Consider the following 41,667-nt stretch of genomic DNA (forward strand, 5'->3'; position numbering starts at 1 on the left):
TCCCTCTGCACTCTCTTTCCCTTCACCCCTCACCCCCTTTCCGCACTTTTGCTGGTCACGGTAACTTGATTTTCTTCGTGCTTGCTTTGACTTGGACATCCAGAATACAGCCGTTTCGTTGCCAAAAGCAAAGCTTTAGTGCGGACTACGTACCACATGGCACTGATTTACGAGCGTTAAACTCTTCGAATAATCCCAAAAAGAACAGGAGGAATTCCCATGGACATCCCATCCATTCTGAAACAGCTGGACGATCTGCTCCATGCGTGTCGGCTGGACGAAGCGGAAACATTTTTGTGTGAAGCCATCCGGACAGCAGAAGCTTCCGGCGATACCGATGCGGAAAAGACACTGCGCAATGAGCAAATGGGCTTTTACCGGGACTGCGGACGGTTCCCGGAAATGCTGGATACTGCCGCAAGGGCACGTGCCCTTTTTGAACAACAGGGGGAGACGGATTCCATCGCCTATGGAACGACTCTCCTGAACTGCGCCAATGCCTACCGTGCCGCCGGTGCCTTTGATCAGGCATTTTCCACCTATGAAACCGTGCAGGAACTCTATGACAAGCTCCTGCCTCAGTCCGATGGACGTATTGCAAGCCTGTGGAATAACCTGGCGCTTCTCTATCAGGAAACCGGACAGTGGGAACAGGCGTGCCGCTGTCTGGAACAGGCATTGACCCTGGTGCGGCAATACGCCGGAGACGAGACACGGACGGCGATTTCCTGTACCAACCTTGCCGTCTCGCTGCTGCGGCTCCATCGTGTGGAGGATGCCCTGGCATATCTCACAGAAGCAGACGGTATTCTCGCCGGACGCACACCGTCGGATTTCCACTACAGCGCCACTCTCGCCGGCTTTGGTGACGCCTATTATCAGCTGGAAAACTACGAGACAGCGGCGGCATATTATGAAAAGGCACTGCCGGAGATCGAACTGCATATGGGACAGAATAATTTCTATGCCATTGTCTCCGAGAATCTGGCGCAGACTTATGAAAAGCTGGGCATGACACGTCCCCGGCTTTCGGGATTGGAACTCTGCCGCCGTTTTTATGAGGCGTTCGGTGCGCCTGTGCTGGAGCGTTCCTTCGGGGATATCCTGCCGAAGCTGGCGATCGGTCTTGCCGGGGAAGGCTCGGAATGCCTGGGGTATGACGACGAACTTTCCCGGGATCATGACTTCGGGCCGGGCTTCTGTATCTGGGTGCCGGATGATCTGCCGGAGCAGCAGGTGGAGGCGCTGAAAAATGCCTATGCCGCTTTGCCAAAATCATATATGGGTTACCGTCGGTTGGAAATGCCCGAAGCAGATGGACGTGTAGGCGTTTGTACTGTCAGCGGCTATTTCCGGCGGTTGTTGGGTCTGCCGGGGATACCACGGAATGAAGCGGAGTGGCTTTCTGTAGACGAATCCATGCTGGCGGCGGCGTGCAGCGGCGAAATCTTCCGGGATGACAGCGGTATTATGACCACACCCCGGAGAAAGCTGGGGCTGGGCTATCCGAAATCCGTCCGGCTCCGCCGTCTTGCACAGGCACTGGGTCGGATGGCACAGTGCGGACAGTATAACTTCGTCCGGATGCGCCGCCGTGGCGATACAGCAGCGGCACAGCTCTATCTCGGGGCATTCTGTCGGAATGCCATGACTGCGGCACATTTGCTTCGGGGTGTCTATGCACCATATGAAAAGTGGCTGCTGCGCAGTACGGCAGAGCTGGAAGGCTTCGGGGATATGGCAGGGCAGATACGTGAACTGCTGCTTCTGCCGCCCCGGAGGGAAAGGGATTTTGACGAGGAAATAGACCCGGCATGTGGGTACATCCGGGAGATCTGCGGAATGATCGGAAAGGAGATCGCTATGACAAATGCAATGGAACAGCCGGAAAATGCCTATCTGGCAGACACGGCAAAGGCACTGGGCGCAAAGGCAGAGGAGATGGAATCCCACCTGGCGGATGTGGAAAAAATCGTCCGGTTGGAGTGGGAGACTTTCGACAAGGTACAGAATATGGGCGGCAGGGCAGCCTGTCAGGACGACTGGGAGACCTTTTCCATTATGCGCCGCAGTCAGTATCTGCCCTGGGACAGCGCACTGCTGAAACAGTGGATCGCTGCCTTTGAACAGGCGCTTTCGGAGGGCAGAAACCTCATTACGGAAAAATATGCCCGGATGATGGAGAGCACCCACCCGGAGGAATATGCGAAGATCAAAGACCAGCTGCCGCCTGTCTCGCCGGAATTTGTGCAGCTGCGGGAGGCGATCATCGCCATCCAGATTCCCTGGATGGAGGAATTTGCAGCCCAGTATCCCAATCTGGCATCCCGTGCAAGGATCATTCACACAGAGGACGATTCTCCCTGGGAGACATCCTATGAGACCTATCTCCGGGGTGAGCTGACGGCGTATCCCTTTGAGGTGCTGTACGGCTATGGCAGATGGATCGTATCCCTGCACCAGCAGGGGAAGAACCTGTCCCGGATGATTCTGGAGGAAACGGTGCACGAATACGGCTATGCCACCCTGGAAGAAGCGGAGCAGAACGGGTGCTGCCCGTAATAAAAAAATTGCATATGGAAACAGCCGTTCCGGTAGAAGGGGACGGCTGTTTTTGGAGGGGTAATCATTTTATGTAGTACATTGTCACGCCTAAAGCTTTACTTTTGATTTGAAAACCAGAAGCGTAGGGCGGGGGCTTGCTCCCGCCGTTCCTAAAGAACCTAAGGAGAACCCTTTGTAGGGGCGGATATCATCCGCCCGCCGTATTCCCCACAATTACACAAATTCGGTGCAACTGTAGAGGCGACCATTGGTCGCCCCTACAATAATCCATATTTCACAAAAATTGAGTTGCGTGACTGCGTGCATCCTATCATTGACAAATATGAAAAAATATAGTATACTATTATGAGTAGTTTTTGTCGATTGTCCATATCAAAGAATTTTCTATGATCTGCGGCGGAACAAGGCTAAGGCAACACCACACAAAGAGCGCCTGACGGCTTTGCACGACATATGCTCGCATCTGACGCACAATCTTTGTGCGGTATTGCCCTAATTTTAAAATTTTTAAGAAGGAGAACCAATCTATGAAAAAAATCGTGATCATCGGCGGCGGACCCGCTGGTCTGACAGCTGCCTATGAGCTGCTGAAGGACACCAAAGACGAATTTGAAGTGACCATTCTGGAGGAGAGCGAAGTGCTGGGCGGTATTTCCCAGACCGTGCGCTATCACGGAAACCGTATGGATATCGGTGGTCACCGCTTTTTCTCTAAGGATGATACAGTGATGAAATGGTGGTCCGATCTCATGCCCATCCAGGGAAAACCGGCATATGACGACCAGAAGCTGGGACGGGAAAAGCCCCTGGTTTCCGGCGGTCCTGATCCGGAAAAGGAAGATGTGGTCATGCTGGTGCGTGACCGTGTGTCCCGGATCTATTACAACCACTGCTTCTTCGATTATCCCGTTTCTCTGAAAAAGGAAACCATCAAAAACATGGGCTTTGCCACCACCATGCGTGCCGGGTTCAGCTATCTGGGCTCCTGTATTTCCAAGAAGCCGGAGACCAATCTGGAGAACTTCTACATCAACCGCTTCGGCAAGGTGCTCTACAGCATGTTCTTCGAAGGCTATACCGAAAAGCTCTGGGGCAGACATCCCAGCGAAATTTCCGCAGACTGGGGCGCACAGCGTGTCAAGGGACTGTCCATTCGTGCTGTTATCAAAGATATGTTCTCCAAGGCGTTCGGCAAGAAGAACAACGAAAACGCCGAGACCTCTCTCATTGAACAGTTCTGGTATCCCAAATACGGTCCCGGTCAGCTCTGGGAGCTGGTGGGCGAAAAGGTACAGGAAAAGGGCGGTCAGATCCTCTATCACCATACTGTCAAGACCATCCGCACCGAGAATGGAAAGATTCAGTCTGTTGTCTGCGAGACACCAGAGGGCACAAAGGAGATCACGGGAGATATTTTCATTTCCTCTATGCCCATCAAGAATCTGGTTGCCGGGCTGGAGGGCTGTGCAGACAGCGAAATTCAGCGCATTGCCGCAGGTCTCCCTTACCGGGATTTTGTCACTGTGGGACTGCTGGTGAACAAGCTGGAGCTGGTCAACGAGACAGACAAAAAGACCCTGGGCAATATCGTCCCCGACTGCTGGATCTATGTCCAGGATAAGGGCGTGAAGCTGGGACGGATTCAGATCTTCAACAACTGGTCTCCCTATATGGTGGAAAAGCCGGAGGACACCGTCTGGATCGGTCTGGAATACTTCTGCGCTGAGGGTGACGAATTCTGGAATATGTCCGATGAGGAATGCATTGACTTCGCCACAAAGGAACTGGTGAAAATGGGCGTCATCCAGGAGGGTACCGTGCTGGATTCTCACCGGGAAAAGGTCAAGAAAGCATATCCGGCATATTTCGATACCTATGCCCAGTTCGACCAGGTGGTCGCTTACCTGGATACTTATGAGAATCTCTTCTGCGTGGGCAGAAACGGTCAGCACCGCTACAACAACATGGATCACTCCATGCTGACGGCAATTCACGCCGCTGATGCCATCAAGCACAATTCCACCGACAAGAGCGCCGTGTGGAACGTCAACCAGGAGAAGGAATACCATGAACAGAAACAATCCTGACAGGGCTTCTCTGTGCTCTCCGGAATCCTGTACCCAAAAGTTTCTGCAAGCGCTGGGGGCACATCCATATCTCAGTGCCTTGCTGATCTGTCTGCTCATCAATCCCTTTTACCTTGGTTCGGCGGAAAATGTTCCCGGGAACGCCCTCATGCTGGAGGTGCTGTCCGTACTCACGGTAGGCGGCGCCATTCTCCTGTGGCTGTACCGGCTGGGAAAACTGCGAAAAAAGACGGCGATCGCCGCAGGTGCAGTCTTTCTGCTGCTGACCGGTCTGGGTACGAAGCTGTATAGCCAGTCGGAGCGAAAAGGGCTGTGGATGCTCCTGGGCGGCTGCATAATTCTGCTGGTACTGTTCTTCTTGACTCGGAACCAGAAGCAGAACCAGACCCAACGCACGGCACTATTACTCATGGGAATCAGCTTTTTCCTGAAATTCTACTATGTGTTCTATACCTCTGTCTATGAGCGACAGCATGATGTCAGCAAATTCGGCGGCAATAAGGGACACACTGGTTACATAGAATATCTGCTGTTCCACCACAGTCTGCCGGATTTTGACCCCCGGGAACGCTGGCAGTTCTATCATCCGCCCCTGCATCATGCCATCAGTGCGCTGTGGATCGATCTGTCGGAAAACCTCCTGGGCGTGGGGCACGACCCGGCACGGGAATCTCTACAGACCCTGACGTTATTCTACGCCATGGTGATTCTCATTACCGCCTATCGGATCCTCCGGCATTTCAAGCTCCAGGGCATGGGGCTATATGCGCCCTTGCTGCTCATTGCTTTCCACCCGTCATTCACCCTGTTTTCCGGCAGCATCAACAACGATATCCTTTCAGTGGCATTTATTTTTGGGGCAGTGCTGTGCACGTTGCAATGGTACGACAACCCCACCATGAAAGGCATTCTGAAGATCGCCCTCTGTGTGGGGCTGGGCATGATGACGAAGATGTCCGCTGCCCTGGTGGCAGTTCCCATTGCCGTGGTATTCCTGGTGGTACTGGTGCAGAAGCTCCGCCGCCGGGAATGGAACATTCTAGGACAGTACGGTGCATTTGCGGCAGTCTGTGTTCCCTTGGGGCTATGGTATCCCATCCGGAATCTGGTGCGCTTTGATGTGCCCCTGACCTATGTACAGGAGTTGAGTACCGGATTGCGGCAGTATATCGGCGACCAGAGATTTTCCTCCCGGATCACGGATTTTTCCCCGAAACAGTTTCACAGCGTCTTTGAACAGTGGTTACAGCAGGATGGTTCGGGCTACAACGAGTATAACCCCATGATAGCGCTGCTGAAAAATGCGCTGTTCGGGGAATATATCAATGAGAGCACCCTGGCATATGGACAGGCAGCGATTTTGCTGGCGGAAATCTTTTTCTGGCTGAATGTGCTGATTGCCGCCGGTGCACTGGTGTGCATGATCGTGCTGTGCTTCCGGAAATGTGCCATGAACAGGATGCAGAAGATTTTCTTTGTGTCTTTCTATCTGGTCATGATGGTGAATTTCTACTATCTGGCAGCATCCTCACCCTTTACCTGTTCCATGAATTTCCGGTATATCATGCCCACAATTCTCATCGGTGCGCTATTTTTCGGCATGGCAGTGCAGGAACTGCACCAGAGAAAGACAAAAGCGGCTGGGGCGCTGGCTGTGGGAATGCAGGTGTTCTGCGGCTGTTTTGCTGTCTGCTCTTTCGTGTTGTATGCGTGGGTCTGTCTGCCGAACAAATGAGCATGTTGCATGTAGGGGCGGTCATGTTCACCCCGCCTCGAAAAAGCTGTCGCTTTTTCTCACCACCCTGGACCTGCACCAGCTGTGCTCAGCTGGATCAGCTTGCCAGGCAGCCTTTTTGGGAATTGGCGGGAAATTATCTTGGGCAACACCGCACAAAGAGCGCTTGACGGCTTTGTACGTCATATGCTTGCATCTTTTCCGTCATATTTCACAAAAATGCTCGTGAATACACAAAGTATTCACGAGCATTTTTGTTTCATCTGACGCACAATCTTTGTGCGGTATTGCCCTTGATGTAAGCTGACTCTCTCTTACTTTGATGAGGGCATGACACGTGCCAATGCGTTTGCCAGTCCGGACAGGGGCAGGGTCTGGAGCCAGATTCTGCCGGGGCCTGTTACCTTTGTATTAAAGAAGCCTTCGCCCCCCAGCAGCATATTTCCCACGCCCTTGACAGTCTCTACATCCAGGGTACAGGTTGCCTCCATTGCGGCAAGGTTGCCCGTATCCACCATCATGGACTGTCCCGGTGCAAGGTCGTATGCAACAACGCTGCCGTCGATCTCCAGGAACAGCATGCCATTTCCGCTGAACTTCTGCATAATGAAGCCCTCACCGCCGAAAAAGCCCCCGGCAATCTTCTTCTGGAAATACATCTCAAAGGAAACGCTCTGCTCCGATGCCAGGAACGAGGATTTCTGCGCCACAATGGGCTTGTCGGGTGTCACCTGGATGGGCATTACTTCGCCCGGCACTGCCGAAGCAAAGGCGATCATGCCCACACCACCCCTTGCGGTATATTCGTTCTGGAACATTGCCTCTCCCGACAGGGCACGGCTGAACATTTTTCCAAGTCCGCCGCCCTTTGTCTGCATTTCCATGTTGGGGGTCATCCACGCCATTGCGCCTTTTTGACAAAGCACGGTTTCTCCCGGCTGAACGGTCAGAACAACCACCGGATAGGGCTGACCTTGAATCTGATACTGCATAATTGTGTCCTCCTGCAATAGATTATTTTTGGCGAAACATATTCGCCTCTGCAAAAACGGCATTTTACCGCTCTTTTCGTGTTATTCGCCGCTCGATTTAGGGGGCGGGTGACTTGCACCTGCTGTCGTATGGTTGATCTCATTACAAACTTCTTGTCAGGACGTTTGTAACGAGATCAAATGTTCAGTTTCTGTTCCACGCTGTCCTCTTCCGTGATTTTTCGGATCACCCGGCAGGGATTCCCTGCTGCGAGGGAATAGGGCGGAATACTCTTTGTAACAACGCTTCCTGCGCCGATCACGCAGCCTTTCCCAATGGTCACACCGCCGCAGACTGTGACATTGGACGCCAGCCAGCAGTTGCTTTCAATGGTAATGGGCTTGCCATATTCCAGATCATATAAGGAGCCGTCCTCCCGGGTGCGCAGATTGCGTTCTTCCGGCAAAAACGGGTGCATAGGTGTGGCAAGGGTACAGTTTGGCCCGAAGAAAACATTGTCACCAATCGTCACCGGGCATGTATCCAGTACAACCAGATTGAAATTGGCATAGCACTTTTCCCCGAAAATGGTGTTTACGCCGTAGTCGAATTGCAAAGGTCCCTGAAAAAACGTCCCCTTACCGCAGTTCGGCACCAGCTGTTTCAGTATTTCCGTTCGTTTTAACGTCTCTGTTTCATAGGTATCGTTATAGTTCTTGGAAAGCCGGTGCGCCTTCTGGCGCTGCTGTTCCAGCACCGGGTCAGAGGGATCGTAAAGCTTTCCGGCAAGCATTTTTTCCTGTTCTTGTTCCATATGATATCTCCTTTTGTAGTATGGGAATTGTCGTGTTCAATTAGCTTTAGGCAACACCGCACAAAGAGCGCCTGTCGGCTTTGCACGTCATATGCTTGCATCTGACGCACAATCTTTGTGCGGTATTGCCTTTATTATATCAGATTTTGCCCTGCCATGTCAATATTTTTAGACAAAATACCAGTTTGTATAGAATGCAAGCCCCCACTCTGAGCGTTATAACAATCCAACAACGCCGCAGAGACGGGTGAGCGGGTTTTTAGAGGTGACCTTGATGTTACCGATGCTCCAAAACAGCAAAAAGCAGGATCTCGGGGAAGATCCTGCTTTTGCAAAAAGGAAATAGTTATGCAATTGTTATATTTCGCTTAGCCCATCACAACTTCAACAGCGTGGTTCTTGCCATCGCTGAATACCGGCAGTACGTTGCCTTCAATCGCATTGCCGTCAACAGTAACCGATACAACGCCCTTGCAAACGTGATCCGGGTTCTTGACGGTAACATCATAGGTCGCACCACGATACTGTCTGGAAATGGTGAAGCCGTCCCACTCGTGGGGGATAGACGGGTCGATCTTCAGACCGTCCCAATCCGGGATCACGCCCAGAATGTACTGAGAAACAGCCACAAAGTTCCATGCAGCAGTACCAGTCAGCCAGCTGTTCTTTGCCTCGCCGTGACGCTTCGCATCCTTGCCGGCAATCATCTGTGCATAGACATACGGCTCGGTGCGGTGGAGGTCAGAGTACTTCTCTTCCCGATATGCCGGTGCAATCTTGCTGTAATACTCAAACGCCTTGTCTCCGTGACCCACAAACGCCTCTGCACAGATGATCCATGCATTGTTGTGGCAGAAGATACCAGCATTTTCCTTGTATCCGCCCGGATATGTGGAAATTTCGCCGTACTCGATATAATACTTGGTGAATGCCGGCTGGTTCAGACTCAGACCATGCTCGGAATTCAGCCACTTGTCAACACTCTCCAGTGCCTTCAGGTCAGCGCCGGTTTCCTTACCGCAGCCGCCCATAACTGCAAAGCCCTGGGGTTCGATGAAGATCTTGCCCTCTTCGCATTCGTGAGAGCCCATCTTATTGCCAAAGTCATCATAGGCACGCAGGAACCATTCGCCGTCCCAGCCGTATTCCATGATGTTCTTCTTCATTTCTTCAATGGCAGCCTGTGCCTTTGCAGCGCCAGCCTCATCGCCGCGCTTCTTGCACATTGCCACATATTCCGGACCTGCATATGTAAACAGAGCAGCTACCATGACAGACTCTGCCACCTTGGAATACTTGTCTTCGCCGTACTTCGGAGAAGTAGAGGTCTGGAAGGATTCGCCCGGCTCGTCAGAGAAGCAGGACAGGTTGATGCAGTCGTTCCAGTCTGCACGCATTGCCAGAGGCAGTCCGTGAGGGCCAACATTTTCAGCCACATGGAAGAAGCTCTTTTCCAGGTGATCCATCATGGTCTTTGCCTTGGATTCGTCGTTGTCATAGGGCACCATTTCGTCCAGGATGGTGTAGTCACCGGATTCCTTAATATATGCAGCAACAGAAAGGATCATCCACAGCGGATCGTCGGAGAAGTCGCCGCCGATTTCGTTGTTGCCCTTCTTGGTCAGAGGCTGATACTGATGATAGCATCCGCCGTCCTCCAGCTGGGTGGAAGCCAGATCGATAAGACGCTCTCTTGCTCTGTCCGGGATCTGGTGCACGAAGCCCAGCAGATCCTGGTTGGAGTCACGGAAGCCCATGCCTCTGCCGATACCGCTCTCGAAGTAAGAAGCGGAACGGGACATATTAAAGGTAACCATGCACTGATACTGGTTCCAGATGTTTACCATGCGGTTCATCTTGTCGTCCGGTGTATTGACATTGTACTTGGACAGCAGATTGTCCCACATTTCCTTCAGCTCAGCCAGACCAGCAGCCACCTTTTCCGGTGTGTTGTACTGCTCGATCATCTCATAAGCACGGGACTTGTTCATGCTGCCGTCTGCATTCCACTTCTGATCCTTGGGGTTTTCGACATAGCCCAGGATGAAGATGAGCTGCTTGGACTCGCCCGGTGCCAGGGTGATTTCCTTATAGTGAGAAGCGATGGGTGACCAGCCGTCAGCGACGGAGTTGGATGCCTTGCCGGCAGCCACTACCTGAGGATTCTCAAAGCCGTTGTACAGACCCAGGAAGCTCTCACGGTCGGAGTCATAGCCGTCGATGCTGTCATTTACGGTATAGAATGCGAAGTGATTGCGGCGCTCCTTATACTCGGTCTTGTGGAAGATGGTAGAACCTTCGATCTCCACTTCGCCGGTGTTGAAGTTACGCTGGAAGTTAGTGGAGTCATCCTGTGCATTCCACAGACACCACTCAATGAAGGAGAACAGCTTGATGGTCTTTGCTTCGCTGCCCTCGTTCTTCAGAACCAGGCTCTGGATCTCGCCGTTGTAGTTCTGGGGTACGAAGAAGGTCACTTCAGCGGAAATGTCGTTCTTCTTACCGGAAATAATGGTATAGCCCATGCCGTGACGGCAGCTGTATGCATCCAGATCGGTCTTTACCGGGGACCAGCCCGGAGACCAGATGGTGCCGTTGTCGTTGATGTAAAAATAACGACCGCCCATATCTACCGGTACATTGTTGTAGCGGTAACGGGTGATCCGGCGCAGACGGGCATCCTTATAGAAGTGATAGCCGCCGGCGGTGTTGGAGATCAGAGAGAAGAACTCCTGGGTACCGAGGTAGTTGATCCACGGATATGGTGTCTTCGGATTCTGAATGACGTATTCCTTATTTGCGTCGTCAAAATAGCCAAATTTCATGGGTGGAACTCCTTTTCAAAAATTTTGTGAATAGTAAGATTGCCAATAATGAGACAGCAATGCCTTTTGGGAATATGCTTTCTCTACGCTGGCTAGTATCCTCATTATAACATACAAGCCAGTAAAATACAAGTCTTTTTTGAGAAAATCTTTCAAAAAATCCCCTGGCGACGGCTGGTTTGATGCAAAACAGAAAAAACAGGAGATTTCGGGGAAAAACATCGCCGGAAATATGGGTGCTGCTATATAAAAGGTATAGAAAGAACCACCCATCTTGTCGTTTACAAAAAATTTACATAAAAAATCGAAAAAAATCGGCGCAGATACTTGCATTTCTTCGGAAAGTATGATAGAATATACAAGCGTGATTGCAATAGATATGCGTTGAAGTGAAAGGTTGCCGGCGGTATGCCGGGTAATTTTCATGGAGTATGTCCGATTTGAAAACCGGGCGAATCAGGATAATGACACAGTATGTGTACAACACCCCAGCATGGCATAAGCTGTGCCGGCTGGTTTGTACTGCTGTCTGCACTGGCTCGGAAACATTTTTCAGTTTTCGAGTTTTTTTGTACATGTGTGCCGGGAACACCCGGCGGCGTGGAAAGAAGTCCTGATGGAGGAGACTCCAGCCCCCAGGAAGATGAAGGAGGCGAAAAGAATGGCAGTCAACGAAAAAATCAGAATCAAGATCAAGGGCTATGAGCATGCGACAGTAGACGCAGCAGCGGCCAAGATCGTGGAAGCTGCAAAGAGAAGCGGTTCTCAGGTTTCGGGTCCGATCCCGCTCCCGACCGATAAGGAGATCATCACCATCCTGCGTGCAACTCATAAGTACAAGGATAGCCGTGAGCAGTTCGAGCGTCGTACACACAAGCGTCTCATCGACGTGATCCGTCCGACACAGAAGACCACAGAGGCTCTGCAGAAGCTGGAGATTCCGGCAGGCGTAGATATCGTCATGGAGCTCAAGTAAGAATCGATCTGATTCAAACCCCTGCGGCAAAAGCCGCGGACGGCAGGGAAATGCCGTCGGTCATGTTGACAGAGGTCAACCAATAACCAACAGGAGGAACTTAAAATGCAGAAGGCAATTATCGGCAAGAAGATCGGTATGACACAGATCTTCGACGAATCCGGAAAAGTCATTCCGGTAACTGTCGTAGAAGCCGGTCCGTGCGTTGTCATTCAGAAGAAGACAACCGAAAACGACGGCTATGAGGCAGTACAGCTGGGCTTCGGCGATGTAACCACAAAGCATGTGACAAAGCCCATGCAGGGTCATTTCGCAAAGGCAGACGTTGCAGCCAAGAAGACGCTGAAGGAATTCCGTCTGGCAGACTGCACTGCTCTGAACGTAGGCGATGTGATCAAGGCAGATACATTCGCAGTAGGCGACAGCGTGGATGTCAGCGGCACCAGCAAGGGTAAGGGTTATCAGGGCGCAGTAAAGCGTCACAATCAGCGCACGCTGAGAGAAACCCACGGTACTGGTCCGGTAGGCCGCCAGGCTGGTTCTATGGGCGCATGCTCCTCTCCGTCCCGTATCTATAAGGGCAAGGGCATGGCAGGCCATATGGGCGCAGAAAAGGTTACCGTTCAGAATCTGGAGATCGTAAAGGTCGATAGTGAAAATAATCTCATCGCAGTCAAGGGTGCGATCCCGGGTGCGAAGGGCGGAATTGTTGTCATCACTGACAGCGTGAAGGCGTAAGGAAGGAGGAAACATCAATGGCAAAGATTGCAGTATTTAATATGGCAGGCCAGCAGGTGTCTGAGACAGAGCTTTCGGATGCGGTTTTCGCAGTTACGCCCAATGAGGCAGTGATGCACGCAATGGTAGTAAACTATCTGGCAAACCAGCGCCAGGGTACACAGTCTACACTGACTCGTACCGAGGTTGCAGGCGGCGGCAGAAAGCCGTGGAGACAGAAGGGTACTGGTCACGCAAGACAGGGCTCCATCCGTGCTCCTCAGTGGACACACGGCGGCGTAGCACTGGGTCCGAAGCCCCGTGACTATCGTTACGCACTGAATAAGAAGGCAAGAAGACTTGCAATGAAGTCTGCGCTTTCCACAAAGGTTCTGGATCAGAACATGATCGTTCTGGACAGCCTGAAGCTGGAAGAATACAAGACAAAGACCGTAGCCGCAATGCTGAAGGCACTGGGCGTAGAGGGCAAGGCCCTGCTGGTAACTGCTGAGGCAGACCAGAAGGTCGTAAAGAGCGCAGCAAATATCCCGGGTGTCAAGACCGCAGCTGTCAACACCCTGAATGTATATGACATCCTGAACTATGACAAGTTCATCGTTTCTCAGGATGCTGTCGCAAAAATCGAGGAGGTGTATGCAAAGTGAAAGCACCGCAGGATATCATCCTGACGCCGGTTATCACCGAGCGCAGCGTAGACGATATGGCAGAAAGCAAGTACACTTTCAAGGTTGCAAAGGATGCCAATAAGGTTGAGATTGCAAAGGCAGCAGAAGAACTGTTTCAGGTACAGGTTCTCAAGGTAAACACCGTGAACTGCACCGGTCACACCAAGCGCATGGGACGCACCATGGGTAAGCGTCCGGACTTCAAGAAGGCTGTTATCACCATCAATCCGGAGCCGACTCCGGGCAAGGATGGCAAGAAGCGCAAGGGTACCATCGAATTCTTCGACGGTATGTTCTAAGAGAAGTCGCAGGCGGGTTTTCCCACAAAGCAGACTTCGGGTATGGGAGTAATGCTCCCGATAACACAGCATTTTATAAGGAGTGAAAAGAATGGCCATTAAGACCTATAAACCGACGACCCCGTCCCGCAGAAATATGACCTGCACCGACTATTCGGGTCTGTCGAAGGTAAAGCCGGAGAAGAGCTTGCTCGAGCCGATGAAGAAGAACTCGGGCCGCAACAGCTACGGCAGAATCACCGTTCGCCACAGAGGCGGCGGAAACCGCAGAAAATATCGTGTCATCGACTTCAAGCGTAACAAGGACGGCATGAATGCTACCGTTCTGACCCTGGAGTACGATCCGAACAGAAGCGCATTTATCGCTCTGGTTCAGTATGAGGACGGCGAAAAGCGCTACATCCTGGCAGCAGAAGGCCTCAAAGTTGGCGACACCGTTCGCTCTGGTTCTGATGCAGACATCAAGCCGGGCAACGCAATGAAGCTCATCGACATCCCCGTTGGTACATTCATTCATGCGATTGAACTGTATCCGGGCAAGGGCGCTCAGCTGGTTCGCAGCGCAGGCAACATGGCTCAGCTCATGGGCAAGGAAGGTGCATTCGCACTGGTTCGTCTGCCTTCCGGCGAAATGAGAAAAGTGCCGATTGAGTGTCGCGCATCCATCGGTCAGGTTTCTAACATTGACCACGAAAACGTACACTACGGTAAAGCAGGCCGCATGAGAAACAAGGGCTGGAGACCGACTGTCAGAGGTTCTGTTATGAACCCGAACGATCACCCGCACGGTGGTGGTGAAGGTAAATCTCCGATCGGTCGTCCGGGACCTGTTACTCCGTGGGGTAAGCCGGCTCTGGGTTATAAGACCCGTGCAAAGCACAAGGCATCCGATAAGTATATTGTAAAACGCCGCAACGGTAGATAAGGGAAAGGAGGAACACACTCATGAGCAGAAGTATCAAAAAGGGACCTTACGTCCAGGAAGTCCTCCTCAAGCGTGTACAGGCAATGAACGAAGCCGGCGAGAAGAAAGTGCTCAAGACATGGAGCCGTTCTTCTACCATTTTCCCGGATTTCGTAGGCCACACCATCGCTGTGCATGACGGCCGCAAGCACGTGCCGGTATATGTCACAGAAGACATGGTAGGACACAAACTGGGTGAATTCGCACCGACCAGAACCTTCAAGGGTCACGCTGGTTCTAAGACATCCAACAATGGTAAGAAGTAAGCGGAAGGAGGAGATCACATGGAAGCAAGAGCATATCTGAGAAATGCCCGCATTTCACCTCGCAAGGTACAGATCGTTCTGGATCTGATTCGTAACAAGCCTGTGGATATCGCACTGGCAACTCTGGACCTCACTCCGAAGGCTGCCAGCCCGCTGCTGGAAAAGCTTTTGAAGTCCGCAATTGCAAATGCAGAAAATAATCACAGCATGAATAAGGATAATCTTTATGTTGCAGAGTGCTTCGTTACCGCAGGTCCGATCATGAAGCGGATCATGCCGAGAGATCATGGCAGAGCCTATCGCATTTTGAAGAGAACTTCACATATTACGATTGTTCTGAAAGAAGAAGAGTAAAATCCAGTAGGAGGTTGAGTTATGGGCCAGAAGGTTAATCCGCACGGTCTCCGTGTCGGCGTCATTAAAGATTGGGATTCCCGCTGGTTTGCGAATAAGTCTGACTTCGGCGATACGCTGGTAGAAGATTACAGCGTTCGTAAGTTCATCAAGAAGAACCTGTATGCAGCAGGTGTTCCGAAGATCGAGATCGAGCGTTTCGCAGATAAGGTTAGAATCCACATTCACTGTGCAAAGCCGGGCGTTGTTATCGGCCGCGGCGGTGCAGAGATCGAAAAGCTGCGTGCACAGCTGGAAAAAATGCTGAACAAGCAGGTTTATGTCAACATCGTAGAAGTAAAGCAGCCGGATATGGATGCACAGCTGGTAGCTGAAAAGATCGCACTGGATCTGGAGAATCGTATCTCCTTCCGCCGTGCTATGAAGCAGTCTATCGGCAGAACCATGCGTCTGGGTGCAAAGGGTATCAAGACAAAGGTTTCCGGCAGACTGGGCGGTGCAGAAATCGCTCGTTCCGAAAGCTATCACGAAGGTACCATTCCGCTGCAGACCATTCGTGCTGACATCGACTATGGTTTCGCAGAAGCCCACACCACTTACGGCCGTATCGGCGTAAAGGTTTGGATCTATAAGGGCGAAGTTCTCAAGGGTGACGTTGCTAAGGCTGCCGCTCAGAGAGAAAAGGTAGAGAGAAAGTCCCGGGACAACAACCGCGGAGGCAGAGATGACCGCCGCCGTCGTGACAACCGGAACGGTGACCGCAGAAATGGCGGCAATTTCCGCCGCGATGCTAGAAGAGAAGGAGGTAACCAGTAATGCTGCTTCCTAAGAGAGTAAAATACCGTCGTGTCCACAGAGGACGTATGACGGGTAAAGCAACCAGAGGTAATTTTGTAAGCAACGGTGAGTATGGTATCCAGGCACTGGAACCGGCATGGATCACTTCCAACCAGATCGAGGCAGCTCGTATCGCAATGACTCGTTACATCAAGCGTGGCGGTCAGGTTTGGATCAAGATCTTCCCGGATAAGCCGGTGACCAAGAAGCCGGCCGGCACTCGAATGGGTTCCGGTAAGGGCGCTCCGGAATACTGGGTAGCTGTTGTTAAGCCGGGCAGAGTGATGTTCGAGATTGCTGGCGTGCCGGAAGAGACCGCACGTGAGGCTATGCGTCTCGCAATGCACAAGCTGCCGATCAAGTGTAAGTTTGTAAAGGCTGAAAAAGGAGGCGAGCAGTAATGAAAGCAACCGAAGTTAATAACATGCCGGTAGATGAGCTGAACGCAAAGCTGGACAGCCTGAAGGAAGAGCTCTTTGCACTTCGTTTTCAGCTCGCAGCAAATCAGCTGGAAAACACTGCCCGCATCAAGGCAGTTAAAAAAGATATCGCACGTGTGAAGACTGCGCTCCGTTCTGCGGAACTGTCTGCACAGCAGTGAGTAGGAGGGTTTTACTGTGGCTGAGAGAAATTTGAGAAAAACCAGAGTCGGCAGAGTTGTCAGCGATAAGATGGATAAGACCGTCGTTGTTGCAATCGTCGATAATGTAAAACACCCGCTGTATAAGAAGATCGTAAAGAGAACCGTCCGCCTGAAGGCACACGATGAAAACAACGCTTGCAAGGTTGGCGATCGTGTTGAAGTGATGGAGACCCGCCCGCTGTCCAAGGACAAGAGATGGCGCGTTGTTGAAATCATCGAAAAGGCAAAGTAAACATCATCAATAGAGAAAACAGAATCGGTCTTTGGATGAACCAGAGACGTTCTGAAAGGAGGAACTCGCTGTGATTCAGATGCAGTCTTATTTGAAAGTTGCAGATAACACCGGTGCGAAAGAACTGATGTGCATCAGAGTTCTGGGCGGCACACGCAGAAGATATGCAAATATCGGCGATGTCGTTGTAGCATCTGTTAAGAAAGCAACACCCGGCGGCGTTGTAAAGAAGGGCGACGTAGTCAAGGCAGTGATCGTTCGTTCGGTAAAGGGTCTGCGCAGAGAAGACGGGACCTACATCCGCTTCGATGAAAACGCTGCTGTTATTATCCGTGAAGATAAAAACCCGAAGGGCACTCGTATCTTCGGGCCGGTAGCAAGAGAGCTTCGTGATAAGGATTATATGAAGATCCTGAGCCTCGCTCCGGAAGTACTGTAAGTTGGAGGTGTCAAGATGAGTAAGGTTCATGTAAAAACAGGCGACACCGTTATCCTGCTGACTGGCAAGGATGAATATCAGTACAATGATCCGCAGAACAAGTCCAAGGGCAGAAAGACCGGTAAGGTCGTAGAAGTCAGCCCCAAGGAAGGCAAGGTCATCGTTGAAGGCTTCAACATCGTGACCAAGCACGTAAAGCCCACTCGTATGGGTCAGGTCGGCGGCATTGTAGAAACCGAAGCTCCGCTGTATGCAGATAAGGTACAGCTGGTTTGCCCCAAGTGCGGTCAGCCCACCAGAGTCGGTCACACCGTAGAGGACGGCAAGAAGCTCCGTGTCTGCAAGAAGTGCGGCAAATCTTTTGAGTAAAGGAGAAACGATATGTCTACGTTAAAAGATTACTACAATAGCACCGTTGCTCCTGCAATGATGAAGAAGTTCGGCTATGAGAATGTTATGCAGATCCCGAAGCTCGACAAGGTTGTTGTGAACGTGGCAGCCGGCGAGGCAAAGGATAACGCAAAGGTTATTGATGCGATCATGACAGATCTCGCAGCAATCACTGGCCAGAAGCCGGTGGTTTGCAGAGCAAAGAAGTCGGTAGCTAACTTTAAGCTCCGTGAGGGTATGCCCATCGGCGTAAAAGTAACTCTCCGCGGCGAAAAGATGTACGAATTTGTATACAAGCTGTTTAATGTAAGCTTCCCTCGTGTACGTGACTTCCGCGGTATCAATGGCAACTCCTTCGACGGTAAGGGCAACTACTCTACCGGTATCAAGGAACAGCTCATTTTCCCGGAGATCGAGTACGACAAGATCGACAAGGTAAGAGGTATGGATATCAACTTCATCACCACGGCACAGACCGACGAAGAGGCAAAGGAACTGCTGACTCTGCTCGGCGCACCGTTTGCGAAGTAATCAGGGAGGATACAAATCATGGCAAAAAAGGCAATGAAATTAAAGCAGCAAAAGACTCCCAAGTTTTCCACACGTGCTTACACCCGTTGTAAGATCTGCGGAAGACCCCATGCTTATCTGAGAAAGTACGGCATCTGCCGTGTATGCTTCCGTGAATTGGCGCATGAGGGCAAGATTCCGGGCGTGAAGAAAGCAAGCTGGTAAAGAGGAGTTACGAAAAGGAGGTCATTGGCATGCAGATTACAGATACAATAGCAGACATTCTGACAAGAATTCGTAATGCGAGTTCCGCACGGCACGCCACAGTTGACGTTCCTGCTTCCAACGTAAAGAAGGCTATTACACAGATTCTGTTGGACGAAGGCTATATCAAGGGCTTTCAGGTCATCGAGGATGGCAAGCAGGGCGTGATCCGCATCACACTGAAGTATACAGAAAACCGTTCGCCGGTTATCACCGGTCTGCGCCGGGTTTCTAAGCCGGGTCTGCGGATCTATTCCAGCTGTGAGGATATGCCGAAGGTACGCAAGGGACTGGGTATTGCAATTGTTTCTACCTCAAAGGGCATTATGACAGACAAGAAGGCTCGTGAGCTGAATGTCGGCGGCGAAGTTTTAGCATTTGTTTGGTAAGGAGGACACGGGATTATGTCAAGAATAGGAAAAAAACCGATTAGTGTTCCTGCCGGCGTAGAAGTAAAGTGCGAGGACAATTTCGTCACCGTAAAGGGCGCAAAGGGCACTCTGACCAGACAGTTCTCCAAGGAACTGGGCATCGAGATCGCAGACGGCGTGATCAATGTAACTCGTCCGTCTGACGACAAGGAGCACAGATCCCTGCACGGTCTGACCAGAACACTGATCGCAAATATGATCGAGGGCGTAACCAACGGTTACTCCAAGACCCTCATCATCGAGGGCGTCGGCTATCGTGCCGCAAAGAAGGGCAAGGACGTTGTCATGAACCTGGGTTATTCTCACCAGGTGACCGTGACTGAGAACGACGACATCAAGCTGGATGTACCCCAGCCGAACACCATCGTTGTCAGCGGTATCGACAAGCAGAAGGTCGGCCAGTTTGCAGCAGAAGTACGCGAAAAGCGTCCGCCGGAGCCGTATAAGGGCAAGGGCATCCACTATGTCGACGAGCGTATCATCCGCAAGGAAGGTAAGGCCGGCAAGGGCAAGAAGTAATTCGGAAAGGAGTAGACCGCTATGATTAAAAAGGTAGATAGCAAAAAAGCTAGATTAAAGAGACATGCAAGAGTTCGCTCGAAGATCTCCGGTACTCCTGAGCGCCCGCGTCTGTGCGTATACCGTTCTACAAAGCACATTTATGCACAGCTGATCGACGATGTGAACGGTGTGACCCTGGCATCCGCATCCAGCATGGATAAGGCATTTGAGGGCGCAGGCGGCAATATTGAAGGCGCACGCAAGGTCGGCGAAATGATCGCAAAGCGTGCACTCGAAAAGAACATCACCGATGTTGTCTTTGACAGAGGCGGCTATTTGTACCATGGCAGAGTGAAGGAACTCGCAGACGGTGCACGTGAAAACGGACTGAAGTTCTAAACAAGGGAGGTATTACTTTGGCTAAAATTGATCCGCAGGGTCTCGAGCTTGCAGAAAAGGTCGTTTCCATCAACCGCGTATCCAAGACCGTAAAGGGCGGTCGTATCATGAAGTTCGCAGCTCTCGTTGTTGTCGGCGACGGCAACGGCATCGTGGGCTTCGGCCTCGGAAAGTCCGGCGAAGTTCCGGATGCAATCCGCAAGGGCATCGAGGATGCCAAGAAGAATCTCATTCAGATCCCGCTGAAGGGCACCACAATTCCGCACGAGATCGTCGGAAAGTTCGGCGCAGGCGAAGTTCTGATGAAGCCGGCAGCTCCCGGTACCGGTGTTATCGCCGGCGGTCCGGTTCGTGCCGTGATCGAAGTTGCTGGTATCAAGGATATCCGTACCAAGTCGCTGCGTTCCAACAATCCGTGCAACGTGGTACGTGCAACCATCAACGGACTGGCATCCTGCACCACAGCAGCAGAAGTTGCTGAGAAGAGAGGCAAGTCCGTCAAGGAAATCTACAAATAAGGAGGGTGCGAAATGGCAAAGGAAATCAAGCTCGTAAAAAGCCTGATCGGTCGCAAAAAGGATCAGGTTGCAACAGCAGCTTCGCTGGGTCTCAAGAAGGTCGGCGATGTCAGCGTACAGCCTGAAAATGAGGCAACCCTCGGCAAGATTCAGAAAATTTCTCACCTCGTAGAGGTAACAGAAGCATAAGTTAGACGCTAAGGAGGTGCACATACCATGAAGCTTCACGAATTGTCCCCGGCTCCGGGTTCGACGAAAGAAGTCAAGAGAATCGGCCGCGGCCACGGCTCCGGTAACGGCAAGACTGCCGGCAAGGGCCACAAGGGTCAGAATGCCCGCAGCGGCGGCGGCGTAAGAATCGGTTTTGAAGGCGGTCAGATGCCGCTGACCAGACGTATTCCGAAGAGAGGTTTTAACAACATCTTCGCAAAGGAATATGCAATTGTAAATGTTTCCGATCTGAACCAGTTCACTGACGGTACTGTTGTAGATGCAGATCTGCTGAAGGCAGCCGGTCTCATTAAGAAGGCCTGCGACGGCGTAAAGGTACTCGGCGACGGTGAGCTGACAACTAAGCTGACTGTAAAGGCTGCAAAGTTCACAAAGAGCGCAGCTGAAAAAATTGAAAAGGCTGGCGGAAAAGCAGAGGTGATGTAACGTGTTTAAGACGTTAAGAGATGCCTGGAGTATTCCGGAAATCCGGAAAAAACTCCTGTACACATTGCTGATGCTCCTGATCTTCCGTCTGGGAAGCGCTGTTGTGGTTCCGTTCCTGGATACCGCTACAGTCAGCACCTGGATGACAGAAAACGCAACCGGCGGTAACTTCCTGGAATACCTGGATATCATCACCGGTGGTGCCCTTTCTCAGGCAACTGTATTCTCTCTGTCCATCACCCCGTATATCAACGCATCCATCATTATGCAGCTGCTGACTTATGCACTGCCGCCCTTGGAGCGTCTGCGTGACGAAGGAGAAGAGGGACAGAAAAAACTCAATAAAATCACTGCTGCCGTTTCTCTGGCACTGTCGGCATTTATGTCCTTTGCATATTACCTGACACTGAAAAACCAGATGGACGCAGTGACAGACGGCGGCTCCAAGGCAGCCAATGTCTTTATTGCATTCGTTATCGTCGGCACCTTTATCGCCGGCACATCCATCGTCGTATGGATGGGCAACCGGATCAACGACAAGGGCATCGGAAACGGTATCTCCATGCTCCTCTTTGCCGGTATTCTGGCTCGTTTCCCGGTTATGGCAGGTACTCTGACAGAACTGACAAAGAACGAACCGCAGCGGTATTTCTTTGAATCCCTGGGTGTTCTGGTTCTGTTCATCGTGATGATCGCATTCATCGTATTCATGAATGCATCGGAGCGCCGGATCCCGATTCAGTATGCAAAGCGTGTTGTCGGCAGAAAACAGTATGGCGGTCAGTCCACGCATATTCCGATCAAGGTATGCATGAGCGGCGTTATGCCCATCATCTTCGCCATGTCCTTTATGTCTCTGCCCAGCACCATCAGCCTGTTCAAGCCGGTCTATGATGATCCGGTTGGATTCTGGCAGAAATTCTACAATGGATTTATTAACTTCTTCAGTACACAGTCCATGAGTTATGCGGTGATTTATTTCATTCTGATTATTGCATTCAACTACTTCTATGTATCGATGCAGTATAATCCCATTGAGATCGCCAATAATCTCCGTCAGAACAACGGCGGCATCCCGGGCATCCGCCCCGGAAAGCCCACGTCGGATTACATCCAGCGTGTACTGTCGAAGATCACTCTGGTTGGTGCGTTCTTCCTGGGTATCATTGCAATCTTCCCGATCGCTATGACCTGGTTTGACCACAACCTCAGCTCCCTGGCAATGGGTGGTACTACCATCCTCATCGTTGTCAGCGTAGCACTGGAAACTGTCCGCACGCTGGAGTCCGAAATGATGATGCGTCATCATAAGGGCTTCCTCGAATAAACAAGGAGGCATATTCCTATGAATCTGATTCTTTTAGGCGCACCGGGTGCCGGCAAGGGTACCCAGGCAGAAAAGATCTCTGAGGCACTTTCGATTCCGCAGATTTCCACCGGTAATATGCTGCGTGAGGCAGTCCGCACCGGTACGGAATACGGCGTAAAGGCAAAGGCTGCTATGGACGCCGGTGCTCTGGTTTCCGATGACATTGTTATCGGCATCCTGAAAGAGCGCATTGCACAGGACGACTGCAAGGCAGGCTTCATTCTCGACGGTTTCCCCCGCAGTGTACCTCAGGCAGAGGCACTGGACGAAATGGGTGTCCGCATCGACAAGGTGCTGGAGATCTATGTTCCGGATGAGACCATCAAGGAGCGTGTCTCCGGCAGAAGAGTCTGCGAGATGTGCGGCGCAACCTATCACATTCAGTTCAAGCCCAGCAAGGTAGAGGGCGTCTGCGACAAGTGCGGCGGAAAGACCATCATCCGTAAGGATGACCAGCCGGAAACGGTTCTGGATCGTCTCGCAACTTATCACAAGACCACTGAGCCGCTGAAGGCGTATTATGAAAAACAGGGTAAACTCGAAACCGTCATTGGTCAGGAAGAAGTTGCAGACACCACTGCACTGACTCTGAAGGCTGTGGGCGTAAAATGAGTGTTACCATCAAATCGAAATCTGATTTGCTGAAAATGCGGGAGGCGGGCAGAATCGCAGCCCGTGCGCTGGAACATGCCGGAAAGGTGATCCACCCCGGTATGACCACAAAGCAGCTGGATAAGTCTATTCATGATTTCATCGTCAGCTGCGGTGCTGTGCCGACATTTCTCGGCTACGGCGGGTTTCCGGCAAGCGCCTGCATTTCAATTAACGAAGAAGTGATTCACGGCATCCCCAGTCCCAAGCGGATCATCCGTGAGGGCGATATTGTCAGCGTGGACGTTGGCGCAACTTTCGACGGATTTGTCGGCGACACGGCATATACCTTTGCTGTGGGCGATATCTCCGAAGAAGCGGCAGATCTCCTGCGTGTGACAGAGGCAAGCCTTTATGCAGCGATCGAAGCGGCAAAGGTGGGTGCACGCCTGGGTGACGTGTCTCATACGGTGGAAGAGTATTGCGGTTCCCGTGGATACGGTATCGTACGGGAATACTGCGGTCACGGAATCGGACACGAGATGCACGAGGATCCGGAAGTGCCGAACTATGGCAGGCCCGGTCACGGCATCCGATTGATGCCCGGCATGACGTTTTGCATCGAGCCCATGATCAACGGCAAGGGCGACGGCGTCCGTGTGCTGAAGGATGGGTGGACGGTCGTGACCCGCAGCGGTTCTCCTGCGGCGCATTTCGAACACGAGATCGCAGTGACGCAGGAAGGCCCGGTGATTCTGACCAGACCATAAACGGAGGATCGTTTTTATGGAACTGACAAGAGGTCTGGTGGTTCGTGCGCTTGCCGGCAGAGATCGGGGCGGCTACTTTGTGGTACTGTCTGTGGAAAACGGCTATGCCACTATCGCAGACGGAAAACGCCGCAGACTGGACGCACCGAAACGGAAAAACGTACGGCATCTTCAAATGACAGCTACACTCGTCGATTTGGAGGGTGTCACGGACAAAAAGCTCAGAAGTGTGTTGAAGCAGTATCAGTGAGAACAGTCCGTTCCGCTGATCATCAAGATACCCGTCGGGGAGGTTATCAGTTTGTCAAAGCAAGATGTAATTGAGGTCGAGGGGATCGTTCTCGAATCTCTGCCCAATGCAATGTTTAAGGTAGAGCTGCAGAATAAGCATATCATCCTTGCGCACGTGTCCGGAAAGCTGCGGATGAACTACATCCGTATCGTGCCGGGCGATAAGGTGACTGTCGAGATGTCGCCCTATGATCTGACCAAAGGCAGAATCACTTGGAGAGCCAAGTAACTTAACCTGTTTTCCGGAACTGCAACAGAGCAGTTTCCGCGAAAATGGTTTCAGGGGACACCGTGTTTCCGGTTGTAACCATCGTTTCCAATCCATCGCAGACGGCAGATGGCCGGCTGCACAGTTGTTCCGAGAAGGAGGACAGTTGCAATGAAAGTAAGACCTTCCGTAAAGCCGATTTGCGAAAAATGCAAGGTGATTAAGCGTAAAGGCAAAGTAATGGTAATCTGCGAAAATCCGAAGCATAAACAGCGTCAGGGCTAAGCCCGGGATTTTTTAACATGGAGGTGCAGGAATAATGGCAAGAATAGCAGGTGTAGACCTTCCGAAGAATAAGCGGGTCGAGATCGGTCTGACTTATATCTACGGAATCGGCCGCAGCACAGCAGATGAGATCCTGGCTGGTACCGGCGTAAACCCGGATACCCGTGTCAAGGATCTGACCGAAGAGGATGTTGCAAAGCTGCGTGACTATATCGATAAGCACTGCGTGGTTGAGGGTGACCTCCGCCGTGAAGTTGCATTGAACATCAAGAGACTCGTGGAGATCGGTTGCTACCGCGGCGTTCGTCATCGTAAGGGTCTGCCGGTAAGAGGCCAGCGGACAAAGACAAACGCAAGAACCCGCAAGGGTCCGGTAAAGACCATCGCAAACAAGAAGAAGTAAGGGAGGGTGTTTCGTTTTGGCACAGCAGAAAGGCAAAAAGGTTGTTGTTCGCCGCCGCAGAGAGCGTAAGAATATTGAAAACGGCGCCGTACACATTCAGTCCACATTTAACAACACCATCGTAACCATTACCGATACCCAGGGTAATGCCATTTCTTGGGCAAGCTCCGGCGGACTGGGCTTCCGCGGTTCGAGAAAATCGACACCGTTTGCTGCACAGACAGCGGCTGAGACCGCAGCAAAGGCAGCAATGGAGCACGGCCTGAAGTCGGTAGAAGTATACGTAAAGGGACCGGGTTCCGGAAGAGAAGCTGCGATCCGTGCACTGCAGACCGTAGGTCTGGAAGTCAAGATGATCAAGGATGTGACTCCGATCCCCCACAATGGATGCCGTCCGCCGAAGAGACGTCGTGTCTAATTACAGGAGGTGTAATATATCATGGCAGTAAGCAGAGAACCGATTCTCAAGAGATGCCGTTATCTGGGTATCAGCCCGATGGTTATGGGTATCTCCAAGCAGTCTAACCGCAACCCGGGTGCCGGAAACCGCAAGAAGGTTTCGGAATATGGTATGCAGCTGAAGGAAAAGCAGAAGCTGAAGTTCATCTACGGCGTAGGCGAAAAGCAGTTCTACCACCTGTTCGAGATCGCTTCCAAGATGGAAGGCAAGGCTGGTGACAACCTGATCGCATGCCTGGAGTCCCGTCTGGACAGCGTTGTGTTCCGTATGGGCCTGTCTCTGACCCGCAGAGAAGCAAGACAGCTGGTAACACACGGTCATTTCACCGTAAACGGCAAGCCGGTCAACATTCCGTCCTATCGCGTAAAGGAAGGCGATGTTGTCGCACTGTGCGAAGGCAGCCGCAGCAGCGCAAAGTTCAAGGAAGTTGTAGAGCAGACAGCTGACCGCACCATTCCTGTATGGATGGAAGCAGATAAGGAAAACTTCTCCGCAAAGATCGTTCGTCTGGCAAAGCCGGAAGATCTGGACTACGAAGTTGCAGCACATCTGATCGTCGAGCTGTACTCCAAGTAATCATTTGCATCATACGGAAATTTGGAATAAAACCACAGACGAAGCTACCAAGCATAGGAGGGTGTTTTTATGCTGGAGAAGATTGAAAAGCCGGAACTCGACACAGTGGATCTGCGAAGCGACGGAAAATACGGTAAATTTGTATTGGCACCGCTGGAACGTGGCTATGGTATCACCCTTGGCAACAGTCTGCGGCGTGTGCTACTCTCCTCATTGCCCGGTGTGGCTGTGAATTCCGTGAAGATCGATGGCGTACACCATGAACTGAGCACCATTCCCGGTGTAAAAGAGGACGTAACTGAAATTATCCTGAGCCTGAAGGGTCTCACAGCAAAGCTCTACGGCGACGGTCCCAAGACCGTTTATATCGAAGCCGAGGGCGAGTGCGAGGTTACTGCCGGCGATATCAAGACCGACTCTGAGGTGAATATCCTCGATCCGGGTATGCATATCGCAACACTGGGCAAGGGCGCAAAGCTCTATATGGAAATTGTCATCGACCGGGGCAGAGGCTATGTTTCTGCAGAGCGCAATAAGCAGATGATGAATACCCCGATTGATGTAATTGCAGTTGACAGTATTTATACCCCTGTGCTGAAGGTGAACTATCAGGTAGAGGATACCCGTCTCGGTCAGGTCACAGACTATGACAAGCTCACACTGGAAGTGTGGACAGACGGCACCATCTCCGCAAAGGAAGCCATCTCACAGGCAGCCAATCTCCTCAACGAGCATCTGAAGCTGTTCATTGACCTCTCTGATGAGGCAAGCATAGCGGAAGTTCTTGTCGAAAAGGACGATAAGGGGAAAGAAAAAATCCTGGAGATGACCATTGAGGAACTTGACTTATCCGTGCGGTCGTTCAACTGCTTAAAGCGTGCCGGAATCAATACCGTGGACGATTTGATCAACAAGTCCGAGGAAGAAATGCTGAAGGTGCGCAACCTGGGCAAGAAGTCCTTTGACGAAGTGCGGGAAAAGCTCCAGTCCCTGGGCTTTGACCTTGCCAGTGAGGAAGACTGAGAAACGAATAGATCCGTGCGGCAGTGCGTATAATACGCCGCCGCAGTTAGAAAAAGGAGTGAATAACAATGCCGGGTACCAGAAAACTGGGCAGACCGACCGATCATAGAAAGGCAATGCTGCGTGGAATGGTGACATTCCTGCTGGAAAACGGTCAGATCGAAACAACTGTCACTCGTGCCAAGGAAGTACGTGCGGTTGCGGAAAAGATGATCACTATCGCCAAGACAAATGATCTTCATTCGAAGCGCCAGGTAATGGCATATGTCACCAAGGAGAGCGTCGCAAAGAAGCTCTTTGATGAAATTGCACCGAAGTATGCAGACCGCAACGGCGGTTATACCCAGATCGTAAAGATCGGGCCTCGCCGCGGTGACGCTGCGGAAATGGCAATCATTAAGCTGGTTGACTAATTCGTACCTGAGGTACGGTCATATCATTGCAGGCAGGATGCACCCAGGTGTGTTCTGCCTGTTTTTTGTATATGGGGTATATCACCCCTTTGTTGGATTTGTCAATCGTCCGTAGGGCGGAGCTTGCTCTCGCCATATTTTTGCAAAAATATGGCGCCAGAAATGAAAACAAAGCAATACTTTTTCGGAAATAACAACTTTTCATGAGAGAATCATGGCGCATTATTGCAGAATGGGGCGAATAATTTGTTCAATATGACAGTTTGCATGTAATTTTTTTATGGAATACTACCAAAAAATGCGTATGTCTCTTTACAAATTGCGAATTTTAGAGTATAATTTGAATAAACGTTTCTGCGCACCAGATATGCCTGGATGACAGAGACGCTGAATCGGCACGGCAGTCCGGGATCTTTCTGCGGAGAGACCCCTTTCCCGGATACGCCGGCAGCAGCTGTGGGCAGAGGCAGCCAGAATGTCTCCTGCCGCACTTGGCTTCCGGATATGGCAAACCCTACTGCGCGCCGGATTTGTTATATGGTGGAATATTTCATAGACAAGGTCGCAGAATTTGTGTGATATCGGACAGTGTTCCTGCTTTTTGCGGGTCGGCATTGGGATATTATACAATTCTGCTGTCTCGGATTCAGCCAGTTTATACAAAAACTTTGCGTATCTATTGACTTTTCTGTTGGGATATTCTATAATAAGAATAATTGGAACAGCACGGATCTGAGAAGCGATTCTTGCAGAGATTTCGACCAAACTTTTATCATTTGTACGCTTGCCGGCCCGGAACACCGGCGGGCATACAAGCAATCAGAGGAGGATAACAAATGAAGGCAAAAAGAACAATTGCAGGCGTTCTGGCGTTGGCAATGCTCGCTTCCACGGCAGTTTCTATGGGTGCATCCGCAGCAGACGCTTCTGTTTCGCTGAAGGCTTCGAATGAAACGGTTGCAGCCGCAGGCGATGCATTCACAGTACAGGTGTCACTGGAGGACATCCCGTCCACAAAGGTAAATGTACTCGACTTTGCAATGACCTATGACAACACGGTTCTGACAATCGATAAGGTAGAGATCGGTGACGCAGCAAATGTAGACGTCAGCGGCGACACCACCGGCGCAGAGGCTCCCATCTTCTCTTACAACATTAGGGAGAAGGAAATCGTTGTCAGCTGGACAACAGCTCTAGATTCTGCATCCTGGATCGCAGAGGACGGCGTGATCCTGACCATCAGCGGTACTGTAAACGCTGGCGTAGCTGACGGTACAGTAACACCCATCGACTTCGCTCCGGCAACCCGTGAGACCTATCAGGGCTCCGGCGAGTACAACAAGAGCCTGCTTGTAGGTTATGTTTATGGCACAGATTCCGCTGAGTATACTGTAAACAAAACAGCTGGTTCTGTTACAGTGGGCGCTGCTACTACAACAGACACGACCACCACAACTGGCGGTTCTGAGAGCACAGAGACCACCACAAAGGCAACAGAATCCACAAAGGCATCCGAGACATCCGGCGAGAATACCACCGAATCCACAAAGGCAACCACACAGGGAACCGGCGCTCCGGCATCTGTTCTCTATGGTGACGTAAACTGCGATGGCAGAGTGGATATCACAGACTCTGTTCTGCTGAACAAGGCTGCTGCTGGTGCAGTAAAGCTGAGCGATGCAGCTGCAGCAAACGCTGACTGCGATGCAAACGGCGAACTGGGCAGCAACGATGCTATCGTACTGCTGAAGTTCCTGGTACACCTCGTTACATCCCTGCCGTCGGCTGAATAAGCCTGCCGGTTCGGCAAAAATCCATTTCATGTATATTTGGGAGAAATGTTCCGAGGGGGAATGTGGCTCCTGATTATAGGCAATATTCATCATACGTTTTTTCCGGCGTTTGCCGGGAAGGAAAGGAAAGGAAAACATGAAGAAACGAACAAAGAAGGTATTATCCTTCGGCGTTGCAGCTCTGATGGCGGTAGCTTCTCTGCCGCTGAGTGCGCTGCCGGCGGCAGCTTCTGTGGATTCTTCCCAGACAGCAAACGGCGGCACACCGTACAATTTTGTCCTCAAAGAAGAAGGCACTGGTGAACAGACCATCAATGTCTCCAAGGAGGATGTTGCAGCCGGCGATGTTACCAAGAGCCTGGAGGTCTATATCGACTCTGAAGCATGGACAGATGATAACTACATCAACTCTGTTACACTGAACTGGCTCGCAACAAAGGGCAGCACTTTTGCAGACGGCGGTTCCATTGAGAACTCCATCTACTACACGAATGTGTTCAATGCAGCTGGTAAGGATGCTGCTGCATCGGAAAAGACACTGCCCGATGGTACAACGGTAAACACCCAGTATCAGATCTACAGCCTGGCTCCGATGCTTAAAACAGCCAAGGGCTATCGCTACACAAGCGCAAACTGCAGCGTTAACACAAGAGAAGTTGCCTGCGATATGATCTTCGGCGCCGATCTGGTTTATGCCGGTCAGAACAAGGTAACCTTCGAGTACGATTACTATGCAAATGTAGACGACTACAATGCAGACCAGGGCGCAGACCAGGCAACCCACAAGACCCACAAGGTTGAAACTCTGGACGTTCTGACAAACGATGCAGGCACACCCTACATCACTTACAGCTACATTGAACAGGGTGCAGACAATGCAGCCAACTATGTAGAAAAGTCTGTAACACAGGAGCTCCCGAGCTTCTCCAACAGCCGCTTTATCTCTAAGGCTCCGAACTGGGCACCCACAGAGACAAAGGATTGTATCCCGGATATCAACAACTTCTACAGCTGGGGCTACATGGCAAGCAGCGGCCGTACCAACTGGGTTCTGGATGATTCCATGGCTCTGAAGTTTACATCTTTCGATGTTGTAATTCCGCAGGGCACAGAAGAAGGTACATACTATGTACAGATCTGCAGCCGTGACGCAAACAAGGATTACATCCCGCTGCAGACAGCTGCTGATTTCGCATCTGTAAAGGCAGATCAGGACGCAAAGCGTGAGACTGGTCGTCTGGAAGATATGTCTACAGCAATCCACGGCAAGCTGAAGTCCGCGGCTTATTCTCTGCCGCAGGATGCAAGCACTGCAATCGTTAAGATCGTTGTTGGTGACGGCGGTCCTGCTTCTGACACCACAGCTTCTACCACAACCACAAGCAGCACAACTGCTACAACAGCTGAGCCTTCTGGCGACAAGACACAGTGGCTCATCAACGAGGAAGACACTACTGCAACTGCTGGCGATACATTCGTTGAGATCAATGTAAACCAGAAGAATGGTATCTCCTCTGAGGGCGTTGTCGGTGCAGTTATGGTTCCGGAAGCAACCCGCAAGGTTCTGCTGGTTCCGGCTGATCTGGGCGTAGACAATATGATGTACGCTGGTGATGCTTACAACAGTCTGGAATCCACTCAGTGCAATGCAACTGAGTATGAAAAAACCGGCTTCCTGCGTTTTGGTCTGACCGGTCAGGGCGTAAGTGAAGTAACTGGTAATACACTGGCTACTATCACATTCGACATTGCTGACGAAGCAACTGTAAAGGCAGCTGCTGCTGAAGCTGGTCTGACTGCACAGACAGATGCAGACGGCAAGACCTATTTCGAATTCCCCATCGAGTGGGCAGAGGACGGCACTGACACTGGTACTTCCAATGGTCAGACTGTTGAAGTAAAGCGTTTTGAATATCGCAATGCTGACGGTGCAGACGTTCATACCACTGATCTGGAACTGGTAAAGGGCTCCATCAAGATCTATGCAGACGCTACTCCGACTGAAAAGACACAGTGGCTCATCAACGAGGAAGATACTACTGCAACTGCTGGCGATACATTCGTTGAGATCAACGTAAATCAGAAGAATGGTATCTCTTCTGACGGCGTTGTCGGCGCAGTTATGGTTCCGGAAGCAACCCGCAAGGTTCTGCTGGTTCCGGCTGATCTGGGCGTAGACAATATGATGTACGCTGGTGATGCTTACAACAGTCTGGAATCCACTCAGTGCAATGCAACTGAGTATGAAAAAACCGGCTTCCTGCGTTTTGGTCTGACCGGTCAGGGCGTAAGTGAAGTAACTGGTAATACACTGGCTACTATCACATTCGACATTGCTGACGAAGCAACTGTAAAGGCAGCTGCTGCTGAAGCTGGTCTGACTGCACAGACAGATGCAGACGGCAAGACCTATTTCGAATTCCCCATCGAGTGGGCAGAGGACGGCACTGACACTGGTACTTCCAATGGTCAGACTGTTGAAGTAAAGCGTTTTGAATATCACAACGCAAGCGGCGTAGACGTACACACCACTGCTTTGGAACTGGTAAAGGGCTCCATCAAGATCTATGTAGACGCTACTCCGACTGAAAAGACACAGTGGCTCATCAACGATGAAGATACTACTGCAACTGCTGGCGATACATTCGTTGAGATCAACGTAAATCAGAAGAATGGTATCTCTTCTGACGGCGTTGTTGGCGCAGTTATGGTTCCGGAAGCAACCCGCAAGGTTCTGCTGATCCCGGCTGATCTGGGCGTAGACAATATGATGTACGCTGGTGATGCATATAACGGTCTGGAATCCACTCAGTGCAATGCAACTGAGTATGAAAAAACTGGCTTCCTGCGTTTTGGTCTGACCGGTCAGGGCGTAAGCGAAGTAACCGGCAATACACTGGCTACTATCACATTTGACATTGCTGACGAAGCAACTGTAATCGCTGCTGCAGCTGAAGCTGGTCTGACCCTCAAGACAGATGCAGACGGCAAGACTTATTATGAATTCCCCATCGAGTGGGCACCGGACGGCACTGACACTGGTACTTCCAATGGTCAGACTGTTGAAGTAAAGCGTTTTGAATATCACAACGCAAGCGGCGTAGACGTACACACCACTGCTCTGGAACTGGTTCCGGGCACTATCAAGATCTATGTAGCTGCTGAGACAACTGCAACAACATCTGAAACAACAACTACTACAACCACAACAACAACTACAACCACTTCTTCCGAGACAACTACAACAACCTCTTCTGAGGCAACTACCACAACCACAACCACAACTACCACAACCACATCCGCAACAACAGCTGCTTCTTCTGAGACTACAACAACAACTACCTCGGCAACACTGCCGTCTGAGAAGTCTGTTTGGTCTCTGGCTAAGCTCACTGTAAAGCCGGAATCTGGTTCTGGTTCTGCAAATGATCCCATGACTGGCGATCTGCTCTACAAGGTAAGCATCACAAATGCTATCCCGACTGGCGGTGTACAGGGTGCGATCTACCTGCCGGATGCTACAAAGGCTCTGCTGCTGTGGCCGTATTACTATGGCAACGGTGAAGACTACTCTGTAACAACAGATGGCATTACACCGGTTTATCCGTCCCTGAGCTGGATGGCTAGCCCGATGAACGTAATTGAGAACGTTTCCATCGACGGTATCGAAAGCAATGCAAATCGTATCGACTTCGCTTCTAACCAGCAGGAAGTTGCAACACCGGCAGCAACAAGCGGCGACCTGTTCGCCCTGTCTATCGCAATCCCGGATGAAGCAACTGTTATCTCCATTGCTGAAAAGTATGGTCTGACTCTCGTAGAAGACAACGGCACTTATTACTATGAGTTCCCGGTTCAGTGGATGGAAAAGGGCGAAGATAGCTCTACATCTGGTCCGCTGCGTCGTTACGACTATGTTGACGCTTCTAACCAGCACGTATTTGACAAGTTTGTAATGCTGGAAGACGGTTATATCCGTGTTCAGGTTTCCAAGCCGGCAGCTACAACGACATCTTCTGAAGCAGCCACAACATCCACTGAGGAGACAACCACAACGACAACCACAACGACAACCACTACTACTGCTTCTGAGACTACAACAACTACCACTACTTCCGAGTCTACAACTGCAAGCACAGAATCCAGCACAAAATCCAGCACAGAAGAGGCTAAGGTTGTAATCGAAGTGAACGAAGAAGCTGGCTTCTACTTCTCCGTAGATGAAAACAAATTCGACCCGGCTGACCTGCTGAAGTCTGCAACTGTAAACGGTGCAGATGCTATGGCAGACATCACCTTCGAGTATGCTACTCCGAAGGCTATGTATGATGCTGTGAAGAAGCCGTATGTTGCACAGGAAATGAAGGTTCTGTATAAGGGCAAAGAAGTTGCTGATACAACCGTAAACGTTTATATCGGCGTAAAGGGCGATACAAACCTGGATGCTAAGGTAACTCCGGATGACGCTTATGAAGTACTCGTTTACTATGCAAGTGCATCTGTTGGCAAGTCTGTCACATTCACAGACGGCAAGGATGCAAACCTGGAGAAGCTTGCTTACTTCCTGTCTGATGTAGACACCGAAGGCAAGGCAGGCAAGGATACCGCAACTGAGAAGATCAGCCCGGACGATGCTTACTATCAGCTGGTTTACTATGCAAGTGAATCCGTTGGTAAGGACATCAAATGGCCGGAAGTAATTCCGTCGCTGAAGTCTCTGAAGGGTTCCATCTGGGCTTCGTAAGAAGAACTGAAAATTGACAGCATAAGGGAATGACAGAATTCCATAAAAAACCCGGTGCGGGAGAGATCCTGCACCGGGTTTTTTGCGTCTGCTCCTATAAATCGAAAAAAGTTTGCCTTGACAAACGCCGGCGTTCTGTGCTATACTTTAGCCATTCTGCATACAGTAATATGGAACAAGCTTCGAGAAAGGATGAGAAATATGGGTTTTATGGAACTGCTCCTGACCGCAGTGGGACTGGCAATGGATGCCTTTGCCGTCTCCATCTGCAAGGGGCTGGGAATGCGAAAAATGCGATATGGCCAGGCTGCGGTCATCGGTCTGTACTTCGGTGTATTTCAGGCGCTGATGCCCCTGATCGGCTGGCTGCTGGGTACGTCATTCTCTCGGTATATCCAGGCGTTTGACCACTGGATCGCCTTTGTGCTCCTGGCGCTCATCGGTGGAAAAATGCTGTGGGATGTGTTCCACGAGGAGGACGAGGCAGAAACTGCACAGAAGCTGGACGCAAAGCTGGATCACCGGGAGTTGTTTATGCTCGCCATTGCCACCTCCATCGACGCCCTTGCCGTTGGAATTGCTTTCGCCTGTCTGGATGTGGAGATCTGGAGTTCAGTCTCCATCATTGGTATTGTGACGTTTGCCATCTCATTCTGCGGCGTGTGGATCGGGAACCGTTTCGGCGGACGCTTTGAGAAAAAGGCTGGCATTGCCGGCGGTATCGTGCTCATGGGCATCGGTGTGAAAATTTTATTGGATCACCTGATTCATAATCAGTAAATCGTCGGGAATCCTCACGATTTCCAAAATATCCCCATTTCTTTTCAAAATCGTATTGACATTTTTGAAAAAACCTGTTACAATATATGTATAAATTGATATAGCAGGAGGGGATTCGACCCATGTCACCAAAAAAGCTGCGCAAGAAGCAGGCAATTCTCATTGCTGTGAGCCTGGTTCTGGCAGTCATCATACTCATTTCCGCCGTTTGTCTGCGTGCATCAAGATATATCGGGTCGGGGGAATCCCATTTGATGGATGCCATCCGCAGCCTTGGCGGCAGAAGCTCCGTTTCTTCCGTGGAAGATACCGATACTCTGCGGCGCCGCCAGACCATGCTGGAAGAGGGCATCGCATCCTATCCGGACATGAAGGGGTGGCTTGTGATTCCGGAGACGTCCATTGACTATCCGGTGATGTACAGCGAAGATGAGGATTATTATATTGACCACAGCTATGATCAGAAGGACGATGTCTATGGCACGCCTTTTCTGTACAGCGGCAATGCGCCGGATTTTTCCGATTTTGTGTCGATAGTTTACGGACATGACATGAACAACGGCACCATGTTCGGATCGCTTCGGTCGTTTCAGAAAACGAGCCAGTTTCAGGATGTGCCCCAGGGCTATCTGATTCTGGAGGATGGATTGCATCTGCTCACCATTGTGGCAAGTCTGTCGGGAGACGCAGAAACGGAGAAACTGCTGGAGGAGTCCACGTCCGGTGTCGATGATACGGATGCATTTCTGAACACGCTTCTGACAAATGCCAAGCAGCAGCGTGAGGTGGAATTGACTGAGGATGACCGCCTGCTGGTGTTGTCCACCCTGGAATATGACAAAAATGAAAAACAGTCCCGGTCGCTCCTGATCGCAAAGTATGGGTCGGCTGAGGAATGATCGTATAAGAAAACGGTTTCGGCAAAGCTGCTGAAACCGTTTTTTATCCGTTATTTAAAAAAATCACCTTGTCCGGCAGCGTATCCTCCATTCCCACACAGCAGGACACCACCCAACCCGGCTGTACCAGAAACTGCCCGAACTGCCAGCCGGAAACAGATGTTTGGATGCTATCGCCGTCCAGCACGAAGCTGAGGGTTTGCAAAGGGTAGGAGATCCCCACGCCGATGGCTTTCACATAGCTTTCTTTTAACGTCCAGAGCCGAAAAAAGTACTCGTCAGGATGTTGGCTTTCCCGGACAGTCCGGGTCTCTTCCGGCGAAAAGGCACGGCGCAGGACACGTTCCCGGAGGGGGCGGATCTCCTCCGCATCCACACCAATAGGGCGATCCGAAACGCCGCAGACCGCAAGCCCCCGGCAGTGGCTCAGGTTAAAGTGCAGCTGGGGGACGTCCGGGAAAAAGGGCTTTCCATGGCTGTCACGGGCAATCTCCGGCAGGGGAAGTCCGAAAAACTCCTGCAATACCCGGCGGAGCAGTTGGTGGGCAGTGTCATGGGCGGCAGTTTTTCCTGTATCCGGAATGGGGCAGGCGAATAACTTCATGGAAACCTCCTTTTTTAGGGCAATACCGAGCAAAGCCGCCAGGCACTCTTTGTGCGGTGTTGCCTTAGGGCAATACCGAGCAAAGCCGCCAGGCGCTCTTTGTGTGGTGTTGCCTTAGAATTCGTCAGTTGATCAGATAATCCATCACCGTTCGGATGGTCTCGCTGGTGCTGGTGCGGGAGACTACGTCCTGCACCATGACCGGGTCGTCTGTGATGATGCTGTCCACATGAAGATTGCAGAGACTGCGCACTTCGGAGACGCTGTTCACCGTCCAGGCAAACACCTGCTTGCCTGCCTGGTGGGCGGAATTGACAACCTGGCTAGTGACAAATACCTTGTTGAGGCTGAATGCATCGGCGTATTTCAGAGAATAGAACTGCCCGTAGGCAACGCTCATGATATAGCCCGTGCGGATATCCGGGTTTGCCTCTTTGATGCGTTTGAGGGAACCGTAGGAAAAGGACGTGACCCAGCAGTTGTCCGTGTAGCCGTATGTGGTGATCAGGTTAGCGACATCCTGTTCCAGGGTGGGTGAGGTGTGTTCTGTGGGCTTGATCTCAATGTTCAGCCGGATGCGGCCGTCTACAAATTGCAAGGTCTCCTCCAGGGTGGGGATTCTGGCATTGGCATATGCCGGGTCGAACCAGCTTCCGGCGTCCAGATCCCGTATTTCATCGTAGGTGACATCCCAGATGTTTTTCTTCACGCCAGTGGTGCGCCGCAGATTCTGGTCATGGAGCACCACCAAGACACCGTCCTTTGTCTGCTGGACATCCAGCTCGATCAGATCCGCACCGGCGTCTATGGCATCGGAAAAGGCATAAAGCGTGTTCTCTGGCGCCTTTGCAGAGAGACCCCGGTGTGCCGTTATGGTTGGTTTGTGGAACAAGGTCAGCTGGAGACTGGAGCTGCCAGTGGCAACGCTGTAAAAATAGGAAACATTCAGCGTCAAAGCGGCAATGGCGAAGCAGACCGCTGTGAGAACGGCAGTGCTCCGCCGGAAGGGGCGGGATGCTCGGGGAGAAATGCGGATGGAATCGGGCAGAACCACCTCCGGCATCTGGGCGCAGCGTTTTTCTAGAAGCGCTGTAATATGCGCCATGCAGATGGGCGTGGAAAAAAAGGAAAAGCTCCAGAGAACCGCCTGAATGAGCAGCTTCAAAATCCGGGCAGCCTGGGAGGAAATAAATGCGCCGCTGTGCGTGCCCCGGATCACCAGGAGGATCACCAGAGTCACGATGCATAAAAACACCAGCAGCACGGCAAAATAACACAAGTTCCACAGGAGCACGGAGAAAAAGGTGCGCCAGAATCTTCCTGTTACCAGAGCAGTGCTGCACTTGTGGGCACGCCGGAAGCTACACTGCCGTTGGGTAAACAGAACGCTGGCGAAGATCCAGTGGACGGAGAGCAGACAGCAGAGAATGACAGCTGCCAGATAGATGGGCAGGAGAAATTCCTTTTTCGTCATGTAGTAGGCGAGGAAATCCGGGATGCCCATGGCGGTGAAGATACCGGAAGTGGCGGAGAACTGCATAAGGGGAATCAGGATCAGCAGATGCAGTACCAGAAAGGGGCTGCCGCCTAAGAAAAAGAGCTTCAGGGAACTGAGCCCGTCACGTATCATGCGGCGCAGTGTCACACGGAGTTTCTGCCGGGGCGGCTGGGAAAAGCAGGTGGATACAGCGGCGATTTCAAAGAGGGTGTAAAGTGATGCCGCCGCCAGCACTGCCAGAATGAGCAGGATGGTCCAGGGGGAACGGAGAAATTGCAGGAGGTTGGAGTTGGTCAGATATTTCAGATGGGCAGCCCGGATGGCAAGCTGGATCAGCCCGGCACATGCCGGTCCGATGACCAGAACCGTGATGAGTTTCCAAACAATTTCAAAAAGCACAAGAGGCTTCCAGCAGCGTGCCAGGCGGTGTAGTCCGCTTCTGAACTGATTCATACGCCAACCTCCTTTCTATAGTATATGTCTTAGCGTAACCCTTTTTCCACGGGGTATGCGTCATGGTTTACATTGACTCCATCTGTTGTTCATCTTACCACACTTTCTGGGAAATGTCAATGTGGTGGGCTGGTTTGGTTATCAGCACTAGGAATTGACTGAAAAATTGATTTGCGTGATTTTTTTGAAAAAACACTTGCATTTTTCTCGCACCTGTGCTATAATACTTATATCTGATGCGTTGGTATCAGGAACGGATTCCGGAATATAGGTGTGCGGGTCCTGTGCAACAAAGCACCGTGAACCATGTCAGGCGGGGAACCGAGCAGCATTAAGCGGATTGTTTTGTGTGCCGCAGTCAACCTGCACACCTATGTTCCGGAATTTTTTTGAGGCTTTAAAGCGTGCTTCGTAACTTCTTCTGCGTAGATTTTTGACGCAGAAAGCTACAAGATTCACCAAAAAAATGCGTGGGAAAAGATACGAAACAGGCTCTTATTGTCCGGGACGGGAGGTGTGTTGTTTGTATCAGGCTTTGTATCGGAAATGGCGACCGAGATCCTTTGACGACGTGATTTCACAGCCCCATATCACCACAGCCCTCCGGAATCAGATCCGGGAGGACAAAACGGCACACGCCTATCTCTTCACCGGTTCCCGGGGCACGGGAAAAACCACCTGCGCCCGGATCCTTGCCAAGACGGTGAACTGCGAACACCGCACCCCCGCGGGCAACCCCTGTCTGGAATGCGATATCTGCCGGGAGGCAGAGCGTGGCGCACTCAGCGACATCGTGGAGATCGACGCTGCGTCCAACAACAGCGTGGAGGATATCCGGGATCTCCGGGAGGGTACAGTCTATCTGCCGGAGCGCTGCCGCTATAAGGTATACATCATCGACGAGGTGCATATGCTCTCGCCCAGTGCCTGGGGCGCATTGCTGAAGGTCATGGAAGAGCCACCGGCGTATGTCAAGTTCATTCTGGCGACCACCGAGGTGCATAAGGTACCGGCAACGATCATTTCACGCTGCCAGCGGTATGATTTTCATCGGATCCAGAGTGCAGATATTGCGGCACGGCTGGAATATATCGCCGGACAGGAACAGCTTTCTCTGGAACCCGAGGCGGCACAGCTCATTGCCCATTTGTCTGACGGCGGTATGCGTGATGCCCTGTCTCTGCTGGATCAGTGCGCATCCGGCGGCGAAGCCATCACTGCCGCATCTGTCACCGCTGCTGCCGGCGTTGCCGGGAGAGACAGCGTCTTTTCTATTCTGGAAGCGGTACAGGCACAGGATGCCGCAAAGGCACTGGAACTGACCGGGGCATTGTACGACCAGTCCAAGGATATGGTACGGCTCTGCGATGAACTGCTGGAACAGCTGCGAAATATGATGCTTGTGAAAGCCGGATCGGGACAGCCCTCGCTGTTGACCTGCCTGCCGGATGAGTTGCCGCGCTTGCAGCAGCTGGCACAGACACCCACCCTGGACACCATCCTGTCCCAGATCGCCCAGCTCCAGAACTGCCGGGAGCGGATGCAGCGTAATCCGGGAAAGCGGGTGGAATTGGAGATGGCATTGTTACAGCTTGCAGTGCCCCGTCCTGTGGTACAGGCACAGCCTGCCCCAGTGCCCCAGCCCGTGCAGACTTCTGCGCCGGTACAGCCAGTGCAGCCTGCGGTGGAACAACAGCCCCAGGAAATCCCTGCGGCAGAATCCACGCCCCTGCGTGCATCGGACTTCCGTCCTGTGGGAAACTGGGCAGACATTCTGGCGGAATACCAGGCGGTGAACCCGGCGGTTTCCGGCAGTCTGGCAGAATCCAGCGCCTTTGTGGCTGGAAATACCATGCTGATCGTGGCGAAAAACCGGTTTTTCCTGACGCTGCTCAAGAACAAGGAAAATGCCGTTTCTCTGCGTGAGACAGTAAAGCGGTTTCTGGGCGTGGAATATAACATCCGTGCCAAATGCAGTGAGCCGGAGCAGAAGGAATCCAAAGCCCAGTCACTGATACAAAAAGCAATTGACAGCAATTTAGATACTGCTGTTGAATCATAAGATTGACAAAACTGTCAATTATTTTAGTTCAATATTTTAAAGGAGCGATTTTCTCATGAGAGCAAGATTACCGAAACAGAACCAGGGCGGCGCCCAGAATATGAACGCGATGATCCGTCAAGCACAGAAGATGCAGGACGAGATCTCCGCACTGCAGGAGGACATCGAAGCACGTGACTTCACTGCAACCGCAGGCGGCGGCGCTGTCAGTGTTACCGTATCCGGCAAAAAGACCGTAAAGGCACTGGAGATTAAGCCGGAAGTTGTAGACCCGGAGGATGTTGAGATGCTCCAGGATCTGATCATTAGCGCACTGAACGAGGCTGTGAACCAGGTAGAGGAGACCACCGAGACCGAAATGAGCAAGATCACCGGCGGCGTATCTCTCCCGGGCTTGTTCTAAGGGAAGATGCCGGGATATAACGCACTCCCTCTGGAGCTTCTGGCGGAGGAATTTGCAAAGCTGCCGGGGATCGGTATCAAATCTGCCCAGCGGCTGGCGTATTCCATTATCTCCCGTCCGCAGGAGGAAGTGGAAGCGTTTGCAAATGCACTTCTGGCGGCAAAGCGGGATATTCACTATTGCCCCTGCTGCCAGAATCTGACCGATCTGGAACTGTGCCCCATCTGTGCAGACAACGAACGGGATAAGACTACGGTCTGCGTGGTGGAGGGTCCCAAGGATGTGTCAGCGCTGGAGCGTACCGGAGAGTACAACGGCGTGTACCATGTGCTGCACGGACTGATCTCACCCATTGACGGCATTACGCCGGACAAGCTGCGGATCCGGGAACTCCTGGCACGGCTGAACCGGGGGGATATCCGGGAGGTCATTATGGCGACCAATCCCACAGTGGAGGGCGATGCGACTGCCATGTATCTGGCGCAGCTGCTGGAGCCTCTGGGCGTCAAAGTCACACGTCTGGCATTCGGTCTGCCCGTAGGCGGCACGCTGGAATATGCCGATGAAGTGACACTGTTCAAGGCACTGGAAAACCGCACCGCCATGTGAGAGTTTATGTAAAATGAAAGAACCGTTCTGCGCTGTTGTGCAGGGCGGTTTTTGTATTGTGGTATATTGTCACGCTTAAAACTTTACTTTCTGTCTGGAAATCAGAAACGTAGGGCGGGGGCTTGCTCCCGCCGTATTTATCTGAAATCTTCAATTATAGAAAGATAAAGTTTTAAGTGGGACTATGTACTACTACTCTGTCACATCTAAAATTTTATTCCGTTGAAAACGTCCCACCGGGACGTTTTCAAAATCTCACTTTCTGAAAAAGGTTTACAAGGGGAAAGCGGTCTTCTCCGCTTTCCCCTCGAAAAGCTGTCGCTTTTCTCACCCCTTTTCTCCGCGGCGCAAA

General features: G+C 51.6%; 49 protein-coding genes and 1 other RNA gene. 44 read left to right on the forward strand and 6 right to left on the reverse strand.

Annotated elements, in window-relative coordinates; genetic code table 11:
• Positions 1 to 219 precede the first annotated feature (219 nt).
• The 3 genes from Q0418_RS06245 (at position 220) to Q0418_RS06255 (ending at position 6,387) form a co-directional block, all read left to right on the forward strand.
• Positions 220 to 2,562, forward strand: coding sequence for a DUF4125 family protein (locus Q0418_RS06245; RefSeq protein WP_298483254.1), 2,343 nt, complete (start codon positions 220 to 222; stop codon positions 2,560 to 2,562).
• Positions 2,563 to 3,092: 530 nt separating this feature from the next.
• Positions 3,093 to 4,652, forward strand: coding sequence for an NAD(P)/FAD-dependent oxidoreductase (locus tag Q0418_RS06250; RefSeq protein WP_298483255.1), 1,560 nt, complete (start codon positions 3,093 to 3,095; stop codon positions 4,650 to 4,652).
• Positions 4,633 to 6,387 carry a glycosyltransferase family 39 protein gene (locus Q0418_RS06255; protein WP_298483257.1) on the forward strand — a complete coding sequence of 585 codons (1,755 nt, stop codon included), beginning with the start codon at positions 4,633 to 4,635 and terminating at the stop codon, positions 6,385 to 6,387. Before Q0418_RS06250 ends, Q0418_RS06255 begins: the two co-directional genes overlap by 20 nt.
• Positions 6,388 to 6,701: 314 nt before the next feature.
• Here the strand turns inward: Q0418_RS06255 and Q0418_RS06260 are convergent, their stop codons facing one another.
• The 4 genes from Q0418_RS06260 to Q0418_RS06275 form a co-directional block, all read right to left on the reverse strand.
• On the reverse strand, positions 6,702 to 7,379 hold the full coding sequence (locus tag Q0418_RS06260) for a TIGR00266 family protein (protein WP_298483259.1): 678 nt from the start codon (positions 7,377 to 7,379) through the stop codon (positions 6,702 to 6,704).
• A gap of 176 nt (positions 7,380 to 7,555) precedes the next feature.
• Positions 7,556 to 8,173, reverse strand: a complete 618-nt coding sequence (locus Q0418_RS06265; protein ID WP_298483261.1) for a sugar O-acetyltransferase — start codon at positions 8,171 to 8,173, stop codon at positions 7,556 to 7,558.
• Positions 8,174 to 8,541: 368 nt separating this feature from the next.
• Positions 8,542 to 10,998, reverse strand: a complete 2,457-nt coding sequence (locus Q0418_RS06270) for a GH36-type glycosyl hydrolase domain-containing protein (RefSeq protein ID WP_298483263.1) — start codon at positions 10,996 to 10,998, stop codon at positions 8,542 to 8,544.
• 15 nt (positions 10,999 to 11,013) lie between these two features.
• A complete protein-coding gene (locus tag Q0418_RS06275) occupies positions 11,014 to 11,424 on the reverse strand; it encodes a hypothetical protein (RefSeq protein WP_298483266.1) in 411 nt (136 codons plus the stop codon).
• A 235-nt stretch (positions 11,425 to 11,659) separates the two neighbouring features.
• Between Q0418_RS06275 and rpsJ the strand changes: the two genes are divergently transcribed.
• The 37 genes from rpsJ to Q0418_RS06460 all read left to right on the forward strand — a co-directional run bounded on the left by rpsJ (position 11,660) and on the right by Q0418_RS06460 (position 35,686).
• On the forward strand, positions 11,660 to 11,974 hold the full coding sequence (gene rpsJ / locus Q0418_RS06280) for a 30S ribosomal protein S10 (RefSeq protein ID WP_177436651.1): 315 nt from the start codon (positions 11,660 to 11,662) through the stop codon (positions 11,972 to 11,974).
• A 105-nt stretch (positions 11,975 to 12,079) separates the two neighbouring features.
• Positions 12,080 to 12,712, forward strand: coding sequence for a 50S ribosomal protein L3 (gene rplC, locus Q0418_RS06285; protein WP_298483268.1), 633 nt, complete (start codon positions 12,080 to 12,082; stop codon positions 12,710 to 12,712).
• A 17-nt stretch (positions 12,713 to 12,729) separates the two neighbouring features.
• On the forward strand, positions 12,730 to 13,356 hold the full coding sequence (rplD, locus tag Q0418_RS06290) for a 50S ribosomal protein L4 (protein WP_298483270.1): 627 nt from the start codon (positions 12,730 to 12,732) through the stop codon (positions 13,354 to 13,356).
• On the forward strand, positions 13,353 to 13,676 hold the full coding sequence (rplW, locus tag Q0418_RS06295) for a 50S ribosomal protein L23 (RefSeq protein ID WP_298483272.1): 324 nt from the start codon (positions 13,353 to 13,355) through the stop codon (positions 13,674 to 13,676). The genes rplD and rplW overlap by 4 nt, the downstream gene beginning before the upstream one ends.
• Before the next feature lie 91 nt (positions 13,677 to 13,767).
• A complete protein-coding gene (gene rplB / locus Q0418_RS06300; RefSeq protein ID WP_298483275.1) occupies positions 13,768 to 14,601 on the forward strand; it encodes a 50S ribosomal protein L2 in 834 nt (277 codons plus the stop codon).
• Between the two features lie 20 nt (positions 14,602 to 14,621).
• Positions 14,622 to 14,906, forward strand: a complete 285-nt coding sequence (rpsS, locus tag Q0418_RS06305) for a 30S ribosomal protein S19 (protein ID WP_022411557.1) — start codon at positions 14,622 to 14,624, stop codon at positions 14,904 to 14,906.
• Positions 14,907 to 14,924: 18 nt separating this feature from the next.
• Entirely contained in the window at positions 14,925 to 15,260 is a 336-nt protein-coding gene (rplV, locus tag Q0418_RS06310) for a 50S ribosomal protein L22 (protein ID WP_298483277.1), read from the forward strand.
• Between the two features lie 21 nt (positions 15,261 to 15,281).
• A complete protein-coding gene (gene rpsC / locus Q0418_RS06315; protein ID WP_298483279.1) occupies positions 15,282 to 16,076 on the forward strand; it encodes a 30S ribosomal protein S3 in 795 nt (264 codons plus the stop codon).
• The gene (gene rplP, locus Q0418_RS06320; protein WP_298483280.1) at positions 16,076 to 16,498 is read left to right on the forward strand and encodes a 50S ribosomal protein L16; all 423 of its coding nucleotides are present in this window, start codon (positions 16,076 to 16,078) and stop codon (positions 16,496 to 16,498) included. Before rpsC ends, rplP begins: the two co-directional genes overlap by 1 nt.
• On the forward strand, positions 16,498 to 16,698 hold the full coding sequence (rpmC, locus tag Q0418_RS06325) for a 50S ribosomal protein L29 (RefSeq protein WP_295213996.1): 201 nt from the start codon (positions 16,498 to 16,500) through the stop codon (positions 16,696 to 16,698). Before rplP ends, rpmC begins: the two co-directional genes overlap by 1 nt.
• Positions 16,699 to 16,714: 16 nt before the next feature.
• Entirely contained in the window at positions 16,715 to 16,972 is a 258-nt protein-coding gene (rpsQ, locus tag Q0418_RS06330) for a 30S ribosomal protein S17 (protein ID WP_022049142.1), read from the forward strand.
• 70 nt (positions 16,973 to 17,042) lie between these two features.
• Entirely contained in the window at positions 17,043 to 17,411 is a 369-nt protein-coding gene (gene rplN, locus Q0418_RS06335; RefSeq protein ID WP_295213994.1) for a 50S ribosomal protein L14, read from the forward strand.
• 15 nt (positions 17,412 to 17,426) lie between these two features.
• Positions 17,427 to 17,780 (forward strand): 50S ribosomal protein L24, encoded by a 354-nt coding sequence (rplX, locus tag Q0418_RS06340; RefSeq protein WP_298483285.1) that lies wholly within the window; start codon positions 17,427 to 17,429, stop codon positions 17,778 to 17,780.
• Positions 17,781 to 17,792: 12 nt separating this feature from the next.
• Positions 17,793 to 18,332, forward strand: coding sequence for a 50S ribosomal protein L5 (gene rplE, locus Q0418_RS06345; RefSeq protein ID WP_295213990.1), 540 nt, complete (start codon positions 17,793 to 17,795; stop codon positions 18,330 to 18,332).
• An 18-nt stretch (positions 18,333 to 18,350) separates the two neighbouring features.
• The gene (locus Q0418_RS06350; protein ID WP_295213988.1) at positions 18,351 to 18,536 is read left to right on the forward strand and encodes a type Z 30S ribosomal protein S14; all 186 of its coding nucleotides are present in this window, start codon (positions 18,351 to 18,353) and stop codon (positions 18,534 to 18,536) included.
• A 29-nt stretch (positions 18,537 to 18,565) separates the two neighbouring features.
• Positions 18,566 to 18,964: a 30S ribosomal protein S8 gene (gene rpsH / locus Q0418_RS06355; protein ID WP_295213985.1), complete on the forward strand. Its 399-nt coding sequence runs from the start codon at positions 18,566 to 18,568 to the stop codon at positions 18,962 to 18,964.
• Positions 18,965 to 18,979: 15 nt separating this feature from the next.
• Positions 18,980 to 19,525: a 50S ribosomal protein L6 gene (rplF, locus tag Q0418_RS06360; RefSeq protein WP_298483288.1), complete on the forward strand. Its 546-nt coding sequence runs from the start codon at positions 18,980 to 18,982 to the stop codon at positions 19,523 to 19,525.
• Between the two features lie 21 nt (positions 19,526 to 19,546).
• Complete coding sequence (gene rplR / locus Q0418_RS06365; protein ID WP_295213981.1) at positions 19,547 to 19,906, forward strand: 50S ribosomal protein L18; 360 nt, start codon at positions 19,547 to 19,549, stop codon at positions 19,904 to 19,906.
• A gap of 17 nt (positions 19,907 to 19,923) precedes the next feature.
• Positions 19,924 to 20,424 carry a 30S ribosomal protein S5 gene (rpsE, locus tag Q0418_RS06370; protein ID WP_295213979.1) on the forward strand — a complete coding sequence of 167 codons (501 nt, stop codon included), beginning with the start codon at positions 19,924 to 19,926 and terminating at the stop codon, positions 20,422 to 20,424.
• A gap of 12 nt (positions 20,425 to 20,436) precedes the next feature.
• Positions 20,437 to 20,613 carry a 50S ribosomal protein L30 gene (gene rpmD, locus Q0418_RS06375; RefSeq protein WP_298483290.1) on the forward strand — a complete coding sequence of 59 codons (177 nt, stop codon included), beginning with the start codon at positions 20,437 to 20,439 and terminating at the stop codon, positions 20,611 to 20,613.
• 27 nt (positions 20,614 to 20,640) lie between these two features.
• On the forward strand, positions 20,641 to 21,081 hold the full coding sequence (rplO, locus tag Q0418_RS06380) for a 50S ribosomal protein L15 (protein ID WP_298483292.1): 441 nt from the start codon (positions 20,641 to 20,643) through the stop codon (positions 21,079 to 21,081).
• Position 21,082: 1 nt separating this feature from the next.
• Positions 21,083 to 22,408 (forward strand): preprotein translocase subunit SecY, encoded by a 1,326-nt coding sequence (gene secY, locus Q0418_RS06385; RefSeq protein WP_298483294.1) that lies wholly within the window; start codon positions 21,083 to 21,085, stop codon positions 22,406 to 22,408.
• Positions 22,409 to 22,426: 18 nt separating this feature from the next.
• Positions 22,427 to 23,062, forward strand: a complete 636-nt coding sequence (locus Q0418_RS06390) for an adenylate kinase (protein WP_298483296.1) — start codon at positions 22,427 to 22,429, stop codon at positions 23,060 to 23,062.
• On the forward strand, positions 23,059 to 23,811 hold the full coding sequence (gene map, locus Q0418_RS06395; RefSeq protein WP_298483298.1) for a type I methionyl aminopeptidase: 753 nt from the start codon (positions 23,059 to 23,061) through the stop codon (positions 23,809 to 23,811). Before Q0418_RS06390 ends, map begins: the two co-directional genes overlap by 4 nt.
• 16 nt (positions 23,812 to 23,827) lie before the next feature.
• On the forward strand, positions 23,828 to 24,061 hold the full coding sequence (locus Q0418_RS06400; RefSeq protein WP_298483299.1) for a KOW domain-containing RNA-binding protein: 234 nt from the start codon (positions 23,828 to 23,830) through the stop codon (positions 24,059 to 24,061).
• A gap of 51 nt (positions 24,062 to 24,112) precedes the next feature.
• Positions 24,113 to 24,331 carry a translation initiation factor IF-1 gene (gene infA, locus Q0418_RS06405; RefSeq protein WP_298483301.1) on the forward strand — a complete coding sequence of 73 codons (219 nt, stop codon included), beginning with the start codon at positions 24,113 to 24,115 and terminating at the stop codon, positions 24,329 to 24,331.
• Positions 24,332 to 24,481: 150 nt separating this feature from the next.
• The gene (gene rpmJ, locus Q0418_RS06410) at positions 24,482 to 24,595 is read left to right on the forward strand and encodes a 50S ribosomal protein L36 (RefSeq protein WP_000868342.1); all 114 of its coding nucleotides are present in this window, start codon (positions 24,482 to 24,484) and stop codon (positions 24,593 to 24,595) included.
• A gap of 34 nt (positions 24,596 to 24,629) precedes the next feature.
• Entirely contained in the window at positions 24,630 to 24,998 is a 369-nt protein-coding gene (gene rpsM, locus Q0418_RS06415) for a 30S ribosomal protein S13 (RefSeq protein WP_298483321.1), read from the forward strand.
• Between the two features lie 16 nt (positions 24,999 to 25,014).
• A complete protein-coding gene (gene rpsK / locus Q0418_RS06420) occupies positions 25,015 to 25,416 on the forward strand; it encodes a 30S ribosomal protein S11 (RefSeq protein WP_021681240.1) in 402 nt (133 codons plus the stop codon).
• Between the two features lie 21 nt (positions 25,417 to 25,437).
• Positions 25,438 to 26,034, forward strand: a complete 597-nt coding sequence (gene rpsD / locus Q0418_RS06425; RefSeq protein ID WP_298483322.1) for a 30S ribosomal protein S4 — start codon at positions 25,438 to 25,440, stop codon at positions 26,032 to 26,034.
• Between the two features lie 69 nt (positions 26,035 to 26,103).
• A complete protein-coding gene (locus tag Q0418_RS06430) occupies positions 26,104 to 27,057 on the forward strand; it encodes a DNA-directed RNA polymerase subunit alpha (protein WP_298483323.1) in 954 nt (317 codons plus the stop codon).
• 68 nt (positions 27,058 to 27,125) lie between these two features.
• On the forward strand, positions 27,126 to 27,470 hold the full coding sequence (gene rplQ / locus Q0418_RS06435; RefSeq protein ID WP_298483324.1) for a 50S ribosomal protein L17: 345 nt from the start codon (positions 27,126 to 27,128) through the stop codon (positions 27,468 to 27,470).
• A gap of 375 nt (positions 27,471 to 27,845) precedes the next feature.
• Positions 27,846 to 28,049: a hypothetical protein gene (locus tag Q0418_RS06440; protein ID WP_298483325.1), complete on the forward strand. Its 204-nt coding sequence runs from the start codon at positions 27,846 to 27,848 to the stop codon at positions 28,047 to 28,049.
• A gap of 257 nt (positions 28,050 to 28,306) precedes the next feature.
• Positions 28,307 to 29,263 (forward strand): cohesin domain-containing protein, encoded by a 957-nt coding sequence (locus Q0418_RS06445; protein WP_298483326.1) that lies wholly within the window; start codon positions 28,307 to 28,309, stop codon positions 29,261 to 29,263.
• 136 nt (positions 29,264 to 29,399) lie between these two features.
• Positions 29,400 to 34,007, forward strand: a complete 4,608-nt coding sequence (locus Q0418_RS06450; RefSeq protein ID WP_298483327.1) for a cellulose-binding protein CttA-related protein — start codon at positions 29,400 to 29,402, stop codon at positions 34,005 to 34,007.
• A 201-nt stretch (positions 34,008 to 34,208) separates the two neighbouring features.
• Complete coding sequence (locus tag Q0418_RS06455) at positions 34,209 to 34,787, forward strand: manganese efflux pump MntP family protein (RefSeq protein WP_298483328.1); 579 nt, start codon at positions 34,209 to 34,211, stop codon at positions 34,785 to 34,787.
• A 122-nt stretch (positions 34,788 to 34,909) separates the two neighbouring features.
• Entirely contained in the window at positions 34,910 to 35,686 is a 777-nt protein-coding gene (locus Q0418_RS06460) for a class B sortase (RefSeq protein WP_298483329.1), read from the forward strand.
• 43 nt (positions 35,687 to 35,729) lie between these two features.
• On the opposite strand, the gene Q0418_RS06465 is transcribed toward Q0418_RS06460, so the two are convergent.
• Both Q0418_RS06465 and Q0418_RS06470 read right to left on the reverse strand, forming a co-directional pair.
• Positions 35,730 to 36,290, reverse strand: a complete 561-nt coding sequence (locus tag Q0418_RS06465; RefSeq protein ID WP_298483330.1) for a 4'-phosphopantetheinyl transferase superfamily protein — start codon at positions 36,288 to 36,290, stop codon at positions 35,730 to 35,732.
• Between the two features lie 124 nt (positions 36,291 to 36,414).
• Positions 36,415 to 38,241: a glycerophosphodiester phosphodiesterase gene (locus tag Q0418_RS06470; protein WP_298483331.1), complete on the reverse strand. Its 1,827-nt coding sequence runs from the start codon at positions 38,239 to 38,241 to the stop codon at positions 36,415 to 36,417.
• Positions 38,242 to 38,514: 273 nt separating this feature from the next.
• On the opposite strand from Q0418_RS06470, the gene ffs reads away from it, so the two are divergent.
• The 4 genes from ffs to recR all read left to right on the forward strand — a co-directional run bounded on the left by ffs (position 38,515) and on the right by recR (position 41,315).
• Positions 38,515 to 38,613: signal recognition particle sRNA small type (ffs, locus tag Q0418_RS06475), an RNA gene on the forward strand.
• 151 nt (positions 38,614 to 38,764) lie between these two features.
• The gene (gene dnaX, locus Q0418_RS06480) at positions 38,765 to 40,303 is read left to right on the forward strand and encodes a DNA polymerase III subunit gamma/tau (RefSeq protein ID WP_298483332.1); all 1,539 of its coding nucleotides are present in this window, start codon (positions 38,765 to 38,767) and stop codon (positions 40,301 to 40,303) included.
• A 55-nt stretch (positions 40,304 to 40,358) separates the two neighbouring features.
• The gene (locus Q0418_RS06485; RefSeq protein ID WP_298483333.1) at positions 40,359 to 40,706 is read left to right on the forward strand and encodes a YbaB/EbfC family nucleoid-associated protein; all 348 of its coding nucleotides are present in this window, start codon (positions 40,359 to 40,361) and stop codon (positions 40,704 to 40,706) included.
• 6 nt (positions 40,707 to 40,712) lie between these two features.
• Positions 40,713 to 41,315 carry a recombination mediator RecR gene (gene recR, locus Q0418_RS06490; RefSeq protein WP_298483334.1) on the forward strand — a complete coding sequence of 201 codons (603 nt, stop codon included), beginning with the start codon at positions 40,713 to 40,715 and terminating at the stop codon, positions 41,313 to 41,315.
• The last annotated feature ends 352 nt before the right edge of the window (positions 41,316 to 41,667 follow it).

The sequence above is a fragment of the uncultured Ruminococcus sp. genome, from assembly GCF_937915125.1.
Taxonomy (GTDB): domain Bacteria; phylum Bacillota; class Clostridia; order Oscillospirales; family Ruminococcaceae; genus Ruminococcus_C.

Coding starts and splice junctions, on each gene's coding strand:
- rplF (WP_298483288.1), top strand. CDS start 18,980: ATGTCAAGAATAGGAAAAAAACCGATTAGTGTTCCTGCCGGCGTAGAA.
- rplB (WP_298483275.1), top strand. CDS start 13,768: ATGGCCATTAAGACCTATAAACCGACGACCCCGTCCCGCAGAAATATG.
- rplD (WP_298483270.1), top strand. CDS start 12,730: ATGGCAAAGATTGCAGTATTTAATATGGCAGGCCAGCAGGTGTCTGAG.
- Q0418_RS06255 (WP_298483257.1), top strand. CDS start 4,633: ATGAACAGAAACAATCCTGACAGGGCTTCTCTGTGCTCTCCGGAATCC.
- rplV (WP_298483277.1), top strand. CDS start 14,925: ATGGAAGCAAGAGCATATCTGAGAAATGCCCGCATTTCACCTCGCAAG.
- map (WP_298483298.1), top strand. CDS start 23,059: ATGAGTGTTACCATCAAATCGAAATCTGATTTGCTGAAAATGCGGGAG.
- Q0418_RS06485 (WP_298483333.1), top strand. CDS start 40,359: ATGAGAGCAAGATTACCGAAACAGAACCAGGGCGGCGCCCAGAATATG.
- Q0418_RS06275 (WP_298483266.1), bottom strand. CDS start 11,424: ATGAAAATTACCCGGCATACCGCCGGCAACCTTTCACTTCAACGCATA.
- Q0418_RS06465 (WP_298483330.1), bottom strand. CDS start 36,290: ATGAAGTTATTCGCCTGCCCCATTCCGGATACAGGAAAAACTGCCGCC.
- Q0418_RS06440 (WP_298483325.1), top strand. CDS start 27,846: ATGACAGAGACGCTGAATCGGCACGGCAGTCCGGGATCTTTCTGCGGA.
- Q0418_RS06430 (WP_298483323.1), top strand. CDS start 26,104: ATGCTGGAGAAGATTGAAAAGCCGGAACTCGACACAGTGGATCTGCGA.
- Q0418_RS06265 (WP_298483261.1), bottom strand. CDS start 8,173: ATGGAACAAGAACAGGAAAAAATGCTTGCCGGAAAGCTTTACGATCCC.
- rplP (WP_298483280.1), top strand. CDS start 16,076: ATGCTGCTTCCTAAGAGAGTAAAATACCGTCGTGTCCACAGAGGACGT.
- Q0418_RS06400 (WP_298483299.1), top strand. CDS start 23,828: ATGGAACTGACAAGAGGTCTGGTGGTTCGTGCGCTTGCCGGCAGAGAT.
- rplE (WP_295213990.1), top strand. CDS start 17,793: ATGTCTACGTTAAAAGATTACTACAATAGCACCGTTGCTCCTGCAATG.
- Q0418_RS06445 (WP_298483326.1), top strand. CDS start 28,307: ATGAAGGCAAAAAGAACAATTGCAGGCGTTCTGGCGTTGGCAATGCTC.
- rplC (WP_298483268.1), top strand. CDS start 12,080: ATGCAGAAGGCAATTATCGGCAAGAAGATCGGTATGACACAGATCTTC.
- rpmC (WP_295213996.1), top strand. CDS start 16,498: ATGAAAGCAACCGAAGTTAATAACATGCCGGTAGATGAGCTGAACGCA.
- Q0418_RS06270 (WP_298483263.1), bottom strand. CDS start 10,998: ATGAAATTTGGCTATTTTGACGACGCAAATAAGGAATACGTCATTCAG.
- rpmJ (WP_000868342.1), top strand. CDS start 24,482: ATGAAAGTAAGACCTTCCGTAAAGCCGATTTGCGAAAAATGCAAGGTG.
- rplX (WP_298483285.1), top strand. CDS start 17,427: ATGAGTAAGGTTCATGTAAAAACAGGCGACACCGTTATCCTGCTGACT.
- rpsJ (WP_177436651.1), top strand. CDS start 11,660: ATGGCAGTCAACGAAAAAATCAGAATCAAGATCAAGGGCTATGAGCAT.
- recR (WP_298483334.1), top strand. CDS start 40,713: ATGCCGGGATATAACGCACTCCCTCTGGAGCTTCTGGCGGAGGAATTT.
- rpsD (WP_298483322.1), top strand. CDS start 25,438: ATGGCAGTAAGCAGAGAACCGATTCTCAAGAGATGCCGTTATCTGGGT.
- Q0418_RS06350 (WP_295213988.1), top strand. CDS start 18,351: ATGGCAAAAAAGGCAATGAAATTAAAGCAGCAAAAGACTCCCAAGTTT.
- Q0418_RS06470 (WP_298483331.1), bottom strand. CDS start 38,241: ATGAATCAGTTCAGAAGCGGACTACACCGCCTGGCACGCTGCTGGAAG.
- rplR (WP_295213981.1), top strand. CDS start 19,547: ATGATTAAAAAGGTAGATAGCAAAAAAGCTAGATTAAAGAGACATGCA.
- rpsH (WP_295213985.1), top strand. CDS start 18,566: ATGCAGATTACAGATACAATAGCAGACATTCTGACAAGAATTCGTAAT.
- Q0418_RS06390 (WP_298483296.1), top strand. CDS start 22,427: ATGAATCTGATTCTTTTAGGCGCACCGGGTGCCGGCAAGGGTACCCAG.
- rpsM (WP_298483321.1), top strand. CDS start 24,630: ATGGCAAGAATAGCAGGTGTAGACCTTCCGAAGAATAAGCGGGTCGAG.
- Q0418_RS06460 (WP_298483329.1), top strand. CDS start 34,910: ATGTCACCAAAAAAGCTGCGCAAGAAGCAGGCAATTCTCATTGCTGTG.
- rplQ (WP_298483324.1), top strand. CDS start 27,126: ATGCCGGGTACCAGAAAACTGGGCAGACCGACCGATCATAGAAAGGCA.
- Q0418_RS06245 (WP_298483254.1), top strand. CDS start 220: ATGGACATCCCATCCATTCTGAAACAGCTGGACGATCTGCTCCATGCG.
- Q0418_RS06260 (WP_298483259.1), bottom strand. CDS start 7,379: ATGCAGTATCAGATTCAAGGTCAGCCCTATCCGGTGGTTGTTCTGACC.
- Q0418_RS06455 (WP_298483328.1), top strand. CDS start 34,209: ATGGGTTTTATGGAACTGCTCCTGACCGCAGTGGGACTGGCAATGGAT.
- rpmD (WP_298483290.1), top strand. CDS start 20,437: ATGGCAAAGGAAATCAAGCTCGTAAAAAGCCTGATCGGTCGCAAAAAG.
- rpsS (WP_022411557.1), top strand. CDS start 14,622: ATGAGCAGAAGTATCAAAAAGGGACCTTACGTCCAGGAAGTCCTCCTC.
- rplO (WP_298483292.1), top strand. CDS start 20,641: ATGAAGCTTCACGAATTGTCCCCGGCTCCGGGTTCGACGAAAGAAGTC.
- Q0418_RS06250 (WP_298483255.1), top strand. CDS start 3,093: ATGAAAAAAATCGTGATCATCGGCGGCGGACCCGCTGGTCTGACAGCT.
- Q0418_RS06450 (WP_298483327.1), top strand. CDS start 29,400: ATGAAGAAACGAACAAAGAAGGTATTATCCTTCGGCGTTGCAGCTCTG.
- rpsC (WP_298483279.1), top strand. CDS start 15,282: ATGGGCCAGAAGGTTAATCCGCACGGTCTCCGTGTCGGCGTCATTAAA.